This window comes from Luteibacter sp., assembly GCF_009912395.1.
In the GTDB taxonomy this organism is placed as follows: Bacteria; Pseudomonadota; Gammaproteobacteria; order Xanthomonadales; family Rhodanobacteraceae; genus Luteibacter.
In genome coordinates, this window is record NZ_WNDO01000029.1 from 1 (window position 1) to 57,369 (window position 57,369).

Sequence of the window (57,369 nt, forward strand, 5' to 3'; positions counted from 1 at the left end):
TCGCAACAGTGCCTGCTGCCTGAACTCCAGGCTGAACTCCTGCCCCTTTCTGCCTGCCTTGCTCTTGGTCATCGTCCACCTCCTATTGCGATAGTTAATCGCTTATAGGGGTGTCCGTGAAACGGGGGCAAGATCAACCGTCGCCGCGGACGAGGATGTGGACGTGGGCGACGGTGCGCGCGAGGAACACTGCCGCCTGACCAGCGCTGTTGCCGCCACCGACCACTACCACTTCCTCGCCGGCGCAGAGCGTGGCTTCCATCGCCGTGGCGGCGTAGTGGATGCCCTGCCCTTCGAAGCGTTCGTAGTCGACCTGCACCAGTTTGCGATAGCGCGCGCCCGTGGCGATCACCACCGAGCGCGCGGAGACGACGCTGTCGTCGTCGAGGTGCAGGCGGTATGGATGGCTGCTGCAATCCATGCGTTCCACCGAACGGGCGATGGCCATGTGCGCGCCGAACTTCATCGCCTGCACCTGGGCGCGGCCGGCCAGCGCCTGGCCGGAGATGCCGGTGGGGAAGCCCAGGTAGTTTTCGATCTTGGAGCTGGTGCCGGCCTGGCCGCCGGGGGCGAGAGCTTCGAGCACCAGTGTGTCGAGACCTTCCGAGGCGGCGTACACGGCGGCGGCGAGGCCGGCGGGGCCGGCGCCGATCACGGCCACGTCGTAGACGTGGGTGCCGTCGAGTTCAATGGTGATGCCCAGTTCGTCGGCCAGCGCACCCGTGGAGGGACATCGCAGCACACGGCGATCGGGCAGGATCACCACGGGGCATTCGGACGGATCAAGGCCGAAGCCGTCGATGAGGTGGCGGGCGTCGTCGTCCACGTCCGTATCCAGCAGGCGATACGGATAGCCGTTGCGGATGAGGAAGCTGCGCAGGCGCACGGTGTCGGCGGCATGGGCGGAGCCGGCGAGCGTCACGCCGCCCTGCCCGGTCTGGATCAGGCCCACACGGCGCAGGATGAAGGCACGCATGATGATCTCGCCGATGTCCGGCTCGGCGGAGACCATCTTCCGGAAGCCCGCCGGGTCGATGCGGACCAGGTGGGTATCGGCGCCGGTGCGGCCGTTGACCATGGCCTGGCGCTCGCTGAAGAGGTCCACCTCGCCGGTGAACTGGCTGGGGCCGTGCACATTGAAGATGCGCGGGCTGCCGTCCTCGGCGTGGTCGTAGATCTCGATGCAGCCATCGAGGATGAAGAAGTAATCCACCCGGCGCTGGCCGCGCTGGAAGAGGATCGTGCCGTGGGGGACGTGTTCCTCCTGGCCGTAGGCGGCGATCCGTCCCGCCATCTCGGTATCGAGGCGGGGGAAGGTCTGCTCGCGACGGTTCAGGGGGCTGGACGGGTCGTTCTCGGACGGCTTGGACATCGGGGTGTTCCGGGGCGGGTGGAGCCAGCGACGCGAGCGGGAGTTTTGTCCGCCATCATGCCTGCGTAGACTCCTTGCGCAAACCTGCCGTCGAGTCCTTCATGAACCCATCTGCGCCACCCCGTCCCGATCGCCTCGCGCGCATCGTCCGCTCGCCCCTGGGACGGATCGTCATCTTCTTCATCACCACCGCGCTCATCGGCCTGGCCTCCGGCCGGGTCTACTCGGCCCTGGGGCTGCCGCATGGGCAGCTCGCCTTCCGCGATGTCACCCCGCTGATCGCGTTCTTCCGCCTGTTTCCCGCGGTGCTGGCGTACTGGCTGCTCGTCCGCTTCATCGAGTCGCGCAAGGTGTCGGAACTGGCGCCGCGCAAGGCCGTACCCCATCTGCTGATGGGCATGGCCGGTGGCGTCGCGGTCTTCTCCCTGATCGTCGGCGCCCTCTGGGCTCTGGGCGCCTACCGGGTGGACGGGGTCAACCACAACTTGGACTGGCTGGGTCCGATCCTGGTGATGGGCGTCGGCGCGGGTGTGGGCGAGGAGATCATCAGTTGCGGCATCGTGTTCCGCATCGTGGAGGAAGGCCTGGGCACCTGGGCCGCGCTGCTGGTGTCGGCGGCGCTGTTCGGTGGCCTGCACCTGGCCAACCCCAATGCCACCACCTGGGTCGCCGTGGCCATCGCGATCGAGGCCGGCCTGTTGATCGGCCTGCTCTTCCACCTGACCCGCTCGCTCTGGGCCTGCATAGGCGCCCATGCCGCCTGGAACCTGACGCAGGGTCTTGTCTACGGCATCCCGGTGTCGGGCTTCGAACAACGGGGCCTGCTCGCCTCCCACATGGAGGGCCCGAACTGGGTGACCGGCGGTGCCTTCGGCGTGGAGGCGTCGGTGGTCAGCGTGGGCATCTGTTCCATGGTGACCGCGCTGTTCCTCTCCCTGGCGCTTCGCCGGGGTAGCCTGGTGCCTCCGCCGTGGCGCCGGAGCGCGCCAACCGCCTGACGGATCGCGGATAATGTGGACACGACCATGGAAGGGTCACATTGTTTCGATGTACTACCGAAGGGGCTGTCCGCCCCACGTTCCCGCCCCTCACCGGTCATCGCATGTCCTCTGAAGAAAAGCAGCGTCACTGGCTGGCCGACCAGCCCCTCCAGCGCAAGATCGTGATCGCCATCGGCGCGCTTCTCGTGCTGTTCGTGGCGGCATGCATCGCCAACCTCATCTCCATGGGACGGGAAAGCGAGACCCGCAGTTGGTCGCGCCATACCTACGTGGTGCTACTGACCCTGGCCGATGTGGGCGGGGACGCGCAATCGCGCCAGGTCGCGTCGCGGGGCTACCTGCTCAACCTGTCCAACGACGAGTACGCGGACTTCGAGACGGCCGACCGCGACCTCGCGACCAGCGTCGGCAAGCTGCGCCAGCTCACCTCGGACAACCCGCTCCAGCAGGGACGCATCGATCGCCTCCAGGAAATGCTCGATCGCTGGAAGACCGAAGTGAAGACGATGGCCCTGGACCCGATCCGGGCCACGGGCACGGAGATCACGCCGGAGAGCCTTGTCGCCCGCGACACCATCCGCCGAAGCTACCTGGCGCGTCGCACCGTCCTGATGACGGACATCCGCAAGCTCATCGACGACATGTCGGACACCGAGGAAAAGCTGCTCGACCTCCGCAACGGCGAACTCGACAGCACGCTGAAGACCACCAAGTACCTCAATATCGCCTCGCTGGTGATCTGCCTGCTGTTCGGCGCGGCGGTCATCATGATGACCTTCCGCCTCATCACGCGCCCCATCGTCCGCATGACGGAGCTGATGACGCGCCTGGCCGCGCACGACCACAGCATCGAGGTGCGCCAGCTGAGCCGCCGCGACGAAATCGGCGAGATCGCCCGCGCGCTCCAGATCTTCAAGGAAATGGCGATCGAGACGGCCGGGCAGACCTGGCTGAAGTCCGTGGCTTCCACGGTGTCGAGCAAGCTGCAGGAAGCCACCACCTACCGCGACTTCGCCGATACGCTGGTCACCGAGCTGGTGCCCGCGCTCAAGGCCGGCGTCGGCGTCTTCTACCTGTTCCGCGAAGAGACCTCGCGCCTGGAGCTGATCGGCAGCTACGGTTTCAAGCAGCGTCGCCACGTCACCACCGAGTACGCGCTGGGCGAAGGCCTCGTGGGCCAGGTGGCGATCGAGCGCAGCACGATCGTGCTGCAGGACGTGCCCGACGACTACACCCGCATCCACTCGGGCACGGGCGAAGCGTCGCCGCGTAGCGTTGTTTTGGTGCCGGTGGTGTCGCGCGACACGCTGCTGGGCGTGATCGAGATCGCCAGCTTCGCGCATCTGTCCGCCGTGGAAGAACGCCTGCTCGACGAGCTGATGCCGGTGGTGGCGCTGTCGCTGGAGAACCTCACCCGCGCGCTGCGCACCAGCGTGCTGCTGGGCCAGACGCAGAGCCAGGCCGACGAGCTGCGCGCTTCCGAGGAAGCCATGCGCCGCCAGCAGGAAGACCTGCGCGAGACCAACGAAGAGCTCAAGAACAAGACCGCCGAGCTGGAGGAACAATCCCAGCGCCTTGTCGCTTCGGAGGAAGAATTGCGTGTGCAGACCGAAGAGCTGCACGCGTCCAACGAGGAACTGCGCGAGAAGAGCGTCACCCTCAACCAGCAGAAGGACGCCCTGGAATCCCTGCAGAAGGAAACCCAGGACAAGGCCGAGGAACTGGCGCGCGCCAGCCAGTACAAGTCCGAATTCCTCGCCAACATGTCGCATGAGCTGCGCACACCGCTCAACAGCCTGTTGATCCTGTCGCGCAGCCTCGCGGACAACGACGAGCACAACCTTACCGGCGAGCAGGTCGAATCCGCGCGCATCATCCACGATGCCGGCAGCAACCTGCTGCGCCTCATCAACGACATCCTCGACCTGTCCAAGGTGGAGGCCGGCAAGATGGAGCTGATGCTCGACGGCTTCTCCCTCACCGACCTTGCCCGCACCCTGGGCCGCACGTTCAACCACGTGGCCCAGGAAAAAGATCTTCGCTTCGTGGTCGAGTTGCAGCCGGGCCTGCCTGAGACGATCCGCACCGACGGCGGCAAGCTGGAACAGGTGGCGAACAACCTGCTGAGCAACGCCTTCAAGTTCACGTCCGAAGGTAGCGTCGCCTTGCGCATCGCGCGGCCGGTGGCCGGCGCCACGCTGCCGACGGGCATGGACCCCGCGCATACGGTGATGATCGCCGTCACCGACTCGGGCATCGGCATTCCCGCCGACAAGTTCGAGCGCGTGTTCCACGCCTTCGAACAGGTGGACGCGAGCACCAGCCGCCAGTACGGCGGCACGGGCCTGGGCCTGGCCATCTCGCGGCGCATCGCCAACCTGCTGGGTGGCGACATCACGCTGGAAAGCGAGGCCGGCAAGGGCAGCACCTTCACCATCTTCCTGCCTGACGAGGCGCCCGACAGCGGCACGCGTCCGGAGCCGGTGCCGCTCCAGCAGGCCGCCGCCGAGGCCACCCTGCCCCTTTCGCCCTCCCTCATCGCGGACAGCATCGCCGACGACCGCGCGTCGCTGTCGCCAGGCGACACCGCGATCCTGGTGGTGGAAGACGACCCCGCCTTCGCGCGCATCCTCGCGGACATGATCCATCGCAAGGGTCACCGCGTGCTGGCCGCGGGCGATGGCGAATCCGGCCTCGCGCTGGCCCGGCAGTATCGCCCCACCGGCATCCTGCTCGACGTCATGCTACCGGGCATGGACGGCTGGACCGTCATCGAGCGCCTGAAGGCCGACGCGGGTACGCGACACATCCCGGTGCATTTCATTTCCGCCACGGACGACTCGACCCGCGGCCTCGAACTTGGCGCGGTGGGTTTTCTCACCAAGCCGGTGAGCCGCGAGTCCATTTCCGCCGCCTTCGAGCGCCTGCTGCATTTCGCGAGCGGACGTACGCGCCACCTGCTGGTAGTCGACGACGACGCCAGCGCGCGTGCCGCCGTGCGCACGTTGCTGAAGGACGATTCGGTGGCAATCGACGAGGCCGCCTCGGGCGAGGAAGCCCTCGAACGCTGCACCGCCACCGCCTATGACTGCATCGTGCTCGACCTCGGCCTGCCCGGTATGTCGGGCATGGAGTTCCTCGAGCACCTGTCGCGCAGCGGGCATACGCCGCCGGTGGTGGTGTACTCAGGTCGCGATCTTTCCCGCGAGGAAAGCATGCGCATCCGCCAGTACACCGACAGCATCGTGGTCAAGGGCGCTCGCTCGCCGGACCGCCTGCTCGACGAGGTCAGCCTGTTCTTGCACTCGATCCGCCATGGCGGCGGCGCGCGCTCGGAAGCGGCAACGCCGGCGGGCGGCGTGGACGAGGCCACCTTGCGTGGCCGGCGCCTGCTCCTGGTGGACGACGACATGCGCAACCTGTTCGCGCTGTCGAAGGTGCTGCGCGCGAAGGGTATCGAGGTGACGATGGCGCAGGACGGCCAGAAAGCCCTCGACACACTGGACAAGGATCCCGCGATCGAACTGGTGCTGATGGACATCATGATGCCCGTGATGGACGGCTACGAGACAACCCGCGCCATCCGTGCGCGGCCGGCCGTGGCCAAGGTGCCGATCATCGCGCTCACGGCGAAGGCGATGCGCGGCGACCGCGAGAAATGCCTGGAAGCGGGCGCCAATGATTACCTGTCCAAGCCGATCGATATCGACCGCCTGCTCTCGATGATCCGCGTCTGGCTGCCGGCAAGGACCTGAGGTGGACGTTGAGGACATTGAAATCCAGTTGTTCGTGCGCGCCATGCAATTGCGCCACGGGCACGATTTCAGCGAGTACGCGCCGGCCTCCCTCAAGCGGCGCGTGCAGCAGCTCGTGCGCACGCACGATACCGGCACCATCATTGAGCTGGTGAACCGCATCCTGCACGAAGACGATTTCCTGCCGCGCGTGATCGAAGGGCTGTCGGTGCCGGTCTCAGAGATGTTCCGTGATCCGGCGGTGTTCCGAGCGCTGCGCGACAAGGTGCTCCCGGTGTTGGCCTCCTATCCGGAGATCAATATCTGGCAGGCGGGCTGCGCGCACGGACAGGAGGTCTACTCGCTGGCGATCCTGCTGGAAGAAGCCGGGCTCTACGAGCGCTCGCGTATCTACGCCACCGACTTCAACGATGCTGCGCTGGCGATGGCCACCGAAGGCATCTATGCCACGCGCGATGCGCGCGAGTGGTCGCGCAACTATATCGAAGCCGGTGGCGCGCACTCGTTCAGCGATTACTACAGCGCACGATACGACTTCATCAAGCTCGACCAGCGGCTGCGCCGCAACGTCACGTTCTTCAACCACAACCTCGTCACCGACGAGGTGTTCTGCGAGGCGCACCTGATCCTCTGCCGGAACGTGCTGATCTACTTCAGCAATGCGTTACAGGACCGGACGCTGGGCCTGTTCCGCGACAGCCTCGTGCGTGGCGGCGTCCTTTGCCTGGGCACGCGCGAAAATATCGATTTCTCGCCGGCAGCGGCGGGTTTCGCCGACATCGACGGCGCGTTGCGGATCTACCAGGTCGGTGGTTCCGGTGCGAGGCCGCTGCGCAAATGAGCACGCGGTCGGCCATCGCGATGGGATGCAGCGCGGGAGGGCTCCTGGCCCTCGAACGCGTTCTGCCCGGTCTCGATCCGCGCCTGCCCGTGCCCGTGGTGATCTGCTGCCACACGGGATCGCCCGACGTGTCCCTGCTGGTGGAACTGCTCCAGCATCACTGTCCGTTGCCCGTGGCCGAGGCGCGCGAACGCGCGGCCATCGATCCGGGTACCGTGTACGTCGCCCCGACCGGCTATCACCTGCTGGTGGAAAGCGACGCCCATTTTTCCCTCAATGTCGATGCGAAGGTGGCCTACTCGCGCCCATCGATCGACGTGTTGTTCGAGACCGCAGCGGCCGCATGGCAGGGTGGGCTCGTCGCCGTACTGATGACCGGCGCCAATTCCGACGGAGCCCACGGCCTGAAGGCCGTGCGCGACGCGGGAGGCTACGCCGTGATCCAGGACCCTTCCTCCGCCGAAGTCGATGTCATGCCGCTTGCCGGCCTGGAGGTGGCAGGCGCCGACGCCTGCCTACCGCTGGACGCCATCGCGGCCGAGCTCAACCGATTGTGTATGTCATGAATACGATGCGCCCCAAGATCCTCGTCGTCGACGATACCCCCGCCAACCTCGTCGCGATGCGCCGCCTGCTCGCACGTTCCGAGGCCGAGATTTTCGAAGCCTCCAACGGTAACGATGCGTTGGTGCTATGCCTCGATCACCAGTTCGCGCTGGTGCTGCTCGATGTGAACATGCCCGAGATGGATGGGTTTGAAGTCGCCCAGCTGATCTCCGAGAACGACCATCTCAGCGAGACGCCGATCATCTTCGTCACGGCGGCCTACTCGGACGACATCAACCGCATCAAGGGCTACACGGCCGGCGCGGTGGATTACATCGCCAAGCCGATCAACGACGTGATCCTGCAGTCGAAGGTGAAGATCTTCCTCGAACTGTACAAGGCGCGTGCGTTGCTTCAGCAGGCGCTCGACGAGCTGTCGCAGCGTAATGAGCAGCTCACTCGCGAAGTGGCCGAGCGCACTCGCATGGAACAACTGGTTCGCCACCAGGCCATGCATGATGCGTTGACCGGCCTACCGAATCGCGTGCTGTTTCGCGAACGCCTGGAAAGCGCCATCGATACCGCGAACACCGGCGGACCGTCGTTCGCGTTGGCCTATCTCGATATCGACGGGTTCAAGGGCGTGAACGACGGACATGGCCACGCGGCCGGCGACGAACTGCTGAAGGCTATCGCGTCACGCATCGACGCACGCACGCGAGGCACGGACACCGTGGCGCGCCTGGGTGGCGACGAGTTCGCGATCCTCCTTAACGACACCTCCGATGGTGATGCGGCTCTCGCTCGATGTAAGGCCTTGTGCGAGGTGATCGCCGAGCCTTATGTGTTGAATGTGGCCGACCTACGTATTCCTGCTCGGATCGGGGCGAGCATCGGCGTGACGCTGTTCCAGCAGGGCGATATCTACGATCGACTCGTCGCCTCGGCGGATGAAGCGATGTATGAGGCCAAGCGAAACGGTAAGAACCGGAGTGTGTTGGGCGTTTAGAGCTGTAGCGGCGTCCTGGCGAAAACCGACCGCATCGCACTGGGTTCCAGCGTTCGCTGGAACGACGGATCGCGAGCTCGTCGTTCCTGTGAAAACAGGAACCCAGCGCCTCGGTTCGCCAGCATGGCGAGGGCGTCGCATCGGCTTTACGTACGAGGCCGCGGCGCGATAACCGATCGCCTCGCGCTGGGTTCCAGCGTTCGCTGGAACGACGGTTCGCGAGCTCGTCGTTCCTGTGAAAACAGGAACCCAGCGCGATGAAAACGGTGTTCGCGACGCGCTCCCTACGGCTTTCCTTCCAACGTTCCAAGAAACGCCTCCAGCACCGCCCCGCGATATCGCTGCCGATGCAACAACACCGATAACGTACGGCGCAGATCGAGAAACGGTGTCTGCAACACCTGCAACCGTCCGGTTTGCACCGCGTCGGTCACCGCCACCTCTGGCAGGCAGGCGATACCGAGCCCGGCGATCACCGCCTGCTTGATCGCTTCGGACTGATCCAGTTCCAGCACCGTATGCCCTTCGGGCAATTCGGCGAGCGCGCGTTCGCTGAGCGCACGTGTCGCGGAACCGCGTTCGCGCAGCACCCAACGCTCCCCGGCGAAATCCTCGCGACGCAAGCGCTTCTTCCCCGCCAGCGGATGGGAAGGACGCGCACAGACGACCAGCCGGTCCTCGCGCCACGGGCGCGACTCCAAGGCAGGATGCGTGACCGGCCCTTCCACGCAACCGATGTCATAGGCATGGTCCAGTACGCCCTGGGCAATCTGCGCGGTGTTCGCCACGCCCAGTCGCAACGACACGCCGGGATGGGCCTCGGCGAATGGCCCCAGCAGATCGCCCACGAGGTAGTTGCCGACGGTGTTGCTCGCGCCCACGCCGATCTCGCCGGTCAGCTCCGTGGTGCCGCCCTGTGCGCGCCGACCGAATTCCGCATGACGCTCGATCAGCTCACGAGCCAGCGGCAGCAACTCGCGCCCACGATCGTTGAGCCGGAGCCGGCCGCGCTCGCGGTCGAACAAGGGGGCACCGATCTGCCGCTCCAGTTCGGCCAGCGCCATGGAGGCAGCGGGCTGGCTGAGGAACAGCCGCTCGCTGGCGGCCCTGACGCTGCCGGTGGTGGCAATGGCGACGAAGACGTCCAGTTGGCGGGGGCTGACGCTATGCATAAGTAAGATTTATACACTGAATAAATCATTTTCAATATGCTTATGAGTGGCCGCGCCGGACAATTCACCTGTCCCAAGCAAGGATTCACCCCGTGGCCGCCGTCTCCCTCCCCCATACTCCGTCCGAACCCTCCCGCCTTCCCGGCGTCGCCCTCGCCTTCGCCGTGGCCGCCGTCGCCTATGGTCTCGGCCGCCTGATGCCCCTGGTGGGCGGCGCTGTCTGCGGCATTGTCCTCGGCATCCTCGTCCGTCATTTCGCGCCGCCTTCGGCGCGCTTCCAACCAGGTATCCGCTTCGCCTCGAAGCAGGTGCTGCAATGGTCGATCATCGCGCTGGGCTTCGGCCTCAGCCTCACCCAGGTCGCGCATACAGGTATGGAGTCGCTGTCGGTGACCCTCGCCACCGTCGCGGCGGCGGGTCTGGCTGCCTGGGGCCTGGGTCGCCTGCTGCGTGTCCACGACATGCTGAAGCTACTGGTCGGTGTCGGCACCGCGATCTGCGGCGGCTCGGCGATCGCCGCGGTGGTGCCCATCGTCAAGCCGGACGAGCACGACACGGCATTCGCGATCTCCACCATCTTCCTGTTCAACCTCGTCGCGGTGCTGACCTTTCCCGCGCTGGGTCACTGGCTCGGCCTGTCGGACCTGGGCTTTGGCCTCTGGGCAGGCACGGCGATCAACGACACCTCGTCCGTGGTGGCCGCCGGCTACAGCTACAGCCATGCTGCCGGCGATTACGCCACCATCGTGAAGCTGACGCGTGCCACGCTGATCATCCCGATCTGCCTGGTCATCGCGCTGGTCGTCGCATGGAAACAGAAGCGCGGCGGCGCAGGCGACTTCAGTCTCGCGAAGATCTTCCCGTGGTTCATCCTGTGGTTCCTGGTCGCCTCGGCCGTGCGTACGGCTGGTGTGATTCCGGAAGCCGCGCTGCCGGTGATCCACTTCGTCGCGGAGTGCCTGATCATCGTGGCGCTGACCGCCATCGGCCTCTCCGCCGACCTGCGCCGCATGGCCTCGACCGGCCCTCGCCCGATCCTGCTCGGCCTCGGTGTATGGGCGGCGGTGGCGCTGACCAGCCTGCTGGTGCAGCACCTGATCGGCCGCTGGTAAGTCTTACTGTAGGAGCGCGCTTGCGCGCGATGGGGGCTGCCACGAGCACCCATCGCGCGCAAGCGCGCTCCTACATGGATTCAGCGGTGGATCGAGGCCAGCAGGCGGATGTTCAACGCGTGCTGTTGCGCCTGCCAGGCGGCAAGGCGGGTCGGGTCGATGTCTTCCTGGCCGTCCATCGCGCTGAGGCGGCGTTTCCACCAGGTGGTGTACTGGTAGCGGGAGATCTCGCCGGTGACGTCGCTGCCGATCACGCGACCGCGCAGCGAGTCGATGATCGCGCAGCCGCCGGCTTCGCTGAGCGTGCCCTGGTCCCAGTTGGTCATGGCGACATCGGGTGCATAGGCATCCTTGTCAATCGACAGGTACGTCGGTTCGCTGCTGCCCATCTGCCCATCGACGAAGGCATCGACCATCGCCTCGGACGACGTGAAGCTACGGAACGCATGGCCGAGACCGACACGGGACGCCCAGCCAACATCCACGGCATTGGACCAATAGGTGAGCTTGCCGGCACGCAGCGGACCCAGGTAGTTCTCCCAGGAATGGCCGCGCCCGATATCCGATGAGGTGATGCCGATGACATGCACATGCGAGACGCGCGGCATCATCGCCACCCGGCGCACCCACGAACCGCAATGCACGCCGAACGGGAAGCGCATGTTGTCCGGGTGGTTGTCGAGCACCACCACCTGGAATCGTTCACTGCCCGGCACGCGCTCGATCAGCGGCCAGGTCAGGTGATGGAAATCGCCACTGCCGAGGAACACGGTGCCATGCTCGCGCGGCAAGGTGTCGTTGATCGCGCGGGAAAAGCGCTGCATGTTGCTCAGGGAGCAACCGAAGCGGATCGTCTCTTCCCACTCGCGCAACGGCAACACGATGCGCCGCGCCAGGGGGCCGAGCGAGCCGTCGATATCAAGAACGACCGGCTGCCGCATCGTGGGCCTCCCATTGGCTATCGGATTCGAAATGGTGGGCGAAACGCCTGAGCACCGTGCGCAAGATGGGATTGCGCACGAACACGGCGTGTCGCGTGAGGTGGAAGCGCGCACCGAGCTGCGCCTTCACCTCCGGATCGGTCCAGCCGGCCACGTAGTGGCTGAGCCCGCGCTCCAGCGCGTACTCCAGGTTGACGAACCAGCTGACGAAATAGAGATCGAGGTCGCGCGCCGCCGGATACGAGAAGCCGACGTACTTGTCGAGCAGCTTGCCGTCGTGCTCGTAGCAGAGGTTCCAGCCGATCAGCGCATCGTCCGCGTAGTAACTGAAGACGACGGCGCCCGGATCGCGCAGCACGGCGGCGAAGAAGTCGCGACTGAGCTTGTCGAAGTGGATCTCGCTCTGATCGTAGACGTTCTCGAACATCCGATAGTAGGTATCGACCATCGCATCGGTGGCGAAGGCGTCACCCGTGAAAATGCGCTCCACGCGAAGCTTTTCGCGCGAACGCAGCTTGCGACGGAGGTTCTTCCGTCGCGACGACGATAGGCGCGACAGATAGTCGTCGATCGACGTGAAATCGATAGGCACGTAAGCCAGCGCCTGGCCCTCGACGATGATGTAGCCCACGTCGCGGGCGGCGTCGACGAAGCGCTCCGTCCATGCGCGATCGGCCGCTGAGGTAAGCGGCGAATCCAGCGCGAGGTCCTTCACGATCAGCAGCGGGTTCTCGCTGCCGAACTGGCGGATCCAGTCACGGGCCACCTTCACCGGGTCGCTGGAGGCGACGAACAGCGAATACTCCGACACCGTGGTGCCGGCGAAACAGGTTCGCTGGGTGAGCAGGCGCTTGAGCACGCCCTGCAGCGGCCATGACGCAACACGCCGACGAAGGTCTTCGTCGGCGGTCGTGAGGAGGTCGAACGGCGCCACGAAAAGTGGCGCGCCATCCGCCGCGGGGATGGGATGGAACAACGGCGGCGGATGGCGCCGGAAGTGCCCGAGCAGGGAATCCGGCTCGAGCTGGTTCACGAACGCCACCGGGTCTTTACCGATCGATCAGCCGGCGCGCTTGGCCAGCGTCAGGAGCTGGTCGAGCAGTGCGATGGCGAGGTCGATTTCATCGTGGCTGATGTCGAGCGACGGCGCGAACGTGATGACGTTCTTGTACCAGCCGCCCACGTCGAGCACGAGGCCGATCTTCTTGCCTTCATGGGTGAGGCCACCGGCCAGGCCGATGTCGACCATGCGGTCAAGCAGCGCCTTGTTCGGCGTGAAGCCGTCGTCGGTGCAGATCTCGGCGCGCAGCGCGAGGCCGAGGCCGTCGACGTCGCCGATTTCCTTGTGACGCTTCTGGAGGTCACGCAGGCCTTCGAGGAAGTGCTTGCCCTTCTCCGCGACCTTGGTTTCGTAGTCGAGCTCGTAGCCCATCTTGATCACTTCCAGGCCCAGGGCGGTGCCCAGCGGATTGGAGTTGAACGTCGAGTGGGTGGAGCCCGGCGGGAACACGGTCGGGTTGATCAGCTCTTCACGCGCCCAGATGCCCGACAGCGGGTTCAGGCCGTTGGTGAGGGCCTTGCCGAAGACGATGACGTCCGGCGTGACGCCGAAGTGCTCGATCGACCACAGCTTGCCCGTGCGCCAGAAGCCCATCTGGATTTCGTCGACGACCATCAGGATGCCGTACTTGTCGAGCACCTTCTTGAGGTCGATGAAGAAGTTCTTCGGCGGGATGACGTAGCCGCCGGTGCCCTGGATCGGCTCGACGTAGAACGCGGCGTATTCGGCCTCGCCCACCTTCGGATCCCACACGCCGTTGTATTCAGTTTCGAACAGGCGCTCGAACTGGCGCACGCAGGCGTCGGAATATTCTTCCGGCGTCATGCCCTTCGGGCGACGGAACGGATACGGGAACGGGATGAACTGCGCGCGCTCGCCAAAGTGGCCGAAGCGACGACGGTAGCGGTAGCTGGAGGTGATGGACGACGCACCGAGGGTACGGCCGTGGTAGCCGCCTTCGAAGGCGAACATCAGGCTCTTGCCGCCACGGGCGTTACGCACGAGCTTGAGCGAGTCTTCCACCGCCTGCGCGCCACCCACGTTGAAGTGGCAGCGGCCGTCGAGGCCGAACTTCTGCTTGGCGTCGACTGCGATGGTCTTGGCGAGTTCGATCCTGCCCTGGTGCAGGTACTGGCTGGCCACCTGCGGCAGCAGGTCGATCTGCGACTTAAGGCGATCGTTGAGGCGCTTGTTGCCGTAACCGAAGTTGACCGCCGAGTACCACATCTGCAGGTCGAGGAACGGGATGTTCTCGCTGTCGTAGATGTAGCTGCCTTCGGCGTGACGGAAGATCTTCGGCGGGTCGACGTAATGGACGGTGTCACCGAAGGAGCTGTACTTGGCTTCGTCGGCGAGCAGGGTCGCGTCGTCGATCACGACGTCGGAGTTCTTGGCAAACACGTTCATGCAGAAAGTTCCTGGGAGCTCGGCAGGGAGGTGGGGATGACGGCCTGCGGAGGCAGGCGACCGTCGAGCAAAGCGGGAAGCAGCTCGAGCGCCTCGTCGAAGCTGGCGATCGGAGCGTAAGGAATACCGGCGGCGCGGCAGTGTTCGATCAGGCGGTTCTTGGCGAACACGAAGTCGACGCGGTCGGCCGCGCAGAAGTCGGAGGCGCCATCGCCGATCAGCAGCGTCTTGCCGCCACGCGCCTTGGCCGAGGCCACGCGGGCGCACTTGCAGGTGCCGCTGCGGCAGCCCGGGGCGCTGAACGGCGAGGTCAGGTTCCACTGGCGCGGACCGGCCTGGTTCAGGTGGTTGGCCACGGTGGGCAGGCTGGCGATGCCGTGGTTGGCGAGGATCGCGTGGATCGCGTGGTCCAGGCCGTCGCTGACGATCTCCATGGGGATGCCATGGGCAATCGTGGCCTTCACGAACGCGGCGAAGCCGTGGTCGATGCGCAGGCCAGAGAGGTGGCGGTCGAGCTGCGGGCGATCCATGTCGAGCAGGGCGACCTGGCCGGCCATGCACACGGCCGAACCGATGACACCTGCGCGCCAGTCGCGCTCGAGGACTTCCCAGCCGGGACGGCCGAAATTGTCGAGCAGCGAATCGATGACGTCTTCCACGGCGATGGTGCCGTCGAAGTCGCAGAGGATGTTCCAGGAGGAGTTGCTCACCACGTCGTTACAGCCTTATTCCAGGTTGATGTAAAGGCTACGTGAGCATCCTTTCCGATCCCTTTCCCTACCGTGAAGGCCCGATATACGGGAGATGTGGCATTCTCGCGCCCCTTTCCCGACAAGGTTCCATGCATGCGTCGCTGGCTCATCGCCGTCTCCGTGCTTATGTTGGCCTGCTCCGCCGCTCACGCCGAGGATCAGGCCCCGACCTATGCATTCGGTGCCGGCATGCAACGCATGCCCACCTGGCAAGGCTCGAAAGACCACCGCAACCAGGCGATTCCGTATGTGGACATCGACCTGCCGGGGACCGGTGAATTATCCACTACAGACGGCTTAACAATCGACCTTTTGGGTGATGACCGTTGGCACGGGGGCATTTACGGCAACTGGCTGTGGGGCCGGACCCATGACGATCTGGGCCATCTGGGCGGCAAGGTGGCCTCGCTTTCACCACGATTCATCGGCGGCGGCTACCTCGAATACGACATCGACAAGCGGCTCACCGTGGGCGCCCACGTGGCCCACGACCTCGATGGGGCGGGCTCCTATTGGGGTATCTATGCCGATTACCAGCTGCCGAACGTCTGGTACATCGAGCACTCGCTCGAGGTGCTGGTGGAAGGCATGGATGGGGCGGCGATGCGGCGTTTCTTCGGCATCACGCCAACCGAGGCGGACAACCTGGGCACGCGCCCCTGGCATCCCGGCGGTGGCAGGCAGCAGACCAGCCTGGGCTACGACGCGTTCATCCCCACCTCCAAGCGCACCGGCTTCGCCCTGGGTCTCACTTATGGCCGGCTGCTAGGCAATGCGGCCGCCAGCCCGCTGGTGCGCCGCTTCGGCAACCGGAACCAGTTCACCCAGACCCTGGCCTTCGTCTACCACTACTGAGCATCGTCTGGCCGGTTCGGGATCGGCCTCGCCGCCCTCGTCGACGGACGGAATGGCGAACATGACGCCAAAAAGGACCAGGTGAGCCGCTGCCGACAGCACGTCGGAGCACCGCGGCGACACGGTCTCGAACGGCAGGATGTCGCCGATGAGGATATTGGCGAGGTTCCAGCCCCAGTGCAGGCCCACCGCCAGCCAGAGCGAGCCCGTGCGCACCACCGCCGTCGCATAGGCCAGGCCGAAGCAGAACAGCATGACCAAACCCGGCAGGCCACCGCCCAGGCGGAACACGTGGTTGGCCACATAGAGGGCCGACGAGGCCAGCACGAACACCCAGGCCGCCGGCCAGCGAGGGCGGATGGCGCGCCAGAGGAAGCCGCGCGTGAGGATGTCCTCAGCGATCGACGGCAGGAAGGTCACCAGCAGTGCCCAGGGGATCGATGACAGGAAGGACACGGCGCCGATAGGCGTGGCGTCGCGTGCGCGGGCCGCGTAGATATCGAGCGCCATACCCACGCAGACAGCCACGTACTTCACCAGCAGCGCCAGCATGAGGCCGCCCACCAGCATCACGGGGGCCGCGCGGCGCCACTCCAGCGCATAGGCATCGTAGCCACGGAAGCCAAGCCAGCGACCCACGGGCCACGCGGCGGCGACCATGGCGGTCATGAAAGCGGCCTGGACCCAGAAAAGGCCCAGCAGGTGGCCGCCGATACCCTCGGCGCCCTGGTACAGAACGAACAGGAGCGCGAACGCGAGCACGGCGCGCCGATGGTCGTTCGGTGGCATGGATTCCCCGGGGACTGGACGCGCAGGCGCGAAGCTTACGGGTCGCAGGACCTTGCGCGCCACCGACTTTGCGTGAGGACTAACGCATTCAGCGGTCGTCGCGGGTCCAGATGGCGCCGTTTTCTTCCTTCACGGGGAACGTCGCGACCGGCTCGTAGGCCGGTGGGCAGGTGACCTCGCCCGTGCGCACGTCGAATCGCGCACCGTGCCGCACGCATTCCACCTCGTGGCCGATGACCGGGCCGCCGGCCAGTTCGCCGCCGTCGTGGGTGCAGACGTCCTCGATGGCATAGAGGTCGCCATCGATGTTGTACACGGCGATGGCCGTGTCGCCATCCCAGGCCACGCGGTATTCGCCCGGCAGCAGCTCGCTGCGCGTGCCGACGCGGATCCAGCTGTCCATCAACCGAGCGCCTTCACGAGGTATTCGAAGCGCAGGTCGTCGCGCTGCGGCAGGCCGAAGCGATCGTCGCCGTACGGGAAGGGCTTGGTGCGGCCGGTGCGCGCGTAGCCGCGGCGCTCGTACCAGGCGATCAGCTCGTCGCGGATATCGATCACCGTCATTTCGACACGCTCGCAGGACCACTCCTGCAAGGCGATGCGCTCGGCCTCGGCCATGACGAGGCGACCGATGCCCGTGCCCTGGAACGGTGGGTGGACCGAGAACATGCCGAAATAGCAGACCGGACCCTGGCGCTCGATGTAGCACGAGGCCGCCACCATGCCATCGCGCTCGAGCAGGACGAAGCGACCGTTGTCGCTGCCAAGGAGTTCTTCGATTTCCACGGTGTCGGTACGACGTCCGTGGAGGAAATCGGCCTCGGTGGTCCAGCCGGCCCGGCTGGCGTCGCCGCGGTAGGCGGATTCGACCAGAGCGGCGATGACGGAGGCGTCGGCGAGGGTGCCGGAGCGGAAGATGTGTTCGGGGGTCATGTCCGAATTCTATCGCTTTGGCTGGCTATCGCGCGCAAGCGCGCTCCTACAGGTTTAGCGCGCTTTCTCGTGTAGGAGCGCGCTTGCGCGCGATGGCCCGATCAGAGCAAAAGCTTCCTGACCCGCCCGATGGCCTCGATGAAACCATCCACCTCGGCCTTCGTGTTGTAGAACGCCAACGAGGCACGTAGCGTGGCCGGCACGCCGAAGAACTGCATCAACGGGTGCGCGCAGTGGTGACCCGAGCGCACGGCGACGCCCTGGAGATCGAGCAAGGTCGCCATATCGTTGGCGTGGGCACCTTCGATCAGGAACGAGATCACCGGCTCCTTGTCTTTCGCGCGACCGAAGATCCGCACGCCCGGCACGCTTTCCAGCGCCTGGGTGGCATAGGCCAGCAGGTCCTGCTCGTATGCCTTGAGGCGATCGAAGCCGATGCCTTCGAGGTAATCGATGGCCGCCTTCACACCCGCGAAACCCGCGATATTCGGCGTACCCGCCTCGAAACGATGCGGCGGATCGGCGAACACGGTGCCGTCGAAGCGCACCTCGCGGATCATCTCGCCGCCACCGAAGAACGGCGGCATCGCCATCAGGTGTTCGCGCTTGGCCCACAAGGCACCCGTGCCGGTCGGCGCGAGCATTTTGTGGCCAGTGATCGCGTAGAAATCGCAGCCCAGGGCCTGCACGTCGATAGGACGATGCGGGGCAGCCTGTGAGCCGTCCACGAGCAGCGGAATGCCGCGCTTGCGGCATTCGCGGGCGATCTCGCGCACGGGATTCACGGTGCCGAGCACGTTGGATACGTGCGTGACGCAGGCCAGCTTCACGTCCGGCGTCAGCAGCTTGAAATATTCCTCGAGGATCAGCTCGCCGTTGGCGTCGATCGGCGCGGCCTTCACCGTGGCGCCCGTGCGCTCGGCAACCAGCTGCCACGGCACGATGTTGGCGTGGTGCTCCATCACCGTGGTGACGATGGCATCGCCCGGCTTCAGCTTCGGCAGCGCGTAGCTGTAGGCCACGAGGTTGATCGACTGCGTGGTGCCCGAGGTAAGGATGACCTCGTCACGCGACGGCGCGTTGATGAAACGCGCGATGGCATCGCGGGCGCCCTCGTAGGCCGACGTAGCCTCTTCACCGAGCTGGTGCACGGCGCGGGCGACGTTGGCGTTGTGCTGGCGATAGTGCCGGTCGACCGCCTCGATGACCGACAGCGGCTTCTGGCCGGTGTTGGCGTTGTCGAAGTAGATCAGCGGCTTGCCGTGCACGGTGCGCGACAACAGCGGGAAATCGGCGCGGATGCGCTCCACGTCGAGCGGCAGGACGGCCGGTTCGGGCTTGGCGTTCATGGCTGGCTCCGGACTTATTCGGTGACGCTGGTCGGCAGGTGCGCCACCAGCAGTTCACCCAGGTGCTCACGCAGGGCTTCGTTCGACAGGGACTCCAGCGCGGCACGACAGAACGCCAGCGTCAGCAGGCTGCGCGCCTGGACCAACGGGATGCCGCGCGAACGCAGGTAGAACAACGAACGCTCGTCGAGTTGGCCGATGGTGGCGCCGTGCGCGGCCTTCACCTCGTCGGCGTAGATCTCGAGTTCGGGCTTGGTGTCGATCTCGGCCTGGGCCGAGAGCAGCAGGTTCTTGTTGCTCAGCGAGGCATCGGTGCCGTCGGCACCTTCCGCGACAACGATGGCACCACGGAACACGCCACGCGAACGCCCGTCAGCGATGCCGCGCCAGAGCGCGTCGGACGAGGTGTCGCGGGCCCTGTGATGGATTTCGAGCTGGGTGTCGACATGCTGGCGACCCGACAGCGCGAACACGCCACGCGTATCGAAACGCGCGCCGTCGCCGAGCACTTCGGCGGTCAGTTCGTGGCGCACCAGGGCGCCGCCCAGCTCCACGGCATGGACCGTGACACCGGCTTTCGCATCCAGGCGGACATGACCGCGGCGGACCAGGGTCGTGGCGGCCGAGGCATCCTGCAGCAGCACGAGGCCGAGCGTCGCGCCCTCGCGAACCGCGTAGTCGGCGACCACGGTGCCCAGCTGCGCGCCGTCACCGACGGACACGAAATGCTCCACGACCTCGGCGTGCGCGCCCTTCCCCACTTCCACCAGCACGCGGGCGTGCCAGGCGGTATCGGGCTGGAGGCCGCTGGAAACATGGACGATATGCAACGGCTTCGCCATGCGCGCGTCGTCGGCGACGCGCAACACCACGCCATCCGTTGCCAGCGCGGCATTCAGATGGGCGAAGGCATCGGCCGCGCCACGGCGATAGCGGTTCGCCAACGCGAAACGCAGCGGCTCCGGCTGGGCCACAAGCGCGACGGCGAGGGACGACAGCTCGACGCCATGACCGGCATCGAGCGAGGAAAGATCGGCGCGAAACACGCCATCGACGAACACCACCCGGGCGCCATCGACTCCGGGCAACACGACCGGCACCACCGGGGCGGACGCGGCGATGCCGGCGTCGGCCAGGGCGAACGAACGCTGGGCCAGCGCACGCAACGGCGTGTATTTCCAGGCTTCGTTACGGCTTTCGGGCAGGCCGGCATCCGCGAAGGCGTCGAGGTTCTCGCGACGGGCGGTATCCAGCCACGCGATGCCGCTGGCCGGCACGGTCGCGGCGGCGTCCAGCGCCGCCCGCACGAACGGGGATGGCGCGGTGGTCATGCCGGCGCTCCGGCGAGGTCAGCCTTGCGCAGTTCCGGATGCGTGTCGGCGAGCCAGGCGTAGCCTTCGGCCTCGAGCTTGAGGGCGAGGGTCTTGTCGCCGCTCTCCACAATGCGGCCACCGGCCAGCACGTGGACGAAGTCCGGCTCGATGTAGTCGAGCAGGCGCTGGTAATGCGTGACGACCAGGAACGAGCGGTCCGGCGAGCGCAGCGCGTTGACGCCTTCGGCGACCTGCTTGAGGGCGTCGATGTCCAGGCCGGAATCGGTTTCGTCGAGGATGGCGAGCTTCGGTTCGAGCACGGCCATCTGGAAGATCTCGTTGCGCTTTTTCTCGCCGCCCGAGAAGCCCTCGTTGACGGCGCGATGCAGCAGTTCGTCGGAGATCTGCATGATTTTCAGCTTCTCGCGCACCAGCTTGAGGAAGCGCATCGAGTCCAGTTCGTCTTCACCGCGGAACTTCCGCTGCGCGTTGAGCGCGGCACGCAGGAAGTAGGTGTTGTTCACGCCGGGGATCTCAACCGGATACTGGAACGCCAGGAACACGCCGACGGCGGCGCGTTCTTCCGGTTCCAGCGCCAGCAGGTCGCGGCCGTCGAAGGTGACCGAGCCTTCGGTGACCTCGTAGCCGTCGCGACCCGAGAGCACGTTGCCCAGGGTGGACTTGCCGGTGCCGTTGGGCCCCATGATGGCGTGCACTTCGCCGGGCTTCACCTCCAGCGAGAGGCCTTTCAGGATCTCCTTGCCTTCGATGCGGGCATGGAGGTTGTCGATCTTGAGCATGTGCATGGCGGTGCTGTCCATCAGGGCGTGAGGTGCGAGAGCGCGTCGAGCGCGTCGTCGCGGCGATCCCAGGGCACGAAAATGTGATCGTGCAGGAACGCGGAAACGGGGTTGCAGGGAATGCCGCACTTGGCCAGCGCGGCGGAAACGGCGGCCATCATGCCGACGGCGGTAAGGCTGGACTGCACGCGCAGCGTGATGCAGGCCCAGCGCATGCGCTCGCCGGCCTCGTCGTCGGGATGCACGTCGACGATGAGCGTGGTGCCTTCGTCTTCGCGGAACATCATCAGCGCCTCGGCCATGCGCTCGCGCGCCTTTTCGTGCGAGACGTGCAGGAATCGCTTGGGCACCGGATGCAGCACCGGATCCAGCGCGGCCAGCAGCGCGCGCAGGTCGGTGAGCCCCGGAGCGGAACCCACGATACCCATCAGCCGACCGCGCCTTCGAGCGACACTTCGAGCAGCTTCTTGGCCTCGACGGCGAACTCCATCGGCAGCTCGCGGAAGACCTGCTTGCAGAAGCCGTCGACGATCATCGACACGGCGTCTTCTTCGCCGATGCCGCGCGAGAGGCAGTAGAACAGCTGGTCGTCGGAGATCTTCGAGGTGGTGGCCTCGTGCTCCACGATGGCGCCCGGGTTTTTCACTTCCATATAAGGGAAGGTGTGCGCGCCGCACTTCTTGCCGATCAGCAGCGAGTCGCACTGCGTATAGTTGCGCGCGCCGTCGGCGCCCTTCTCGATCTTCACCAGACCGCGATAGCTGTTGGAGCTGCGGCCGGCGCTAATGCCCTTGGCGACGATCTTCGACTTCGTGTGCTTGCCGATGTGGATCATCTTGGTGCCGGTGTCGGCCTGCTGACGATGGTGCGTGAGCGCCACCGAGTAGAACTCGCCCACCGAGCGGTCGCCGCGCAGTACGCAGCTGGGGTACTTCCAGGTGATCGCCGAACCGGTTTCCACCTGGGTCCAGGAAATCTTGGAGTCCGCGCCGCGGCAGTCGCCACGCTTGGTCACGAAGTTGTAGATGCCGCCGACGCCGTTCTCGTCGCCGGGGTACCAGTTCTGCACGGTGGAGTATTTGATCTGCGCGCGCTCCAGCGCCACCAGCTCGACGACGGCCGCATGCAGCTGGTTCTCGTCGCGCATGGGCGCCGTGCAGCCTTCGAGGTAGGACACGTAGGCGTCGTCTTCCGCGACGATCAGCGTGCGCTCGAACTGCCCGGTGTTCACCGCGTTGATGCGGAAGTACGTGGACAGCTCCATCGGGCAGCGCACGCCCTTGGGGATGAACACGAAGCTGCCGTCGGAGAACACGGCCGAATTGAGCGCCGCAAAGTAGTTGTCGGCCACCGGCACGACGCTGCCGAGGTAGGCGCGGACCAGGTCGCCGTGCTCGCGGATGGCCTCGGACATCGAGCAGAAGATCACCCCTGCCTCGGCCAGTTCCTTGCGGAAGGTGGTGCCGACGGAGACGGAGTCGAACACCGCGTCCACGGCCACGCCGGCGAGCTTGGCCCGCTCGTGCAGCGGCACGCCGAGCTTCTCGTAGGTTTCCAGCAGCTTTGGGTCGACCTCGTCGAGCGACTTCGGGCCGGCCTTGGGCGCGGAGTAGTAGCTCACCGACTGGTAGTCGATGGGGGCGATGTCGAGCTTGGCCCAGTCCGGCTCCGGCATGGTCAGCCAGTGGCGGTAGGCGGCCAGGCGCCATTCGGTCATCCACTCCGGTTCGCCCTTGATCGCCGAGAGCTGGCGAACGATGTCCTCGTTCAGGCCCGGCGGAAGGCTGGTGGATTCGATGTCGGTGACGAAGCCGGCCTCGTAGCGGCGGTTGAGGGCCGCTTCGACCTCGGCGTTGTCGCGCACCGGCGCTGCCACGTCGCGTGTCATGTTCTCGCTCTCGTTCATGCGTTTGCCTGCGCGGCACCGGCCGCGCCAATGGCCGGCGCCGCAGGGCGGCCGGCCAGCATCTGTGCCAGGGTCATGCCGCGCAGCACGCCACCGATGGCCCCGGATACGGACTGCCAGCTACCGCTGACGCCGCACTGGGACTGCCGGTCGCACTGGCCATGGGCCATGCTGCATTCGGTCAACCCGATGGGACCTTCCATCGCCTCGACGATATCGGCGAGGCTGATCGCCTCCGCCGGTCGCGCCAGGCGGTAACCGCCGTTGACCCCGCGGAACGAATCCACAAGGCCCGCATGCCCCAGCAGCTTCAGCAGCTTGGAGACCGTGGGCAGCTCCAGCCTCGCCTCGTCGGCGATCTGGGCGGTGCTGAGGACATCGGCGGGGTGCGCGGCGATGCAGGTCATCACCACGGTCGCATAGTCTGTCAGTCGGCTGACACGGAGCATCGGGGATAGGAAGGCAGTCGAAATCAGACCAAAATGGTACTGTTTTCCCGTCCGACGTGCAATGCACATTAAATTACGGCTGGGGCAATGCTTGAGAATGAAAGGGGATCAGAGCATTCTTGGCCCGCCGAAAGCTTGGGCGGTTATCATGTCCGTGCCGGACGAGAGGTCCCCACCGGCAGCCCACCCACGGAACGCGTTTCACGCGTCCCTGGCCCGGTTCTCTCGCCACCTGATTTCCCCCGAACGTGATCGATCCGACCATCGCGTCCGGGCCTCCATCGTCCTGTACAGGAAGTTACGTGTTCGCCCAATTGTCGCCGTCTCGCTGTCCGGCAGACAGGAACCAACGTAAATCCGGCGCACGGCGCCTCCTGCTCCGGGCCTCGATGGTGGGGCTGACGATAGCTGTCATGACAGCATGCGCGAGCATTGCGCCTCCCGACCTCAAGACCGATCTTCCCGCGCAATACCGCAACGCGACGCCGAATGAAGGCGCCGCCGCGACACCCGACCTGCGCGGCTGGTGGCACGTTTTCGGCGACGCGCAGCTCGACCGGCTCGTCGACGACGCCCTGGCCTCCAATCTCGACCTCCAGCAGGCCGCCGAGCGCATCCGCGCCGCGCGCCTGCTGAACCGCCACAGCGGCGACCGCTTCCTGCCCAACCTGCACGCGCGCACCAACGACGCGATCGATCCCGACGCCAGCGCCTCGTTCTTCATCGCAGGCTTCGATTCCACGTGGGAACTGGGCCTGTTCGGCTCTTATAAGGGCGCCAAGCGTGTCGCCCAGGGTGACTTGGACAACGCCGAGGCCTCCTTGCAGGGTGCCCGCGTCAGCCTGATCGCCGAAGTCGTCCGCCAATGGATCGAACTGCGTGCCGCCCAGCAGCAGGAAATCCTGCTCCAGCGCACGGTGGACGGCCAGGCGGAGCAACTGCGCCTGCTCGGCGTTCGCCAGGGCCTGCGCCTGGCCTCCACGCAGGATGTCGCTCAGGCACGGGCGGCCGAGGCACAGGCACGTGCCGCCCTGGCCGATCCGCGCAAGGCCGCCAACGCGGCCGCTCAGCAGCTCGCCCTGCTGCTGGGTCGCAGCGAACCCGATCCGGCCTGGCTCGAACCCGGCGAATTGCCCCACCTGGGCGAGCTTCGCGTGCCTACCGCACCCGCCGACCTGGTCCGCACGCGACCGGAGATCGCCGCCGCCGAGGCCAACGTGCTGCGCGCCGCCGGCGAACTCGGCGTGACCCGCGCGCAGATGTACCCGAACCTCCAGATCGGCGCGGCCATGCAGTGGTCGACCGACATCACCAGCTATCGCCGCACGCGTTCGCGCGGCATCTTCTCGCTGGGTCCGGTAATCGACATCCCGCTGTTCGACTGGGGCAGCCGCGTCGCCGCCGCCCATGCGAAGGGCTACGAATTGAAGGCGGCCGTGCTCGCGTATCGACAGGCCGTCTTGCAGGGCGTGGCCGAGGCGGAAACCGCCATGGGCGATCTGCAGCAGTCGTACGAGCGCGAACAGGCTAATCGCGAGGCCACCCAGGCGCTGACCGCCGGCGTCGCGGCACTGAAGACCCGCGTCGACCTCAAGCTTGCCAGCCCGCTCGAGGCCCGCCAGGGCCAGATCGACAGCGACCGCGGCGAACTGACCCTGCTCCAGGCGCGGACGGAACGCGACCTCGCCTACGTATCGCTATACAAAGCCTTGGGCGGCGCCCCGCTGCCACCGGCGCACGAAGGCGATCACTGACCATGGTCGCCCTCGCCCGCAAGACCCTCATCTACGAATGGCGCCGCTTCCTTCCCGCGATCCTCGCGGTGGGGTTCGCCGGCCTGCTCCAGTTGCTCCAGGCTGCCCTGGTGCTCGGCATCTTCGGCAGTTCCAGTGTCTACATCACCGGCTCGTCCGCCGACCTGTGGGTCGGGTATCCCGGCACGCAGAGCGTGAACCTGGGCCGCGCGATCGACAACGGCGTGGAGATGCGCCTGCGCATGGATCCCGCGGTGACCAAGGTCGAGCCGTTCCAGTGGGTCGATTCCGACTGGCGTGGACCGCAGGACACCGGCGGCGTCTCCGTGTTCGTCTCCGGCATCGACACGCGCCCCGACGGCATGATGTTTTCCAAGGCGCTGTCGCCGGAACTGCGCGCACGACTCGTGGAACCGGACGCGGTGATCGTGGATCGCGCCGACCTCGACAACCTCGGCGTCGGCATCGGCGGTGTCGCCGCCATCAATGGTCATCGCGTACGCGTGGTGGGCGTCAGCAGCGGCCTACGCGCGCTGGGTGGCGTCAACATCGTCGCCTCGCTCGACACCGCACGGCGCATCGACACGGCTCCCGCGGACAGCAATCGCACCACCTACTTCGTCGCCCGCGTGGCCGACCCGTCGCAGGCCCACGACATCGCCAGGCGACTGCGCGGTGCGGCGTCGTTCGGTCGCTACGACGTCTGGACCGCCAAGAGCTTCGCGCACCGCTCGCAGATGTACTGGATGCTCGACACCGGCGCTGGCGCCGGCGTGCTCTTCCTCGCGGGCATCGTCTTCCTGGTCGGCGCCGTGATCACCAGCCAGACGCTCGTCGCGGCGGTGGTCGGTTCCGTGCGCGAGTACGCCACGCTCAACGCGCTCGGCGTCGGCGTCGGCGCCCTGCGACGCGTCGTCATGGAACAGGCGTTCTGGGTGGGCGCGATCGGCCTGGTGGGAAGCATGGCGCTCGGCGCCGTATTCCTGCTGGTCGCGAGCCACTACAGCGTGCCCGTCGCGCTCAGCCCGGTGGCCACGCTGGCCTGCCTCGCCCTGGTCATGGCCCTGGCCATCGTTTCGGGCCTCGCGGCCATGCGCAGCCTGCGCCGCGCCGATCCCGCCACCCTGCTCCGGTGACCGCGATGAACGCCCGCCCCTCATCCCCGTCAGGCATCGCGCTCCAGGCGCGCGGCATCCACAAGTCCTTCGTGTCCGGTCGCGTGCGCAGCAGCGTGCTGCGCGACCTGTCCATCGATATCGAAACGGGTGAACTCACCCTGATCTCGGGGCCGTCGGGCTGCGGCAAGAGCACGCTGCTGGCGATCCTGAGCGGCTTGCAGCCGCCTGATGAGGGCAGCGTGCACGCCCTCGGCGAAGACCTCTGCACCTACGACACGCGCAAGCTCGAGCGCTTCCGCCTGCACCACACCGGTTTCGTCTTCCAGGGCTTCAACCTGTTTCCCGCGCTCAGCGCCGTCGAGCAGGTGGAGCTTCCGCTGCATTATCTCGGCCTGGCCCCCAGCGAAGCCAAGCGCCGCGCGGCCCAGTCGCTGGAAGAGGTGGGCCTGGGGCCGCGCATGCGCCTGCGCCCGTCCGAACTCTCCGGCGGCGAGAAGCAGCGCGTGGCCATCGCGCGCGCGCTGGCCAAGGAGCCCGAGCTGTTGTTCGCCGACGAGCCCACCAGTGCGCTGGACGCCGCCAACGGCCAGATCGTCATCGATATCCTGCACCGCATCGCCCGCAATCACGGCACCACCGTGCTGTGCGTCAGCCACGACCCGAGACTGGTCAGCCACGCCGACCGCGTGCTGACGATGGAAGACGGACGCATACTCAGCGATCGTCGCCAGCAGAGCCCCCTGCGTCCGACCACCGGGACCGACACCCCCGGCACCGAGGAAACCGCTCCATGAACGCCCGCCCCTTCCTTCCGCTCGCCGCCGTCCTCGCCGCCGCGCTGGGTCTCGCCGCCTGCTCGCATGGCGATGCCGCGCCGACGGCCGCCAGCGCGACGCCTGCCCCGGCATACGCCGCGGTGGCCCGCGGCCGCATCGACGTGGAAGGCGGAATGATCAACCTGACCATGCCCCGCGAAGGTGTGGTCGCCGAGGTGGCCGCCCATGAAGGCGACAAGGTGCGCAAGGGCCAGCTCCTGGCCGCGCTCGACACCGAACCAGCGAAGCTGGCCGTCAGCGCCGCCGAGGTCGAGCAGGCCCAGGCGCAGGCCCAGATCAAGCCGCTCGAAGGGCGCCTGAAGGCCGCACAGCAACACGCCAAGCGCCTCAGCGACGCCGCCGCCGCGGGCGCGGGTGACGGCCAGAGCGCCGACGATGCCCATACCAGCGCAGCCCAGTTGGAAGGCGAACTGGAAGGCGCCCGCGCCAATGCCGCGCTCGCGACGCAGAAGCTCGCCTCCGCCCGCTACGAACTGGCCCAGCATAGCCTGCGTGCGCCGATCGCCGCAGAAGTGGTCCGCCGCACCGTGCAGCCCGGCGCCAGCGTGTCCCCGCAGTCGGGCACCGCGTTCGTGCTGCTGCCCGAGAAGTCGCGCATCGTCCGCGCCGAACTCAACGAGTCCTTCGTCGGCATCGTGCATCCGGGCATGGTCGCTCAGGTGGTGGACGACAGCGGCAACGACCAGACACCCATCGCCGCCCACGTGCTGCGCATCGGTTCGGTCTTCAGCGCCAGCACCCTGGAAGACGATCCGATGGTGCGCGCCAACTCCCGCGCCGTGGACTGCGTACTGGTCTTCGACAACCCGGACGGGCAGGCCATGCGCATCGGCCAGCGCGTACTGGTGCGCTTCATGGGCGATGGCAAGCCGAGCGCAGGCAAGCCGGCGAACTGATACGCATTGCACCATCAGCGGGCGCGAAACCGCCCTTATATAGTGCAAATCATCCCATCCGCTCATCTCCATGTCGCGGCGCACAAGGCGTCGCGATGCTGGCATGCATCCTGCTGAACCTCCCGTAGTCCAGTCACGGGAGGCAAGGTCATGAAGTGGATCAGCGCGATCATCAAGCCATTCACGCTGGACGACGTGCGCGAAGCGCTCGCCGAGGTCGGTGTCCAAGGCATGACGGTGACGGAGGTGAAAGGGTTCGGTCGACAGCACGGCCATACCGAGCTTTACCGCGGTGCGGAATACGTGGTCGATTTCCTGCCCAAGCTCAAGATCGAGATCGCCGTTACCGACGACCAGGCGGAACGCGCTATCGAGGCGATCACCCAGGCCGCGCGCACCGGCAAGATCGGCGACGGCAAGATCTTCGTGATGGAGCTGGAACAGGCCATCCGCATCCGCACCCAGGAGGTGGACGCCGATGCGCTCTAGATTCCTCGTCGCCCTTCCCGCCCTGATTCCTTCCATCGCCCTGGCCGCGCCCGCGACGCTCGATTCCGGCGACACCGCGTGGATGCTCACGGCCACGATGCTCGTGCTGCTGATGACGATCCCCGGCCTCGCGCTTTTCTACGGCGGCATGGTCCGGGCGAAGAACCTGCTTTCCGTGCTGATGCAGTGCTTCGCCATCACGGCGCTGGTCACCGTGCTGTGGGTGGTCTACGGCTACTCCGTGGCCTTCGACACCACGGGCATGGCCGCCGGCAGCACGGGCCTGCATTCCTTCGTCGGCGGGCTCGGGCACGCCATGCTGGCAGGGCTCACGCCAGGCAGCCTCTACAACACGGTGCCCGAAGCCGTCTTCGTCATGTTCCAGATGACCTTCGCGATCATCACGCCGGCCCTCATCGTCGGTGCGATCGCGGAACGCATGAAGTTCTCGGCCTTGCTGCTGTTCACCGGGCTATGGTTCACCCTCGCCTACCTGCCTGTCGCCCATATGGTCTGGGGCGGCCCCGGCTCTTACCTGGGCGACCTTGGCGTGCTGGATTTCGCTGGCGGCACCGTAGTGCACATCAACGCGGGCATCGCAGGCCTGGTCGGCTGCCTCGTCATCGGCAAGCGCCGCGGCTATCCGAACACCCCGATGCCGCCGCACAACCTCGGCTACACGCTGGTCGGCGCCAGCATGCTCTGGCTGGGCTGGTTCGGCTTCAACGCCGGATCCGCAGTGGCCGCCAACGGCAGTGCGGCGATGGCCATGCTGGTGACGCAGATCGCCACCGCCGCTGCCGCGATCGGCTGGACCGCCGTGGAATGGCTCACCCATCGCCGCCCCAGCGTGCTGGGCATCGCCTCAGGCGCCGTCGCGGGACTCGTCGCCATCACGCCTGCCGCGGGCACCTGCGGACCCGGCGGCGCCCTCGTCCTCGGCCTGGTCGCGGGCGTGGTGTGCTTCTTCTGTGCAACCCGCCTCAAGCGCCGCTTCGGCTACGACGATTCGCTGGACGTGTTCGGCGTGCACGCCGTAGCCGGCATCGTAGGGGCTCTGCTCACCGGGCCCCTCGCCGCTCCGGTCCTGGGCGGCTTCGGAACCGTCACCGACCTCGGCCTGCAGCTGTGGATTCAGCTCAAGGGCGTCACCTTCACCGTGGTCTACAGCGCCATCGTGAGCTGGGTCGTCCTCAAGGCCGTCGACCTCACGATCGGGCTGCGCGTCGACGAGGAACAGGAGCAGGTGGGCCTGGATATCGCGCTGCACGAGGAGCGCGGCTACAACCTCTCCTGAGCCCGTCGGCACGATACGCGCCTGTAGGAGCGCGCTTGCGCGCGATTCGGGCTTACTGCGGCCCCCATCGCGCGCAAGCGCGCTCCTACAAGGCAGCAAGTCATCGCAAGTCCTTGCGATGAGAATATATTCATATTCGGCAGAATCATGCCTGAGATATAACTGTCACAACACATTCACGATAATTTGATAATCGCAAAATGTTGCTCTAGAACGGTAAGAACCTGACGTACGCCGTCTGTCGCTGGGTAGGTCGACAGACGACGAAAACGAGGTATCACCCGCGGCGTTCCCCCATAGACGCCGCTTATCCGTTCATGAATCGGGACCCTGTCACCCAGGGTCCGGTAGGGGCTTTTGCATGTTTCACTCCTCTTCCGTCCGCAGCTTCCTGCGTCCCACCGCGCTCGCCATCGCCCTCGGGCTGACCCTGGCGGGCAACGCGCACGCGCAGTCGAACGCCTCGGGCGTCGTCTTCGGCCGTGTCTCGGCTGACCAGGGCACCGCGGTGCACCTGGAAAACCTCGACACCGGTCTCAGCCGCGACATCACGGTCGACGCCGAGGGCCGCTACCGCGCCTCGTCGCTGCCGATCGGTCGCTACAAGATCTCCGTGATGCGCGACGGTACCACCGTGAGCACCCGTGAGAACGTCACGGTGCAGGTCGGTACCGGCGTGGATGTCTCGTTCGTCACCGAAGCCGCCACCAGCGCGTCGGCGCAGAGCCTCGAAGGCGTGCAGGTCACCGGCAACGTACTGCCGTCCATCGACGTCTCGTCGGTCGACTCGCGCACCGTGCTCACGTCCGAACAGCTGCAGAAGCTGCCGATCGCCCGCGACGTCACCTCGGCTGCCCTGCTCGCCCCGGGCGCCGTCGGCGGCGACGGCCGTTACGGCAACGTCGCGTCGTTCGGCGGCGCCTCGGCAGCGGAAAACCAGTACTACGTCAACGGCTACGCCGTGACCAATGCGCTCACCGGCCTGGGCCTCACCAGCCTGCCCTACGACGCCATCGACCAGCAGCAGATCTACACCGGTGGCTACGGCGCCGAGTACGGTCGCTCCACCGGCGGCGTGGTCAACATGATCACCAAGCGCGGCGGCAACACCTGGAAGGCCGGCGGCCAGATCGTCTACACCCCGAGCGGCCTGCGCGACACCCCGCGCGACATCTACCTGGTCAACGGTTCGTTCTACCAGGATCGCCACAAGAACAAGAGCACGGCCACCGAGTACTCGGCCTACGTCAGCGGCCCGCTGATCAAGGACAAGCTGTTCCTCTACGCCACCGGCGACTTCATCAAGACGGACGGCTTCACGCGCGGCTCCACCGCCGCCGCGACCGACATGAACTGGGTGACGAAGACCAGCCGCTGGCTCGCCAAGATCGACTGGAACATCACGGACAACCACCTGCTGGAACTCACCGGCTTCAGCGACAAGACGACCGAGAAGGACCAGATCTACGGCTACAGCTATGCGACGGGCCAGCGTGGCGCGTATCGCGGTTCCATCAGCACCAAGAACTACGGTGTCGCCGGCGCCACCCCGGGCGGTGACGTCTACATCGGCAAGTACACCGGCTACCTCACCGACAACCTGACGGTGAACGCGCTGTACGGCCGCACCACCTCCGATCACGTGCAGAGCACCAGCAGCGTGGGTGGCAACTGCCCGCTGATCAGCGGCAACTACACCCAGAACGGCAAGACGATCTTCCCGCCGAACTGCTACCTGCAGGGCCAGATGCTCGCCCCGGGTGCCAAGGACAAGACCCACGGCTGGCGTCTCGACGTCGAATACCGCCTGGGCGACCACGACATCCGCGCCGGTCTCGACAACCAGACGCTGGAGTCCTTCGCAGGCAACTACTACGAGGGTCCCGAGTCGGGTCGTGGCAAGGGCGGTAGCTACTACTGGACCTACGGCGACCTCGGCAAGGACAAGAACGGCAACATCATCCGGACGATCAGCGGTTACCCCGACGTCCTGTTCCCGCAGGGCACCACCAAGTTCGTCCAGCGCACGTACTACTACGCCGCGTCGAACGTGAAGACGGTGCAGGAAGCGCAGTTCATCGAAGACCACTGGCAGATCAACGATCGCTGGCTGGCCTACATCGGCCTGCGTAACGAGCAGTTCAAGAACATCAACGGCAACGGCGATGTCTACGTGAAGCAGCGCCACCAGTTGGCACCGCGCCTGGGCATCACCTGGGACGTCTTCGGCGACTCGTCGCTGAAGGTCTACGGCAACGCCGGCCGCTACCACCTGGCCATCCCGTCCAACGTGGCCGTGCGCGCCGCATCGGGCTCCTACTACCTGCGCCAGTACGGCACCTTCGACAGCATCGATCCGGTCACCGGCGAGCCGATCGGCTTCAAGCCAAACGGCATTGAGCGCCCGTCGAACGGTCACGACGGCACCCAGCCGGACCCGCGCACCATCGCGGCCAAGGGCATGGGCGCCTACTACCAGGATGAATACATCCTGGGCTTCGACAAGATGCTGGACAACGAGTGGACCGTGGGCGCCAAGGCCACGTACCGCAAGCTGAAGAGCTCCATCGACGACTTCTGCGACTCGCGCCCGTTCAGCAACTGGGGCAAGCGCAATGGCGTCGACATGAGCAAGGCCACCATCTCGGGCTGCTATCTGTTCAACCCGGGCAAGAGCAACACGTTCCAGGTGGACATGGATGGCAAGGGCAACTTCCGCGATGTCACGCTCACCAAGCAGGACTTCACCAACAACGGTATCGGCTTCCCGGAACTGAAGCGTCAGTACTACGCCCTGAACCTCTACGCCGAGCACCAGTTCAGCCACAAGTGGTACGCGAAGTTCGACTACGTGTTCTCGCGTAGCTACGGCAACTCCGAAGGCATGCTGAAGTCCGACATCGGCCAGCGCGATCCGTCGGTGACCCAGGATTGGGATGCTCCGGAAATCATGGTCGGTTCGAACGGCCCGCTGCCGAACGATCGCAAGCACCAGTTCAAGGCGTACGGCTACTACCAGATGACCCCGGAATGGCTGTTCAGCGCCAACCTGGTCGTCGCATCGGGTCGTCCGGTGAACTGCATCGGCGTCGCCCCGGGCGATCCGATCCGTTACGGTGCCGCGTACTTCTACTGCGACGGCAAGATCAGCCCGCGTGGTTCGCGCGGTCGCCTGCCGTGGACGGAACAGCTGAACATCGGTGCCGAATGGCGGCCGGCCTTCGCCGACCACAAACTCGGCTTCAACATCGACGTGTTCAACGTGTTCACGCAGCAGCGCAAGACCAGCGTGATCGAAGTGGGCGAAAGCTCGGCGGGCGCACCGGTCGTGACGTACATGCGTCCGATCACGTTCTCGACGCCGCGTTACTTCCGCTTTGCGGTGCGTTACGACCTCTGATAACTACAACTGTATCGGCTCCGTGCGAATCTCCCATCGCACGGAGCCACTTTCCCAGATCGACCCGGCTGAAAGGCCGGGTCTTTTTTTTGCGCCGGTATTAACACACGCCTGTAGGAGCGCGCTTGCGCGCGATCCGCGGCAGCGGCAACCTGGCCGCTACGCGGATCGCGCGCAAGCGCGCTCCTACAGGTACATAGGATCGCGAGGATGCGATCCGCTACAACCGACCGTCTACCGTGTCTTGCGGCAAGACCGACTTCACGTCGTAAAGCACAGCGCCCGGTTTGCCGAACGCGCGGATCTTCTCCGGTCCGAAGGCGCGAAATTCGTCGTGGGCCACGGCGACGATCACAGCGTCGTAGGCACCTTCGTCGATCGTCGCGACCGGGTGCACGTCGTACTCGCGCTCGCACTCCTCAACGTCGACCCATGGATCGTAGACATCGACATGCGCCATCGATTGGCGCAGTTCGCGAACAATATCGATCACACGCGTATTGCGCAGGTCAGGGCAGTTTTCCTTGAAAGCAAAGCCGAGCACGAGCACGCGCGCGTCGACGATGTGCAGGCGACGCTCGCTCATGAGGCGGATGACGCGATCCGCCACGTAGGTGCCCATGCGGCTATTGATCCGTCGTGCGGCCAGGATCAGTTCCGGGTGATAGCCGGTGACTTCCGCCTTGTGCGTCAGGTAGTACGGATCGACGCCGATGCAATGGCCGCCGACCAGGCCGGGCCGGAACGGCAGGAAGTTCCACTTCGTACCTGCCGCCTCCAGCACTTCGCCGGTATCGATACCCAATCGGTTGAAGATCAGCGCCAGTTCGTTGACCAGGGCGATGTTGACGTCGCGCTGCACGTTCTCGATGACCTTGGCGGCCTCGGCGATGCGCACGGATGAGGTCTTGTGGGTGCCGGCGCGGATGATCGTGCGGTACAGGGCATCGACGCGCTCGGCGGCATCCGGCGTGGAGCCCGAGGTCAGCTTGCGGATATCCACCACGCGGCGGGCGTGATCGCCCGGGTTGATGCGTTCCGGGCTATAGCCGCAATGGAAATCGACGTTGAAGACCAGCCCCGACCCACTTTCCAGGATCGGCACGCACACCTCTTCCGTGGTGCCCGGATAGACCGTGGACTCGAAGATGACCAGGTCGCCCCGCTTGAGCAGTCCGCCAAGCATGCGGCAGGCCCCCTCCAGCGGAGAAAGGTCGGGCCGCTGGGCTTCGTCGATGGGGGTCGGCACCGTCACGATGTAGACGTTGCAGGCTGCCAGGTCGGCCAGATTGCCGCTGTAGCGCAGGCGAGACGCGGCGGCGAGGGCGACACCGTCGACTTCCCGGGTGTGATCGTGGCCTTCGGACAGCTCGGCAAGCCGGGCCGGGTCGATGTCGAAGCCCAAGGTGTCGAAATACTTGCCGAACTCGACGGCCAAAGGCAGGCCGACGTAACCGAGACCGACGATGCCGATCCGCGGATCAGGGGTAAGAGCCATGTGGCGCCCAGGTCGTCCAAAAGAAACGAAGCGTACACGCCGGAGCCCCGCCGTAGTACCACTGCGCCCCCTGCTGGCTATCGCCAGGGCCGTCAAACCCTCTAAGCTCGCCGTTCGCAGCCACCACGATCCGCCGAATGACCCTCACCGACCGTTCTGCCGCACGCCTCGACTGGGCTCGCCACGCCACCGGCCTGCCCTCCCTGGTGCTGGAATCCGCCTCGGAGGACGCCAGTTTCCGCAGCTACTGGCGGGGGTACGTCGACGGCCAGCCGGTCATCGTGATGGATTCGCCACCGGATCGGGAAAATCCCGCGCCGTGGATCGATATCGGCAAGCGCCTGCACGAGGCCGGCCTGCACACACCCACCGTCATGGTCGCCGACCTTGAACAGGGCTTCCTCCTGATCGAGGACCTGGGTACGCGTACCTACCTGCCCGAGCTGAACGAACACTCGGTGAACCAGCTTTACGGCGACGCATTGGACGCGTTGCTGCGCATGCAGTCGCACGTAGGCACGGAAGGGCTCCCCGCCTTCGATCACGCCTGGCAGACCATGGAAATGGAGCTGATGCCGACGTGGCTGCTGGAGAAGCATCTTGGCGTATCCCTCGCCTGCGGCGAGTGGGATGTGATCGAGAACGCTTTCACGGCAATCATGCACGCCATCGCGGAGCAGCCGCGCGCGTTCATGCACCGCGATTACCACAGCCGTAACTTGCTGGTGACCGCGGAACGCTCACCCGGCGTCATCGATTTCCAGGGCGCCATGTCGGGGCCGATCACCTACGATCTCGCCTCCTTGCTGCGCGACGCCTATATCGTGTGGGACAACGAGCGCGTGGAAGGCTGGGTCGAGGCATACCGCCTGCGTCTGCTCGATGCCCACCTGATCGACGACACCGTGGATGCCGATCGTTTCCGTCGCTGGTTCGACCTGACAGGCCTGCAACGCCATATCAAGATCCTCGGCCTGTTTTGTCGACTTTGCTATCGCGACGGCAAGAGTCGTTATCTCGACGACCTTCCCCTGGTGCTTCGCTACGTGCTAGACACCGCACGTCGTCATGCGGACACCGCGAAACTCGCCGACCTGATCGAAGCGAAGATAGGCGACCGCGACATCCGCGTGGCAAACCACGCATGAGGCATGCACTGATCCTCGCGGCAGGCCGTGGCGAACGCATGCGTCCCCTCACCGATACGACGCCGAAACCGCTGCTGCTTGTGCACGGCAAACCGCTGATCGCGCATCACATCGAGAAGCTCGCCGCCATCGGCGTGAACACCATCGTGGTGAACACCGCTCATCTCGCGGATCGTTTTCCGGAAGCGCTCGGCGACGGATCGCAGTGGGGCGTGCGCATCCATTATTCCTACGAAGGACCCGAACCGCTGGAAACCGGCGGTGGCATGCTCAAGGCGCTTCCACTGCTCGGCGACAAGCCGTTCATCGTGGTGAGCGCGGATATCTGGAGCGACTTCGATTACGCCACGCTACCCGCCGAGCCATTGGAACTGGCGCACCTGGTGATGGTGCCCAATCCCAAATTCCATCCCAAGGGCGATTTCTCGCTATGTGGAGATCGCCTTCACGATAGCGATGCGCCACCGGACGCGGAGCGCCTCACCTTCGGCAACATCGGCGTGTATCGACGCGAACTGGTGTCCAGCGAAGCACCAGGCAAGTTCCAGCTCGGTCCGCTTTATCGTCGCGCGATCGCTCAGGGGCGTCTCACAGGCGAGAAATACACCGGTTTCTGGCGCAACGTCGGCACACCTGCTCAGCTCGACGAGTTACGCGATGTGACGCGTCAGCGTTGATGGTGCGCTACTGGATGGATTCTGACGCCAAGGTTCGCAATCGCTCGCGACCGAGTTCGAACGCTTCGTTATAGGCGCTGGTGACGTCCGAATAGTCTTGCGTGCCATCGGCGGCGTCGATTTCTTCACCGATGTGATCGAGGATCCGGTAGCTCGATCGGTAGAACAGCACGCCATCAGAATCGTGATGCTTCACGGCCTTGGCCACTACGCGAAACTTACTATGATTTTCCACTGCGGTTTTCCTCCCCCAGGCAACCGATACTGACGCGGGAAGATGACCGTTGCAAGTGGCCCCTGTTGCGGGGCCAAGACGGCAGGTGTGAAGCAAGTGCATGAATGGCCGTCCATTTCATGCGGGCATGCAACTCAGCCGTTGCGCGCCATCCCGATCGACACCGCCGCCGCACCGACCGGAGCGGCCGTGGCGGTGGGTGCAGCGCCTTCCGGATGCGCCTGCTCCGAGACATGAGGCGTCGGCGCCGGCGACGTCGTGGGTTCTCCCGCGACTTCGGGGGACAACGCCGCCTTCGCGGCCTGCTGCGTCATCACTACGATGCTGATACGACGGTTGATCGCCGACGAAGGGTCGTTCTTGTCGAACGGCACCGAGGCCGCAAGACCCACGACACGCGCCACCTTGGCGGGCTGCATGCCCCCATCCACCAGAGTGCGTCGTGCCGCGTTCGCGCGATCAGCGGAAAGCTCCCAGTTGCCGTATGCACTGTCTGCGCGCACATAGGGGGCATTGTCGGTATGGCCCGATATGCTGATCTGGTTCGGCACCTGGTTGATGAAGCCGGCCAGTTCGTGAAGGATCTGCACGGTATACGTTTTCAGCGCACCGCTGCCCGTGTCGAACATCGGCCGGTTCTGCTTGTCCACGATCTGGATACGCAGTCCTTCGGACGTGATATCCAGCAGCAGTTGATCCTTGTACGGCGCCATGGCGGGGCTATTCGCGATCGCGTCCTGCAAGTCCTTCATCAGCTGTTCGAGGCGCTTCTTTTCCTTTTCCTTCGCCAGGCGATCCACCTCGGTATCGGAGGGCTTGGCGAAGGCTTGCTGGTCGCCCGGGCCCTTCGGCAGGTCCATCGCACCACCAAGCTTGATCATGCTGGTGCTCGCGCCGCCCGGCCCCATCTTGCCCGACGGCGCCATGGTCGATTGGCCCTGGGCCATGCTGGGATTCTTGAAGTACTCGGACACCGCCGCACGCTGCTGTTTCGTACCCGCACCCACCAGCCACATGACCAGGAAGAAGGCCATCATGGCGGTGACGAAGTCGGCGTAGGCGACCTTCCATGCGCCGCCATGGTGGCCATGGCCACCCTTGCGACGTCGACGGACGATGATGACCTGCTTCAACTCGCTCATGGCGACTTACCGCGCGGCCTTCAGGTGGGCCTCGAGGTCCTGGAAGCTCGGGCGCGTGCTCGAGTTCAGCGACTTGCGGGCGAATTCCACGGCGACCATGGGGTTGTAGCCGCGCAGGTTGGCCATCAGGGCCACCTTCACGCACTCAAAGGCCTTGCCGTCGGTGGTGACGCGCGACTCCATCGCCGCCGAGAGCGGCCCGATGAAGCCGTAGGAAAGCAGGATGCCCAGGAAGGTACCGACCAGGGCGCCCGCGATATGCTGGCCGATGGCTGCCGTATCGCCCTCGATGGATTGCATCGTGATGACGATGCCCAGCACCGCGGCGACGATACCGAAGCCCGGCAAGGCATCGGCCATCTTCTGCACGGCGAGCGCGGGCGCCAGGGCCTCGTGATGATGGGTTTCCAGCTCCACCTCGAGCAGTTGCTCAAGTTCGTGCGGATCCATGCTGCCGCCCACGATCAGGCGCAGGCAGTCGGTGATGAAGTCGATGAGGTGATGCTCCGCGACCAGACGCGGATAGGCGGAGAACAGCGTGCTGTTCGCCGGATCCTCGATATGCGCCTCCATGCCCAGCTGCCCTTCCTTGCGCATCTTGGTGAAGATGTCATAGAGCAGCGAGAGCAGGTCCACGTAGTCCTGCTTGCGGTACTTGGGGCCCTTGAGCAGGGCGATGCCCTCGCTCGCGGAACGCTTCACGATGTCCATCGAATTGGCGCTGATGAACGCACCCACGGCCGCGCCGAAGATGATCAACAGCTCATAGGGCTGCCACAGCGCGCCGATGGTGCCGTGTGAAAGAACATAACCGCCCAGCACCGAGACCAGGACGACGATCGAACCGATAATGACCAACATGACTTCACTTCCTCCCAGTCGTCTCCCTTATCGGCTGGTTGCCCGCCAAATTGAGGAATTCCATCACGATTTGTCACGAATCACTCCGGAAGTGTGAGCGGTCCCGGATAACGCGGAAAGACGAGCCGAATTCGCGTACCGATTCCCGCCTCGCTCTCTATTTCGACACCGCCGCCCGCTCGCGCCATGGTGCCGTAGACCTGGGCCAGACCAAGGCCGGAACCGCCCTCCTTCGTGGTGAAGTAGGGCTCGAACAAACGCTGCCTGACTTCCTCCGGCATGCCGCCGCCCGTGTCGGCGATGCTCACGTAGACCTGCGTGCCGCCGCTGCCTGGCTCACGCAGGGAAAGTTCATGCGGCGGCAATGCTGGCCGTTCGCCGATCTCGATGCGGATATCACCCGTGTTGCCCATCGCATCGCGGGCGTTGAGGCAGACATTCATCAGCGCCTGTTCCAAGGCGTGGCGATCCGCCCAGACCGGCAGGGCGCCTGACGGCCGCGACACATCGATGCCGACGCGCCCTCCCATGCCGTGGCGTGCGAAGTCGGCAAAGTTGCTCACCAGCTCCCCCAGGTCGACCGGCTCGGCCCGCTCGGGCTGGTTCCTGGCGAAGGCCAACAGGCGTCGGGTAAGCGCCGTCGCGTGACGGGCACCGTCCATCGCATAAGCCAGCATCCGGCGCTGGCGCGAGGTCAGGTCGGCGGTTTCGTCCTCCAGTCCGGAAAGGCTGACGATCACCGTCTGCAGCATGTTGTTGAAATCGTGGGCGACACCGCTCACCAGCTGGCCGATGGCCTGTTGCTTCTGTGCCTGCAGAGCGGCGGCTTCCGCCAGGTCGCGGGCGCGATGGGCCATGTCCAGTTGCTCGCGGATGCCAGCCAGCCGGCTCTCGGCGTCCTCGCGGGCACCGTGTTCGGATTCGAAGCGTTGGAGCAGCGTGCCGTAACGACTGGAGGCACTGAGCGAGCGCGCCATCGACTCGTTGAGCCGGTCCTGAAGCAGTTCGTTGATCGACTCCAGCGCCGTCTGCAGCTGTACCCGTTCGGTCACGTCACGGCTGATGACGATGAAATGATCCAGGGTGTCATCGGCGACGACGGGCGCCACCATGACCTCCCACCAGCGCGACACACCGGCCGCCGTGTCGCGGGGGCTGACGAAATCGACCCGCTCACCGGTAGCCGCCCTGTCCAGGGCGCGCGCGACCATGTCCCTGGCTTCCGCCGGCCACAGATCGACCCATCGCCGCCCCACCAACTGGTCGGGTCCGTCCGGCGCCAACGCCGCACATCCCAGGCCTGCGACGAAACGGATCGTGCCGTTTCGGTCCAGTTCCTTCATGCAATCGGCCGAAGCCTCGACGAATTGTCGGTACCGCCCATCCCCTTCGCTCATGGCTCGCCCGTGCTTCGTCATCCCCCTGAACACCTCTATGACGCTCCGCCGGGTGGTCGCCTGTCAAGCCATGGTTCTCACGCCATCCCGACAAGCGAAAGTGGACAGTGCGAGCGAAGCTTCCGCATGGAGCCGGCATGGCCACCAAGGGACCCGTACTGGTCGTCGAAGACGATCGCAATGTGCTCGACATCACAAGTTTCGTCCTCGAGACGGCAGGCTACGACGTGTTCAAGGCGATGAGCGCCCGGGAGGCGCTCGTCGAACTGGGATTGCACCGCGATATCCTGCTCGTGCTCACCGATGTGAACATGCCGGGCGATATGGACGGCATCGAACTGGTGCGCGAGCTACGCCGGCAGGGCAACCCCGTCCGCTGCGTGGTGGTGTCCGGCGATGCGTATCATGCCGCCGACCGGCTGGGCGACTTGGCGCCCTTCCTGCCCAAGCCGTACGACAGGCAAAGCCTGCTCCGGGCCATCGAGGACGCCATGCCTCCTCACCACCACGTGCATCGCCACTAAGGCCGAGACTCAGTCCGCGTCGTGTGTTGTCTCGGCCGATTCGCCCGGACGGTCGTCGTCGAAGCCCGTCTCGCCCTCGGCGAACACGGGCGTGCCGTCTTCCTCCACGCCGAGTACGAGCCCCAGCGCTTTCTCGACCGCCTCGGCGGCGACGCCTTCGTCGCGAAAGCTACGGTTCTCACAAACCGCGAAGTAACTGGGAAAACCGCGCCCCTCAGGATGGGACGAGATCAAGGTGGTGAAACGGCTGCCTTCCTTCACCACGAGGGTGCGGAGGATGAAGCCTGGAAATTGGCGCTCAGCCATCGGTACGAACCTTCACAAAAGTAAACATCAATCAGGGCGGGGATTTGTGCCATGTCTTGCATGGAACATCTTATGGGTCAAGGACATTGTTCAGGTTATGGGCACTTGCCCAGCAAGTTCTTGTAGGGTATTTCCTACATCAAGCGCCGTCACACCGAATTCACGGCGGCGCGACACCGCAGAAACAGGGGCAGTACATACGCATGAACGTCACCACCACCACGTCGCCATCCCGGCGCCTGGCGTGGGCCGCCGCCGCCGTGCTCGCGATTGTAGGCCTCCTCGGCCTTGCGCTCGCGCCCAGGGTGGCCGCCGCGGTCTCTCGCACAGCGATCCAGATGGTATACGCCTGGTTGTGCGCGTCACTCGTCGGATCCGCCTACGTCGTGGTCACACTGGCCAACGACGCCGAGGGCGCCCTCGAGGAAAGCGACGACCACTGAATCTCAGGGACGGGGTTGTGACCACAAAGAAAAACCCGCCATCGGCGGGTTTTTCTTTGTCCGTATGGACACGTCGCCTTACGGGCGGCGCTCCAGTTCCGGATCTTCCTTGGTACGCGGCATGAGGTCCTGCTTGGACACGCCGAGCCACAGAAGGATCGGGCTGGCGACGAAGATCGACGACAGCGTACCGACCAGGATACCGATCAGCATGGTGATGGCGAAGCCATGCACCACCGGACCACCGATGAAGAACAGCGCGGCCATCGTGATACCCGTGAACAGCGAGGTGATGATGGTTCGCGACAGCGTGCTGTTGATGGAGCGGTTCAGCACTTCTTCCGGCGTGGCGTTGCGGCTGGAACGGAACAGTTCGCGGACGCGGTCGAACACCACCACCTTGTCGTTGATCGAGTAACCGACCACGGCGAGCACCGAGGCGAGCACCGTCAGGTCGAACTCGCGCTGGGTCAGGGCGAAGATGCCCAGGGTCACGAGCACGTCGTGGATTTCGGTGGCGAGCGCCGCGATGGCGAAGCGCTTCTCGAAGCGGATCCAGAGGTAACCCATGATGCCGACGATCACGAAGATCACGGCGACGATACCGTCGCTGCGCAGCTCCTCACCGACCTGCGGGCCAACGAAGGAGTAGCTCTTCATGGATGCGTCGGGACGAGCCACCTTGATCGCGGCGAGCACGTCGGCAGCCACCTTCGAAGCGACTTCGTCACCCTTCTCGGAGGTACCGGCCTGCTTGCTGTCGTCCTTCGGCTGAAGGCGCACGGTGACCTCGCGGTTACCGCCCACCGCCTGCACGAGCGGATTTTCCAGACCACCCGTTTCCAGGGCAGTACGCACATCGTTGGTGTCGACGGGGTTGGTGAAGTCCACCGAGACGGCGACGCCGCCGACGAAGTCCTGGCCGTAGTTGAAGCCGCGCACGCCGATCAGCGCCACGGAGGCCACCATCAGCAGGACGGCCAGGCCGATGGAGAAGCGGCGAAGGCCGAGGAAGTTGAAATTGGCGTTGTGGTTGAAGATTTCCATGGCGTCCCTCCCGTCAGACCGACAGGGTCTTGAGCTTGCGGCCGCCGTGGATCAGCGCCGTGATGGCATGGGTCACCGTCACCGACGTGAACATCGAGGTGAGGATACCGATGAACAGCGTGACGCCGAAGCCCTTGATCGGGCCGGAGCCCATGGTCATCAGGCCGAGCGCCGCGAGAAGATGGGTGACGTTGGCGTCGAGAATCGTTGCCCAGGCCTTGTCGTAACCCGTACGAATCGCCGCCAGCGGCGAGGAGCCGTTGCGCAGTTCCTCTCGTATGCGTTCGCAGATGAGCACGTTGGCGTCGATCGCCATACCCAGCGTCAGCACGATACCGGCGATGCCAGGCATCGTAAGCGTCACGTGGATCAGCGACATCACCGCCACGAGCAGCACGAGGTTGAAGAACAGGGCGATGTCGGCAACGAGGCCGAAGAGCTTGTAGTAGATGGCCGCGGCGACGAGCACGAGGCCCAGGCCGAGCATCACCGCCTTGAAGCCCTTGTCGATGTTGTCGGCGCCCAGGCTGGGACCGATCACGCTTTCGCTGACGATGTCGACCGGTGCTGCCAGCGAACCGCCGCGCAGCAGCAGGGCCAGCTCCGAGGCTTCCGAGTCCGACGGCAGGCCGTTGGTCTGGAACTTCTTGCCGAACGGGCTGCTGATGTTGGCGTAGTTGACGACTTCCTCGGTGATCTTCGGCGTCTTCACTTCCTTGCCGTCGACCACCTTGGTGTCGACCGTGCGCGTGATGTAGAGCACCGCCATCGGCTTGCCGACGTTGTTGTTGGTGAAGTCCTGCATCTTGCGTGCGCCGGCGCTGTTGAGCGTGACGCTCACGTTCGGCGAGCCGTTCTGCTGGTCGCGACCGGACTGGGCGTCGATCAGCTCGTCACCGGTGGCGATGATCGACTTGCTGAGCAGGTACGGACGCTGGTGGTCGCGATCCCAGTACAGCTTGGCGTCCGGCGGGATGTTGCCCGAACGGGCGGCGTCGAGCGCCTGCTGCGGCGTGTAGAGACCTGCGCGGTACTGCAGCGTCGCCGTGGCGCCGATGATCTTCTTGGCTTCGGCGGTGTCCTGCACGCCCGCCAGGTCGACGACGATCTGGTTGGCGCCCTGCTGCTGGATCAGCGGCTCGGACACGCCCAGCGCGTTCACGCGCTGGCGCAGCGTGGTCACGTTCTGCGCGATGGTGGCCTGGGCCAGCTCGCGCAGCTTGGCCGGCTTGACCGTGGCGTTGAGCACGTAGCGGTTGCCGCTGGACGAGCCGTCGGCCACCTGGAGGTCCGGGTAGTCGGCGCCGATGGCGGTCACCGCCTGCTGGCGATCGGCGTCCGTGCGCAGCACGAGGTTGACGCCCTGGCCGCGCGCGTTGCGGGTGACCGAGTCGTAGTTGACCTTCTTCTCGCGCAGCAGCGCGCGGATGTCGTCGGTGTACCGATTTTCCTGGGTGTCGATGACGGCGTTCTGGTCGACCTCCATCAGGAAGTGCACGCCGCCCTGCAGATCGAGGCCAAGCGGCATCGAGTTGGCGTTGATCGCCCGCAGCCACGCCGGCACGGTCGAGGCCTGGTTCAGCGCCACCGTGTAGTCGTCACCCAGACCCGTGCGCAGTGCGTCCGACGCCTTGGACTGCGCGTCGGTGCTGCCGAAACGGGCGAGCATGCGGCCGGCCTTGTCATCGATGTCGATCGTGGCCGCCGGCACCTTGGCGGTATCGAGCAGCGCCTGCACCTTGCTCTTCAGCGTGGCGTCGACCGCCGCGCCGCGGTTACCCGAGATCTGCACCGCCGGCTGCGGCGAGAAGGCGTTCGGCAACGCGTAGACGATGCCGAACAGCAGCACGATCACGACCAGCGCGTACTTCCAGCGTGAAAAATCACTCATGTATTACGTTCCATGAAGGCGACCACATCCGGCCGCGACTGCGCACGGGTGGGGGAAGCCTCAGGACTTCTTCAGGCTGCCCTTCGGCAGCACCTGGGTGATCGAGCCCTTCTGCACCTGGACGACGGTGCCCGGGGCGATCTCGACACGGACGAACGACTCGCCCACGTCCTCGATGCGGCCGGCGAGACCACCGCCCATCACCACTTCGTCGCCCTTGGACAGGGCGGCGAGCAGCGCGCGATGCTCCTTCTGGCGCTTCATCTGCGGGCGGATCATCATGAAATAGAAGATGCCGAACAGCACCGCCATCATGATCAGCGGGGAAAGGCCGAGGGCTCCGCCCTGCTGAGCGCCGGCGGCGGCATTGGTGGCACCCTAGCTGTGCAACGGTGGCAAACGTCGTAAGGCTCATCGGATTTCTCGCAAGTCATGGAACAGCCAAGAAAAAGCGGCCGTTCGCGTAAAAAGATCGTGGATTATGCCACGCGCCCCGGCGGTTATGAACCGCACCCCGTCAAGGCTTTTGGGGGCGACGCAGCCGCCCCGCAAGGCCTTCAGAGGCCGTCGACCTCGGCTTTCCGCCGGGCCTGATAGAAGTCGGCCACGAAATCGTCCAGCGTCCCGGCTTCGATCGCCCCACGCAGGCCGGCCATGAGCCGCTGGTAATGACGCAGGTTGTGCATGGTGGCCAGCTGGCTGCCCAGGATCTCGTTGCAACGGTCCAGATGGCGCAGGTAGGCACGTGAGAAGCCGTTGGCGCAGGCATAGCAGTCGCAACCTTCCTCGATCACGCGCGTATCGGTGGCGAACTTCGCGTTACGTATGCGCAACGTGCCTTCCCGGGTGAACAGGAAGCCATTCCGCGCGTTTCGGGTGGGCATCACGCAATCGAACATGTCGATGCCCCGACGCACGGCCTCGACGATGTCCTCCGGCCGGCCCACGCCCATGAGATAACGGGGGCGGTCCTTCGGCAGCATGGGCAGCGTGAAGTCCAGCGTGTGGTTGCGCTCGGCCTCCGGCTCGCCCACGGCCAGGCCACCGACGGCATAGCCGTCAAAGCCGATCTCGATCAGCTGGGACGCCGATCGGGCGCGAAGATTCTCATAGGTGCTGCCCTGGACGATGCCGAACAGGGCATTCGGATTGCGCAGGTCGTCGAAGGCCCGGCGCGAACGCTCGGCCCAGCGCAGGCTCAGCTCCATGGAGTCCGAGGCGACCTTCTCCGTGGCGGGATACGGCGTGCACTCGTCGAAGATCATCGCGATGTCCGAATCCAGCACCTTCTGGATGCGCATCGACTCCTCGGGCGACAGGAACACCTTCGAGCCGTCCACCGGGGAGGCGAAGGTGACGCCCTCCTCCGTGATCTTCCGCTTGTGGGCCAGCGAGAACACCTGGAAACCGCCCGAGTCGGTGAGGATCGGCTTGTCCCAGCCGATGAAGCGATGCAAGCCACCGAACTCCCCCACGATCTCCAGCCCGGGACGCAGGAACAGGTGGAACGTGTTGCCCAGGATGATTTCGGCGCCGGTGTCGAGGACGTCGCGCGGGGTCATGGCCTTGACGGAGCCGTAGGTGCCCACGGGCATGAAGGCGGGCGTTTCCACCGTGCCACGGCCGAAACGAAGACGGCCGCGCCGTGCCGCGCCATCGGTGGCGAGGAGTTCGAAGGGAAGATTGGTCATGGGGTCATTGTAAGGGTAAGTCGGCCCCTCGGGCCCGAAGGGCCGACTCACCCCCACTAAAGTTCTGCCTCCCGAGGCCGATCCTTACATCCATAGGAGCGTGCCCATCCGGGGTGCGCCCAGGCCCTCGGAGGACCTGCCCTTGATCATCCAGCCGACCAGTCTCGCCGCCCAGCTATGGGCCGGCGCGGCCGCGGGTACCACGGCCGCCGTCGACGCATGGCGGGTGGGGACCCTGCTGTCGGTACGGGTCATGGGACAGAACGACGTGGGCAAGCTGCTCCTGGACATCGGCGGCCTGACGGTCGAGGCCGACGCCGCGGGGACCCAGTTGCCACAACAGTTCCAGGTCCGCGTGCTTACCCAGGGCGCCCAGCCGCAACTGGAAGTGCTGGCCGGCAGTCTCGACGAACGGGTCGCGATGCAGGGGCTGCGTGAACGCCTGCCCCTGCAGAACGGCTATGCCCCGCTCCTGGGCGTACTGGCCGCACTGGCCCGCAGCCCCACGGCCCGGGCGCTGCCCGCGCCGTTGCGGGCGGCACTCGCCACCCTCGAAGCGTCCATCAACAAGCCGGCCGACGTGAGCACGCCGCTGGGCATGAAGGAGGCCATCGCCCGCAGCGGCAGCTTCCTCGAAGCCCACCTCGCCCAACCGGACGAACCGACCCCAGCCGCCGACGACTTCAAGGCGGCCCTGCTTGCGCTGCGCCGCGCGCTGGCCGACCTGCCGCCGGCGCGCCCCGGACTGGCGCCGCCGCGAACCCTGGTCGACACTCCCCCGCCGCTGGCGCAGCGCGCCTTGGTGGCGCAACCGCGCGCTGCGGAACTCGCGGTCGCTGAGGACGACGCGGACGGACTCATCGCGAACCTGCGTACCGACGTGCGCGCCGCACTCTCCCGTGTGGAGATTGCCCAGTTGGAGTCCCATCCGCAGAACGGATTGTGGATGGTGGAGATCCCCCTGGCTGGCGTGCGTGGGTACGACGTGCTCCAGTTGCGCATCGAAGAAGGCAAGCCAGGGCCCGGCGAATCGGAAGGCGCCTGGACGATCGGTTTCGCCATCGATCCGCCGACACTGGGCGCGATCCAGGGCGAGATCCATCTGCGCGTGCCGCGCGTGTCGGTACGACTCTGGGCACAGCACGACACCACCGTCGGCCGCCTGGAAGACGGCTTCCTGTCGCTACGCCACCAGTTGGAAAAGAGCGGCCTGCAACTCGACCAGTTCTCCTGCACGCACGGCCTGCCCGCGCCGACCAGCGCGTACAGCTCCGTCCTGCTCGAAGCACGCGCATGACCCAGACGCTTCCTTCTCCCCGACGCAGCGTGACGCTGCGTCTCGCCTCCCCCACCAGCAACGGCCATACGCAGCGGATCGACGCCGACGGGGTGAAGTCGATGCTGGAGCGCGCACAGGCGCTCGGCCTTGCGCCGCAACTGGATCCGCAGATCGCCACGCTGCTTGCCGCCGTGCGATTGCGTGACGACGTGCCGCCGGAGCTCTACGCCGCGCTCGCGGCGGTGGTGGGCACCTTACTGGCCTCCGCAGCCGACTGAACGCACCCTGCGCGCGACTGCATGTTGCGATATCGCCTAAGGCGCCCACTCTGTAGGAGCGCGCTTGCGCGCGATCCAATCCGCGATATCGCCTGACCCTTGCCCCACCGCCAGCGTCCATCGCGCGCAAGCGCGCTCCTACAAGAAAAGCCGCCTGTCATGTAGGAGCGCGCCTTGCGCGCGACCGTATGTTGCGATATCGCCTGTACCTGTCGCGCGCAGGGCGCGCTCCTACAAAAAAAGGTCAGGCGATGCCCATGCCCTGGATCGAGGCAGCCGAGGGTTCGAAGCCGGCCAGTTCGGCGAAGCGACGACCGCGTTCGGCGTAGTCCTTGAACTGGTCGAAACTCGGCGCGCCCGGCGAAAGCAGCACGCAACCATCCTGACCCAGCACATGCCGTGAAGCCGCCACCGCCGCCGCGAGGTCGGTCACCCGGTGCACGTTGGGCACGCCCGCCGCCTCCAGCGCCGCCGCGATGCGCGGTCCGTTGGCCCCTTCGCAGACGATCGCTTCCGGCGTGTGCACACGCATGGCGTCCACGAACGGCGCCCAGTCGAGGCCGCGATCGTGACCGCCGACGATCAGCGCCACGCGTTGCGCGCCGACACTCTCCAGTGCGGCCAGGCTCGCCAGCGGCGTGGTGCTGATCGAGTCGTTGATCCAGTGCAGGCCATGGCGCTCGCCCAGCGGTTGCAGGCGATGCGGTAGCGGAGAAAACGTGGACAGCGCAGGCACCGACGCACGTGCGTCGAGGCCCATGAGCTCGAGCGCCGCCAGCGCCGCGCAGGCATTGATCGCGTTGTGCAGCCCGGGGGCGGAAACCTGCGTCGCCAGCGCGATACGCTCGTCGCCGCGACAGATGAACCCGTCGGCGACATGCCACCCGGCGAGATCGCCGAAGGTGTGCAATCCACCGTGCCCGCTCGCACGCTCTAGCAACGCCGGCTGCGCCGCGTTCACGAGCACATCCTTCGAGGCCGCCAACAGTTTGAGCTTGTCGTCGATGTAGCGCTCGCGCGAGCCGTGCCAGTCGAGGTGTTCTTCATAGAGACTGGTCACCACGCCGAGATCGACGCCACTGGCTTCGCCCGTCTGGTAGCTCGACAGCTCGATCACCCACAGGTCGGCGACACCGTCGTCGAGTTCGAGCATCGGCAAGCCGATATTGCCGGCAAGCGCAGTACGTATGCCCAGCGAGCGCGCAAGATGCGCCAGCAGCGCCGACGTGGTGCTCTTGCCCTTCGTACCCGTGACGGCAACGGTGCGCACGTCGCGATGCGACGAAAACCACAACGCGGTGCCGGAGGTGAAACGCGTACCACGCTCCTTCGCCGCCAGCAGTTCGGGCCGATAGGCGGAAATGCCGGGCGACTTGATGACGATGTCATAGCGGGACAACGCGTCGGCGTCCGGCGCGATTGCATGAACCGCGATGGCCGGAAAATCCGTGCGTGCCGCATCCGCTTCGTCAGCGGAGCAATACAGATCGACCGCCTGCCCGGGCAGGTGCCGCGCCAGCGCGTTCAGCGCGGCACGCCCTTCCCGACCGAAACCCCAGACAGCGACACGCCGCCCCGCGAGGTCAGCCCAGAGCATCCAGCGCTCCGCGCAGGCGTTCCGGCACCAGGTGCGAGGTACCGGGCGTCAGCCAGGGCTCGATGGGCAGTTCGTCCTTGTCCAATTGCGGCAGGATCTCGCGATGGAAACGCGAGACGAGCGTGTCCTCGCGCCATTCGGGACGTTCGGCCAGCGCGGCCAGCGCGGCACGCGCCTCCGCGCCTTCACCGACGCATTCGAACGGCTTGTGGTCCTTGTATTCCAGCAATGCGTCGAACGCGCCTGCCAGGGATTCGTCGTCGAGCAGGTTGCGGCCGAAGATCGACAGCAATCGCGGCTTGGGCATGAACGGCGCCAGCGCGAGAAAGACGAAATGGCATTTCGGGCACTGCCCGCACCAGCGGTCCGCAGGCTTGGGCCCAAGGATCTTGAAGTTGCGGTTGCAGCTGGAGAACACGTTGAAATACTCGCCACCCAGGCGCGCGAACGCACTGGTCACCGCCAGTTCCGACCACGGCCGCAGCAGCGAGCAGTAGTCGAGGTCGGCAGCGACGTGCGAATGCAGGTAGTCGTGCAGGGTCTTCTCGAATCCGAAGCCCTTGCTCCACTGATGGTTCACTTCCTGGCCGTCGTATTCCAGCGTCGCCACGGATGCCGAGCGCTCGTTGGCGAAGACGATGGAGTCGTAACCGTAGAGGATCGCGGCCAGCGCCAGGATCGCGGAATTGATCGCGGTGACCGGGATGTGCCCGTTCCATGCGCCAAGACGATTCAACTCGAACAGGCCCGGCGCGAGTTCGCGCGAGATGTTCAGCGTGGACAGTCCCGTACGCGCCGCGCACTCGGCGATCAGCGGCGAATTGCCGACCCATACCGCCGTGGCTTCCGCACCGATGGATTTCACGGCCTCGACCGCGACCACCGAATCCTTGCCACCGCCGATCGGCAGCAGCGAGCGGTGCGGCAGGCCGATGGCCGGTGCCTTGCCGCCGCCCTTGCCTTCGAAGGGAAAGCGGATACGGCCACGCAGGTCGAGACGGTTGCGATAGGCGAACTCGGCCAGTCCATGCAGGTACAGCGCGTCGGCGAGCGACGCGCTGTCCTCGTCGAGGGGTTCGCCCTCGACGACGATGGAAGCCGGAATACCGGCCTTGTAGTAGCTGACGCCGGCGACCAAATGAAGCAGGCGCAGGGCCGCCGCGAAGGCGGCCTCGCGTCCGGCCGGCACCTGGGGGGCACCGGGGAAGGTCACGCGCTCGACCAGCTCGGGGCCGTTGTCGAACGCATAGGCCAACTCCGCCACGCCATCGACGAAGGCATGGCGGACGAAGCGGAAGCGTTCGCTTCCGCGCGGATCGGTGAACTGGGTTGTCACGGCAGGATCACCTCGTCGGCCTCGTCACGCAGGTTGTACCGCGATGCCATGGCGGCACCGTAGGCACCAGCCTGCGCGATCAGGATCACATCGTCCTCGCGGGATTCGGGCAGGCGCCGGTCGGAACCGAGGATATCCCCTGACTCGCAGATCGGGCCGACCACCTGGTACATCGTGGTGGCGGGTTCGCCGAAGCGCGAGAGGTTGGCGATCTCGTGCCATGCGTCGTACAGCGCCGGGCGGATGAGGCTGTTCATGCCCGTGTCGATGCCGAGGTAACGCACGTTGGCGCCCTTTTCCTTTTCCTGCGTGACCTTGGCCAGCAGGACGCCGGCGTCGGCGACGAGGTAGCGGCCCGGCTCCATCCACAACTGGAACTGCGGATAGGCCTGGCGCACCGAGGTTATGATCCGGTCGAGGGCGACCATGTCCAGCGGCGTCTCGCCCGGATGGGACGGCACGCCGAGCCCGCCGCCGATGTTCAGCACCGCGATGGTGCCGATGCGCTCGGCGAGCGCGGCGAACTGCGAATACACCTCGCCCCAGTGACCGGCATCGAGGATGCCCGAACCCAGGTGGGCATGCAGGCCAATCACCCGCGCACCCGCCGCGTCGGCAAGACGCAGGAAGCGATCCACGTGCTCGATGGGCACGCCGAACTTGCTGCCCGTGCCGCCGGTCTTCACCTTGTCGTGGTGGCCGAGGCCACGCCCCAGGTCCACGCGCAGCATGATGTCGCGACCGGCGAACATGTCGCCCCAGTGCTCGATCGGATGCAATGCATCGATGGTGATGGTGGCGCGGGTTTCCAGCGCGGCGGCGAAGTCGCGACGCGAGGCGAAGTTGGGCGTGAACAGCAGCGGCGCACTCTCGGGCACCACGGCGGACACTGCCGCCAGCTCGCCCGGCGAGACGCATTCAAACGCGAAGCCTTCTTCCGCCAACGCGCGCAGGATCGCCGGATGCGTGTTGGCCTTCACCGCGTAATGCACGCGATCCACGGCCTTCAGCGACTTCACCCGACGCGCCTGGGCACGCACGGTCGGCAGATGGTAGACGTAGCGCGGCGTGCGCTCGCGGGCCAGTTCGAGCAGGCGCGGACGCTCGCCCTGCCACCACGCGGCGGCGGGCAATGCTTGCTCACCGCTGCCGTAGAGCGACTGCCAGCTCGGACCGAACACCATGCTGTCGTCGGTGCGCAGGGCACCGGCACCGATCAGCAGTTCGTGCAGGCGCGGCAGCATGTTGTCGACGACGTCCTCGTCCACCACGAAGGTGAGGTTGAGGTTGTTCGACGACTGCGAGATCAGATGCACGCGCAGCTGGCCGAATTCGGCCAGCACACCCGACAGTTTGTGCAGCATCGAACGCATGCCACGACCCACCAGGGTGATGGCGGCGCAGGACGCGATCACCTTCACCCGGCAGACGCGGGCCAGGTCCGCCGCGAGGGCGGCGATGGCGTCGGAGTCGAGCAGGTTCTCGGTGGGATCGAGCGACACCGTCACGTTGGTTTCGGCCGAACCGATGAGATCCACCGAAAGGCCATGGCGCTTGAAGGCATCGAACACGTCGGCGAGGAAGCCGACCTGCTGCCACATGCCGACCGATTCCATCGAGATGAGCGTGATGCCCTTGCGCGCGCTGATCGCCTTCACGCTCGGCGCATGCTCGCGTACCTCGGGGCCGATCACCGTGCCCTCGAGTTCGGGACGGTTGGTGTCCTTCACCAGCAAGGGCACGCGCGGCTCGCGCAACGGCGACAGGCAGCGCGGATGCAGCACTTTGGCGCCGGTGGAGGCGATTTCCTGGGCTTCTTCGTAGTCCAGGCGCTGGAGCAGGCGCGCACCGGCGACCTGCCGGGGATTGGCGCTGAACATGCCGGCCACGTCGGTCCAGATCTCCACGCGCGCCGCCGCCAGCAGCGCACCGAAGTACGCCGCCGAGGTATCCGAGCCACCGCGCCCCAACAGCACCGTGCGGCCGTCGTCGTCCCGGGCGATGAAGCCCTGGGTGATGAAGACCTCGCCACGCTCCGCCAGCGCGGCCGAAAGCGCCGCGTCGTGGTGGGGCTCGACCATGGCCGAGAGCAGGCGGGTGCGCTCGTTCTGGTTCGGCAAGGCAACGGCATGCAGGCACTCGCGCGCGTCCACCCACGTGGTGGGCAGGCCGTTGGCACTGAGGAAAGCCGCACCGAGGGCGCTGGACATCAGCTCGCCATGCGCCTGCACGGCGGCCTGCCAGGCCAGCTCGCCCAGCACGGACGATCCGGTATCGGCGAGATCCGCGAGGTCGGCAAGGCGGGCGCCCAGGGTCTGTGGCATCGCCAGCGACATCTCGGCGAGTAGGGCGTGGTGACGATCGGCCAGTGCGGAGGCCGCATCCGAGCGGCGTTTGGGTTCGGAGTGAGTGCAAAGCTGTTTCAGGCCGTCGGTGATACCGGACAGGGCCGAGACCACGATCAGCACGCGTGCGCCTTCGGCGCGGCGGCTGGCGGCCAGCTCGAGGATATTGCGCCAGCGTGCGGCGGTGGCCACGGAGGTGCCGCCGAACTTCATGACGATCCAGGGCGCGTTGACAGTCAACGGCGCGTTTGCGTTCTCGCTCACGGGACTCTTCGGTTGGTGGGGAAAGCGGTAGGCCGGTGAAACCCGGCAAATTCTCCGAAGTGTTGCGCTGCAACGGGAAAAAGGCAAACGCCCTTCCGCCTCTGTAGGAGCGCGCTTGCGCGCGATCACGGCTGCGACCGAAATTCCTGCTTCGCCGGGCTATCGCGCGCAAGCGCGCTCCTACAATTCCTTGCGTCCGCCTGTGGGCCGCGCCATCCTCCACGGCCATCCATCCCGAACCGCGACGACACCCATGGAAAACCCCGGCTACGCCCGCCGCCTCACCCTCATGGACGCCGCGCTCATCGTCGTCGGCGGCATCATCGGCGGGGGGATCTTCCTCAATCCGGGCATCGCGGCACAGCGCACCGACTCGGGACTGGTGCTACTCGCGCTCTGGATCGCGGGTGGCCTGCTCACCCTGGTGGGCTGCCTCTGCTACGCCGAACTGGGCGCCCGTCGTCCCGAGGCCGGCGGCAGCTACGTCTACCTGCGTGAAGCCTTTGGACGCCTGGCGGGCTTCCTGTTCGGCTGGACGATGCTGCTGGTGATCTACAGCGGCAGCGCGGCCGCCGTCGCGACCATCTTCGGCAGCTACGCCACGTCGGTGTTCGGGCTTTCGCCCAGCCTCGTGAAGCCCCTGGCCGTCGGCGCGCTGGTCTTCGTCACCGGGATCAACCTGTTCGGCATCCGCCTGGGCGCGCAGATCCAGAACGTCTTCGCCATCCTCAAGCTGGCGGCCATTGCCGTGCTCGTGGTCACCGGACTGGCGTTCGCCGGCGCGGGCACCACCCAGGCGCTCGGCGCCTCCGCCGCGCCGACTTCGGGCAACCTCGCCGGCGCCCTGCTGCCGGTGCTGTTCGCCTTCTCGGGATTCAGCTACCTCAACAACCTCGCCGGCGAGGTCCGCGAGCCGCAGAAGACCCTGCCGCGCGCGCTGGTGCTCGGGATGCTGGTGGTGATCACCGCCTACGTGCTCACCAACTACGCCTACCTCGCGGTGCTCGGCCATGACGGCCTCGCCGCCAGCCAGGCGCCCGCCGCCGACGTGATGAGCAGGGTGTTCGGCGCGTCCGGCGCGAAGATCATCGCCATCGGCATCGCGATCTCGACCCTGGGGTTCTGCAACATCACCCTCGTGGCCGGCGCACGCGTACTCCAGGTCATGGGCGAAGACGGCCTGTTCTTCTCCGTGGTGTCACGCCTGCATCCGCGCCACCGCACGCCGAACATCGCCCTGATGATGCTTTCGGGCTGGGCGATCTTCCTGGTCCTGGCCGCCAACTACGGACAGTTGCTCGACTTCGCCACGTTCGGCGACTGGGCCGCCTACGCCGTCACCATCGCCACGCTGTTCTGGTATCGCCGACGGACGGCCGAGCGACCGGCCTTCGTCACCCCCGCCTACCCGCTGCTGCCCTTGCTGTTTCTGGCGACGGTGATCGCAGTGGTGGCCTTCTACACCTGGTCCAAGCCGCTCAGCGCGGGCGTCGTGTGCCTGGTGGTGCTTGCCGAATTGCCCGTGTACGCCGTGTGGCGCCGGCTGTTCAGCCAAGTCGCTCGCTGAACAGCTGAACGGATGCCACAATGCATCCGTTCAGCTGAGGAAAGCAGATGGCACAGCAAGGCCCGACGTCTCCCGTACCCGTTCCCACCGCCCAGGATGCCCATCAGCCGGCGCCCAAGCCCGTACGCGAAGGCATCGATCTGATCGTCAACGACAAGCGCTACCGGCACACCGGCGACAAGGCCATGCCCTTGCTCTGGTACCTGCGCGACGTCCTTCGCCTGACTGGCGCCAAGTACGGTTGCGACCAGGGCGACTGCGGGTTCTGCACGGTGATCGTCGACGGCAAGGCCGTGGCCTCGTGCCAGACGAAGATGGAAAAGCTGTCCGGCAAGCGGGTGACCACCGTGGAAGGGCTCGCCGACAAGGACGGCAAGCTGCATCCCGTGCAGCAGGCCTGGATCGACGAGGACGCCATCATGTGCGGCTTCTGCCAGCCGGGCCAGATCATGGCCGCCGTCGACCTGCTCTCCCGGCAGAAGAATCCCTCCGATGCCGACATCGACAAGATCGGCAACCTCTGCCGCTGCGGCAGCTATGGCCGTATCCGCAAGGCGATCAAGCGCGCCGCCGACACCCTGAAGAAGGACGGCAAGGCATGAGCGGCGAGATCCGTCTTTCCCGCCGCCGCTTCCTGAAGTACGCCGCCGGCGCGGCCGGCGCCCTCGTGATCGGCATCGGCAGCGTCGACGCCGCCGAACGCCCGGTGCCGCTGGCCCTCTTGGGCGACACCTGGAAACAGGTGGGCCCCTATCTGCGCGTGGCCGCCGACGGCCGCGTGTTCATCGGCGTGCGCGATCCCGACAACGGCGAAGGCACCGCCACGTCGCTGGCCCGGATCATCGCCGAGGAAATGGACGCCGACTGGAGCCGCGTGGTCGTCGAGCCCCTGGGCCTGGGCGTCACCGTCGACAACGACAAGGCGAAATTCCTCTACGGTCACCAGCGCAGCGGCGATGCCACCAGCATTCCGGCCGCGTGGGCCGACCTGCGACAGGCCGGTGCCTTGGCTCGCTGGCTGCTTCTGCAGGCCGCCGCCCGCCGCTTGGGCGTTCCCGCCGATCAGCTGCGCGGCGAAGCTGGCATGGCCATCGCCGCCGACGGTCGCCGCATCTCCTACGCCGACCTCGCCTCAACTGCGGCCGAGATCGAGGCGCCCGCCACCCCGCCGCCGCTCAAGGCCGCCGAGCGCTACCAGCTCATCGGCCAGCCAGCCGGCGATGTCGACGCGCACGCCGTCGTCACCGGTTCGCTCGCCTATGCCTGCGACGACAACATCGGCGACCCGGTGATCGCCGTGCTGGCCCGCTGCCCGTATCCCGGCGGCACGCTCGACCAGGCGGATCGCGACGCCGCCAGCCGTCTTCCGGGCGTGCACGCCGTCATCGACCTCACGCCCGAACAGGGCCAGCCCGCCGGCCTCGCCGCGCAGGCGCCGGCCATCGTGGTCCTCGCGAGCGATACGTGGACGGCCCTGTCGGCACGCGCCGCCCTGAAGGCCACCTGGAAACCCGGCCCGAACGTCGAGCCTTCCGCCGGCACATTGGAGCAGCAGGCGCTGAACCTGTTCGGCGATGAACAGGCTACGCCGATCACCGTGCGCAACGATGGCGATGTCCTGGCGACCCGCAAGAAGGCGGCGCGCGCGCTGGAAGCCACCTATGTGCAGCCGTGGGTGGCCCACGCCACGGCCGAGACGCCCAATTGCATCGTCCGGCTCGATCCGGATACCAGCATCACGGTGATCGCGGCGACGCAGGCCCCGCTCCAGGTCTATTCGGTGGTCCAGCGCATGACCGGCCTGAAGCCCGACCAGATCGACATCCGCGTACCGCGCGGCGGTGGCGGCTTCGGGCGTCGCCTCGAGGCCGACTACGTCGCCGAGGCGGTCGCCATCGCGCTGGCGAAAAAACCCGACACCATCCGCAATCGCCCCATCAAGGTGATGTGGACCCGCGAGGACGACCTGGCGCACGACTACTACCGCCCCATGGCGGTGCACCGCCTGAACGCCTCGCTGGATAAAAAGAAGAACATCATCGGCTGGCACCAGCGCATGGCCAGTCCCTCCGCGCTGGTCAATCGCAACGTGCCCGACAACCGTCTGTGGCAGTCCGAACTGGTGCCCGACGCGCTGCCTGCCGGCCTGGTGCCCAATTTCCGCAGCGACTGGTATCCGCTGTCGTCGCAGCTCCAGCGCGGCGAATGGCGCGGTTCGCCGCATGTCACGCCCACCTTCGCCAGCGAAAGCTTCATCGACGAACTCGCGCATTCGCTGAAGGCCAACCCGCTGGATTTTCGCCTCGCTCTGCTCGGTGACGCGCGCCAGCTGGCCTACAACGGACGCGGCGGCCCCATCGACACCGGCCGCCTGGCCAACGTGCTCAAGCTCGCGGCCGACAAGCTCGACTGGAGCCGCTGGCTGCGTAGCGAGAACGGCCTGGGCATTGCCTGCGCCTACGTATTCGGCGCCTATGTCGCGCACGCCATCGAGGTGGCGCCGACGCAGGATGGCGTGGATATCTTGCGCGTGGTCGTCGCGGCCGATGTCGGCCGAGTGATCAATCCGAAGGGCCTCGAAGCCCAGCTGCAGGGCGCGACGATGGACGCGTTGTCCACTGCGCTAAGCCTCGCCATCACCGTCAAGGACGGCAAGGTCCAGCAGACCGGCCTGCGTGACTACGCACTGTC

At 66.0% G+C, this 57,369-nt stretch carries 50 protein-coding genes and 1 pseudogene (1 of these 51 only partly in view); 23 read left to right on the plus strand and 28 right to left on the minus strand.

The window, feature by feature from the left end; all coding sequences use genetic code 11:
- Positions 1–133: 133 nt before the first annotated feature.
- Positions 134–1,372: an FAD-dependent oxidoreductase gene (locus GAK28_RS20405; protein ID WP_291783835.1), complete on the minus strand. Its 1,239-nt coding sequence runs from the start codon at positions 1,370–1,372 to the stop codon at positions 134–136.
- A 101-nt stretch (positions 1,373–1,473) separates the two neighbouring features.
- On the opposite strand from GAK28_RS20405, the gene GAK28_RS20410 reads away from it, so the two are divergent.
- From GAK28_RS20410 to GAK28_RS20430, 5 genes are all read left to right on the plus strand, one after another.
- Positions 1,474–2,370 carry a type II CAAX endopeptidase family protein gene (locus tag GAK28_RS20410; RefSeq protein WP_291783837.1) on the plus strand — a complete coding sequence of 299 codons (897 nt, stop codon included), beginning with the start codon at positions 1,474–1,476 and terminating at the stop codon, positions 2,368–2,370.
- Between the two features lie 104 nt (positions 2,371–2,474).
- A complete protein-coding gene (locus GAK28_RS20415) occupies positions 2,475–6,128 on the plus strand; it encodes a response regulator (RefSeq protein WP_291783839.1) in 3,654 nt (1,217 codons plus the stop codon).
- Position 6,129: 1 nt separating this feature from the next.
- Positions 6,130–6,969 (plus strand): CheR family methyltransferase, encoded by an 840-nt coding sequence (locus GAK28_RS20420; RefSeq protein ID WP_291783841.1) that lies wholly within the window; start codon positions 6,130–6,132, stop codon positions 6,967–6,969.
- On the plus strand, positions 6,966–7,535 hold the full coding sequence (locus tag GAK28_RS20425) for a chemotaxis protein CheB (protein ID WP_291783843.1): 570 nt from the start codon (positions 6,966–6,968) through the stop codon (positions 7,533–7,535). The genes GAK28_RS20420 and GAK28_RS20425 overlap by 4 nt, the downstream gene beginning before the upstream one ends.
- On the plus strand, positions 7,532–8,524 hold the full coding sequence (locus GAK28_RS20430; protein ID WP_291783845.1) for a diguanylate cyclase: 993 nt from the start codon (positions 7,532–7,534) through the stop codon (positions 8,522–8,524). The genes GAK28_RS20425 and GAK28_RS20430 overlap by 4 nt, the downstream gene beginning before the upstream one ends.
- Positions 8,525–8,808: 284 nt before the next feature.
- Here the strand turns inward: GAK28_RS20430 and GAK28_RS20435 are convergent, their stop codons facing one another.
- Complete coding sequence (locus GAK28_RS20435) at positions 8,809–9,696, minus strand: LysR substrate-binding domain-containing protein (RefSeq protein WP_291783847.1); 888 nt, start codon at positions 9,694–9,696, stop codon at positions 8,809–8,811.
- A 92-nt stretch (positions 9,697–9,788) separates the two neighbouring features.
- Between GAK28_RS20435 and GAK28_RS20440 the strand changes: the two genes are divergently transcribed.
- Positions 9,789–10,808, plus strand: coding sequence for a putative sulfate exporter family transporter (locus GAK28_RS20440; RefSeq protein WP_291783848.1), 1,020 nt, complete (start codon positions 9,789–9,791; stop codon positions 10,806–10,808).
- A gap of 80 nt (positions 10,809–10,888) precedes the next feature.
- Here GAK28_RS20440 and GAK28_RS20445 read toward each other — a convergent pair whose 3' ends face one another.
- From GAK28_RS20445 to GAK28_RS20460, 4 genes are read right to left on the minus strand one after another with little or no spacing between them, the layout of a single operon-like run.
- Complete coding sequence (locus GAK28_RS20445; RefSeq protein WP_291783851.1) at positions 10,889–11,749, minus strand: hypothetical protein; 861 nt, start codon at positions 11,747–11,749, stop codon at positions 10,889–10,891.
- Positions 11,727–12,782, minus strand: coding sequence for a GNAT family N-acetyltransferase (locus tag GAK28_RS20450; protein ID WP_343161892.1), 1,056 nt, complete (start codon positions 12,780–12,782; stop codon positions 11,727–11,729). Before GAK28_RS20450 ends, GAK28_RS20445 begins: the two co-directional genes overlap by 23 nt.
- 27 nt (positions 12,783–12,809) lie before the next feature.
- The gene (locus tag GAK28_RS20455) at positions 12,810–14,216 is read right to left on the minus strand and encodes an aminotransferase class III-fold pyridoxal phosphate-dependent enzyme (protein WP_291783855.1); all 1,407 of its coding nucleotides are present in this window, start codon (positions 14,214–14,216) and stop codon (positions 12,810–12,812) included.
- Entirely contained in the window at positions 14,213–14,926 is a 714-nt protein-coding gene (locus GAK28_RS20460; RefSeq protein WP_291783857.1) for an MtnX-like HAD-IB family phosphatase, read from the minus strand. Before GAK28_RS20460 ends, GAK28_RS20455 begins: the two co-directional genes overlap by 4 nt.
- A 135-nt stretch (positions 14,927–15,061) precedes the next feature.
- Between GAK28_RS20460 and GAK28_RS20465 the strand changes: the two genes are divergently transcribed.
- Positions 15,062–15,823, plus strand: a complete 762-nt coding sequence (locus GAK28_RS20465) for a MipA/OmpV family protein (RefSeq protein WP_291783859.1) — start codon at positions 15,062–15,064, stop codon at positions 15,821–15,823.
- Here the strand turns inward: GAK28_RS20465 and GAK28_RS20470 are convergent.
- From GAK28_RS20470 to GAK28_RS20510, 9 genes are all read right to left on the minus strand, one after another.
- The gene (locus GAK28_RS20470) at positions 15,734–16,612 is read right to left on the minus strand and encodes a type II CAAX endopeptidase family protein (protein WP_291783861.1); all 879 of its coding nucleotides are present in this window, start codon (positions 16,610–16,612) and stop codon (positions 15,734–15,736) included. The two genes, GAK28_RS20465 and GAK28_RS20470, sit on opposite strands and share 90 nt — an antisense overlap.
- Before the next feature lie 88 nt (positions 16,613–16,700).
- Positions 16,701–17,015 carry a non-heme iron oxygenase ferredoxin subunit gene (locus GAK28_RS20475; RefSeq protein ID WP_291783863.1) on the minus strand — a complete coding sequence of 105 codons (315 nt, stop codon included), beginning with the start codon at positions 17,013–17,015 and terminating at the stop codon, positions 16,701–16,703.
- Positions 17,015–17,545, minus strand: a complete 531-nt coding sequence (locus GAK28_RS20480) for a GNAT family N-acetyltransferase (RefSeq protein WP_291783865.1) — start codon at positions 17,543–17,545, stop codon at positions 17,015–17,017. The genes GAK28_RS20475 and GAK28_RS20480 overlap by 1 nt, the downstream gene beginning before the upstream one ends.
- 101 nt (positions 17,546–17,646) lie before the next feature.
- Positions 17,647–18,894 (minus strand): cysteine desulfurase, encoded by a 1,248-nt coding sequence (locus GAK28_RS20485; RefSeq protein WP_291783867.1) that lies wholly within the window; start codon positions 18,892–18,894, stop codon positions 17,647–17,649.
- A gap of 14 nt (positions 18,895–18,908) precedes the next feature.
- Positions 18,909–20,225 (minus strand): Fe-S cluster assembly protein SufD, encoded by a 1,317-nt coding sequence (gene sufD, locus GAK28_RS20490; RefSeq protein ID WP_291783869.1) that lies wholly within the window; start codon positions 20,223–20,225, stop codon positions 18,909–18,911.
- The gene (sufC, locus tag GAK28_RS20495) at positions 20,222–21,007 is read right to left on the minus strand and encodes a Fe-S cluster assembly ATPase SufC (protein ID WP_291783961.1); all 786 of its coding nucleotides are present in this window, start codon (positions 21,005–21,007) and stop codon (positions 20,222–20,224) included. Before sufC ends, sufD begins: the two co-directional genes overlap by 4 nt.
- A 20-nt stretch (positions 21,008–21,027) precedes the next feature.
- Positions 21,028–21,435 (minus strand): ACT domain-containing protein, encoded by a 408-nt coding sequence (locus tag GAK28_RS20500; RefSeq protein ID WP_291783871.1) that lies wholly within the window; start codon positions 21,433–21,435, stop codon positions 21,028–21,030.
- Entirely contained in the window at positions 21,435–22,895 is a 1,461-nt protein-coding gene (gene sufB, locus GAK28_RS20505) for a Fe-S cluster assembly protein SufB (RefSeq protein WP_291783964.1), read from the minus strand. Before sufB ends, GAK28_RS20500 begins: the two co-directional genes overlap by 1 nt.
- Positions 22,896–22,909: 14 nt before the next feature.
- Complete coding sequence (locus tag GAK28_RS20510; protein WP_291783873.1) at positions 22,910–23,362, minus strand: SUF system Fe-S cluster assembly regulator; 453 nt, start codon at positions 23,360–23,362, stop codon at positions 22,910–22,912.
- Positions 23,363–23,775: 413 nt separating this feature from the next.
- Here GAK28_RS20510 and GAK28_RS20515 point away from each other — a divergent pair, with 413 nt between their 5' ends.
- From GAK28_RS20515 to GAK28_RS20545, 7 genes are all read left to right on the plus strand, one after another.
- On the plus strand, positions 23,776–25,116 hold the full coding sequence (locus GAK28_RS20515) for a TolC family protein (RefSeq protein ID WP_291783875.1): 1,341 nt from the start codon (positions 23,776–23,778) through the stop codon (positions 25,114–25,116).
- A gap of 2 nt (positions 25,117–25,118) precedes the next feature.
- On the plus strand, positions 25,119–26,252 hold the full coding sequence (locus GAK28_RS20520; protein WP_291783877.1) for an ABC transporter permease: 1,134 nt from the start codon (positions 25,119–25,121) through the stop codon (positions 26,250–26,252).
- Positions 26,253–26,257: 5 nt separating this feature from the next.
- Positions 26,258–27,028, plus strand: a complete 771-nt coding sequence (locus GAK28_RS20525) for an ABC transporter ATP-binding protein (RefSeq protein ID WP_291783879.1) — start codon at positions 26,258–26,260, stop codon at positions 27,026–27,028.
- Positions 27,025–27,966, plus strand: a complete 942-nt coding sequence (locus GAK28_RS20530; RefSeq protein WP_291783881.1) for an HlyD family efflux transporter periplasmic adaptor subunit — start codon at positions 27,025–27,027, stop codon at positions 27,964–27,966. The genes GAK28_RS20525 and GAK28_RS20530 overlap by 4 nt, the downstream gene beginning before the upstream one ends.
- A gap of 150 nt (positions 27,967–28,116) precedes the next feature.
- Positions 28,117–28,455, plus strand: coding sequence for a P-II family nitrogen regulator (locus tag GAK28_RS20535; protein ID WP_291783883.1), 339 nt, complete (start codon positions 28,117–28,119; stop codon positions 28,453–28,455).
- Entirely contained in the window at positions 28,445–29,752 is a 1,308-nt protein-coding gene (locus GAK28_RS20540; protein WP_291783886.1) for an ammonium transporter, read from the plus strand. Before GAK28_RS20535 ends, GAK28_RS20540 begins: the two co-directional genes overlap by 11 nt.
- 361 nt (positions 29,753–30,113) lie before the next feature.
- Positions 30,114–33,152, plus strand: a complete 3,039-nt coding sequence (locus tag GAK28_RS20545) for a TonB-dependent receptor (protein WP_291783887.1) — start codon at positions 30,114–30,116, stop codon at positions 33,150–33,152.
- A 220-nt stretch (positions 33,153–33,372) separates the two neighbouring features.
- Here the strand turns inward: GAK28_RS20545 and GAK28_RS20550 are convergent, their stop codons facing one another.
- Positions 33,373–34,650, minus strand: a complete 1,278-nt coding sequence (locus GAK28_RS20550; protein WP_291783889.1) for a nucleotide sugar dehydrogenase — start codon at positions 34,648–34,650, stop codon at positions 33,373–33,375.
- Between the two features lie 137 nt (positions 34,651–34,787).
- On the opposite strand from GAK28_RS20550, the gene GAK28_RS20555 reads away from it, so the two are divergent.
- Both GAK28_RS20555 and murU read left to right on the plus strand, forming a co-directional pair.
- Positions 34,788–35,798: a phosphotransferase gene (locus tag GAK28_RS20555; protein ID WP_291783891.1), complete on the plus strand. Its 1,011-nt coding sequence runs from the start codon at positions 34,788–34,790 to the stop codon at positions 35,796–35,798.
- On the plus strand, positions 35,795–36,475 hold the full coding sequence (murU, locus tag GAK28_RS20560) for an N-acetylmuramate alpha-1-phosphate uridylyltransferase MurU (RefSeq protein WP_291783893.1): 681 nt from the start codon (positions 35,795–35,797) through the stop codon (positions 36,473–36,475). The genes GAK28_RS20555 and murU overlap by 4 nt, the downstream gene beginning before the upstream one ends.
- Positions 36,476–36,482: 7 nt before the next feature.
- Here the strand turns inward: murU and GAK28_RS20565 are convergent, their stop codons facing one another.
- The 4 genes from GAK28_RS20565 to GAK28_RS20580 all read right to left on the minus strand — a co-directional run bounded on the left by GAK28_RS20565 (position 36,483) and on the right by GAK28_RS20580 (position 40,110).
- Complete coding sequence (locus tag GAK28_RS20565) at positions 36,483–36,710, minus strand: hypothetical protein (protein WP_291783895.1); 228 nt, start codon at positions 36,708–36,710, stop codon at positions 36,483–36,485.
- A gap of 134 nt (positions 36,711–36,844) precedes the next feature.
- Positions 36,845–37,852, minus strand: coding sequence for a flagellar motor protein MotB (gene motB, locus GAK28_RS20570; RefSeq protein WP_291783897.1), 1,008 nt, complete (start codon positions 37,850–37,852; stop codon positions 36,845–36,847).
- Between the two features lie 6 nt (positions 37,853–37,858).
- Positions 37,859–38,713, minus strand: coding sequence for a flagellar motor stator protein MotA (motA, locus tag GAK28_RS20575; RefSeq protein ID WP_291783899.1), 855 nt, complete (start codon positions 38,711–38,713; stop codon positions 37,859–37,861).
- A gap of 80 nt (positions 38,714–38,793) precedes the next feature.
- A complete protein-coding gene (locus GAK28_RS20580; RefSeq protein WP_291783901.1) occupies positions 38,794–40,110 on the minus strand; it encodes a PAS domain-containing sensor histidine kinase in 1,317 nt (438 codons plus the stop codon).
- Positions 40,111–40,247: 137 nt separating this feature from the next.
- Here GAK28_RS20580 and GAK28_RS20585 point away from each other — a divergent pair, with 137 nt between their 5' ends.
- Positions 40,248–40,634 (plus strand): response regulator, encoded by a 387-nt coding sequence (locus GAK28_RS20585; protein ID WP_291783903.1) that lies wholly within the window; start codon positions 40,248–40,250, stop codon positions 40,632–40,634.
- A gap of 9 nt (positions 40,635–40,643) precedes the next feature.
- Here GAK28_RS20585 and GAK28_RS20590 read toward each other — a convergent pair whose 3' ends face one another.
- On the minus strand, positions 40,644–40,940 hold the full coding sequence (locus GAK28_RS20590; RefSeq protein WP_291783904.1) for a hypothetical protein: 297 nt from the start codon (positions 40,938–40,940) through the stop codon (positions 40,644–40,646).
- Positions 40,941–41,143: 203 nt separating this feature from the next.
- Here GAK28_RS20590 and GAK28_RS20595 point away from each other — a divergent pair, with 203 nt between their 5' ends.
- Positions 41,144–41,383: a hypothetical protein gene (locus GAK28_RS20595; protein ID WP_291783906.1), complete on the plus strand. Its 240-nt coding sequence runs from the start codon at positions 41,144–41,146 to the stop codon at positions 41,381–41,383.
- Between the two features lie 78 nt (positions 41,384–41,461).
- Here the strand turns inward: GAK28_RS20595 and secF are convergent, their stop codons facing one another.
- From secF to tgt, 4 genes and pseudogenes are all read right to left on the minus strand, one after another.
- Positions 41,462–42,430: a protein translocase subunit SecF gene (gene secF / locus GAK28_RS20600; RefSeq protein WP_291783908.1), complete on the minus strand. Its 969-nt coding sequence runs from the start codon at positions 42,428–42,430 to the stop codon at positions 41,462–41,464.
- 13 nt (positions 42,431–42,443) lie between these two features.
- Positions 42,444–44,321, minus strand: coding sequence for a protein translocase subunit SecD (gene secD / locus GAK28_RS20605; RefSeq protein ID WP_291783911.1), 1,878 nt, complete (start codon positions 44,319–44,321; stop codon positions 42,444–42,446).
- Between the two features lie 60 nt (positions 44,322–44,381).
- Positions 44,382–44,687: pseudogene (gene yajC, locus GAK28_RS20610) on the minus strand (preprotein translocase subunit YajC); the annotation flags it as partial.
- A gap of 191 nt (positions 44,688–44,878) precedes the next feature.
- On the minus strand, positions 44,879–46,012 hold the full coding sequence (tgt, locus tag GAK28_RS20615; RefSeq protein WP_291783913.1) for a tRNA guanosine(34) transglycosylase Tgt: 1,134 nt from the start codon (positions 46,010–46,012) through the stop codon (positions 44,879–44,881).
- 142 nt (positions 46,013–46,154) lie between these two features.
- On the opposite strand from tgt, the gene GAK28_RS20620 reads away from it, so the two are divergent.
- Complete coding sequence (locus tag GAK28_RS20620) at positions 46,155–47,309, plus strand: flagellar hook-length control protein FliK (protein ID WP_291783915.1); 1,155 nt, start codon at positions 46,155–46,157, stop codon at positions 47,307–47,309.
- Positions 47,306–47,569 (plus strand): flagellar biosynthesis protein, encoded by a 264-nt coding sequence (locus GAK28_RS20625; protein WP_291783917.1) that lies wholly within the window; start codon positions 47,306–47,308, stop codon positions 47,567–47,569. The genes GAK28_RS20620 and GAK28_RS20625 overlap by 4 nt, the downstream gene beginning before the upstream one ends.
- Before the next feature lie 244 nt (positions 47,570–47,813).
- Here GAK28_RS20625 and murD read toward each other — a convergent pair whose 3' ends face one another.
- From murD to GAK28_RS20640, 3 genes are read right to left on the minus strand one after another with little or no spacing between them, the layout of a single operon-like run.
- Positions 47,814–49,166 carry a UDP-N-acetylmuramoyl-L-alanine--D-glutamate ligase gene (gene murD / locus GAK28_RS20630; RefSeq protein ID WP_291783919.1) on the minus strand — a complete coding sequence of 451 codons (1,353 nt, stop codon included), beginning with the start codon at positions 49,164–49,166 and terminating at the stop codon, positions 47,814–47,816.
- Positions 49,153–50,502, minus strand: coding sequence for a UDP-N-acetyl-alpha-D-muramoyl-L-alanyl-L-glutamate epimerase (murL, locus tag GAK28_RS20635; RefSeq protein ID WP_291783921.1), 1,350 nt, complete (start codon positions 50,500–50,502; stop codon positions 49,153–49,155). The genes murD and murL overlap by 14 nt, the downstream gene beginning before the upstream one ends.
- Positions 50,499–53,111, minus strand: a complete 2,613-nt coding sequence (locus tag GAK28_RS20640) for a bifunctional aspartate kinase/diaminopimelate decarboxylase (protein WP_291783923.1) — start codon at positions 53,109–53,111, stop codon at positions 50,499–50,501. Before GAK28_RS20640 ends, murL begins: the two co-directional genes overlap by 4 nt.
- Positions 53,112–53,364: 253 nt before the next feature.
- Here GAK28_RS20640 and GAK28_RS20645 point away from each other — a divergent pair, with 253 nt between their 5' ends.
- The 3 genes in view from GAK28_RS20645 to GAK28_RS20655 are tightly spaced (at most 47 nt apart) and all read left to right on the plus strand, a layout consistent with a single transcriptional unit that may run on beyond the window.
- Entirely contained in the window at positions 53,365–54,678 is a 1,314-nt protein-coding gene (locus tag GAK28_RS20645; protein WP_291783925.1) for an amino acid permease, read from the plus strand.
- Between the two features lie 47 nt (positions 54,679–54,725).
- Positions 54,726–55,280, plus strand: coding sequence for a (2Fe-2S)-binding protein (locus tag GAK28_RS20650; protein ID WP_291783927.1), 555 nt, complete (start codon positions 54,726–54,728; stop codon positions 55,278–55,280).
- On the plus strand, positions 55,277–57,369 hold the 5' portion of the coding sequence (locus GAK28_RS20655; protein ID WP_291783929.1) for a molybdopterin cofactor-binding domain-containing protein. 184 nt of this gene lie beyond the right edge of the window; only the first 2,093 of its 2,277 coding nucleotides appear in the window; it begins with the start codon at positions 55,277–55,279; the stop codon falls past the right edge of the window. Before GAK28_RS20650 ends, GAK28_RS20655 begins: the two co-directional genes overlap by 4 nt.

Coding starts and splice junctions, on each gene's coding strand:
- GAK28_RS20580 (WP_291783901.1), bottom strand. CDS start 40,110: ATGAGCGAAGGGGATGGGCGGTACCGACAATTCGTCGAGGCTTCGGCC.
- sufD (WP_291783869.1), bottom strand. CDS start 20,225: ATGACCACCGCGCCATCCCCGTTCGTGCGGGCGGCGCTGGACGCCGCC.
- GAK28_RS20480 (WP_291783865.1), bottom strand. CDS start 17,545: ATGACCCCCGAACACATCTTCCGCTCCGGCACCCTCGCCGACGCCTCC.
- GAK28_RS20530 (WP_291783881.1), top strand. CDS start 27,025: ATGAACGCCCGCCCCTTCCTTCCGCTCGCCGCCGTCCTCGCCGCCGCG.
- GAK28_RS20485 (WP_291783867.1), bottom strand. CDS start 18,894: ATGAACGCCAAGCCCGAACCGGCCGTCCTGCCGCTCGACGTGGAGCGC.
- GAK28_RS20425 (WP_291783843.1), top strand. CDS start 6,966: ATGAGCACGCGGTCGGCCATCGCGATGGGATGCAGCGCGGGAGGGCTC.
- motB (WP_291783897.1), bottom strand. CDS start 37,852: ATGAGCGAGTTGAAGCAGGTCATCATCGTCCGTCGACGTCGCAAGGGT.
- tgt (WP_291783913.1), bottom strand. CDS start 46,012: ATGACCAATCTTCCCTTCGAACTCCTCGCCACCGATGGCGCGGCACGG.
- motA (WP_291783899.1), bottom strand. CDS start 38,713: ATGTTGGTCATTATCGGTTCGATCGTCGTCCTGGTCTCGGTGCTGGGC.
- GAK28_RS20645 (WP_291783925.1), top strand. CDS start 53,365: ATGGAAAACCCCGGCTACGCCCGCCGCCTCACCCTCATGGACGCCGCG.
- sufC (WP_291783961.1), bottom strand. CDS start 21,007: ATGCTCAAGATCGACAACCTCCATGCCCGCATCGAAGGCAAGGAGATC.
- GAK28_RS20550 (WP_291783889.1), bottom strand. CDS start 34,650: ATGGCTCTTACCCCTGATCCGCGGATCGGCATCGTCGGTCTCGGTTAC.
- GAK28_RS20595 (WP_291783906.1), top strand. CDS start 41,144: ATGAACGTCACCACCACCACGTCGCCATCCCGGCGCCTGGCGTGGGCC.
- GAK28_RS20525 (WP_291783879.1), top strand. CDS start 26,258: ATGAACGCCCGCCCCTCATCCCCGTCAGGCATCGCGCTCCAGGCGCGC.
- murD (WP_291783919.1), bottom strand. CDS start 49,166: ATGCTCTGGGCTGACCTCGCGGGGCGGCGTGTCGCTGTCTGGGGTTTC.
- GAK28_RS20500 (WP_291783871.1), bottom strand. CDS start 21,435: ATGGGTATCGTGGGTTCCGCTCCGGGGCTCACCGACCTGCGCGCGCTG.
- secF (WP_291783908.1), bottom strand. CDS start 42,430: ATGGAAATCTTCAACCACAACGCCAATTTCAACTTCCTCGGCCTTCGC.
- GAK28_RS20520 (WP_291783877.1), top strand. CDS start 25,119: ATGGTCGCCCTCGCCCGCAAGACCCTCATCTACGAATGGCGCCGCTTC.
- GAK28_RS20585 (WP_291783903.1), top strand. CDS start 40,248: ATGGCCACCAAGGGACCCGTACTGGTCGTCGAAGACGATCGCAATGTG.
- GAK28_RS20455 (WP_291783855.1), bottom strand. CDS start 14,216: ATGAACGTGTTTGCCAAGAACTCCGACGTCGTGATCGACGACGCGACC.
- GAK28_RS20540 (WP_291783886.1), top strand. CDS start 28,445: ATGCGCTCTAGATTCCTCGTCGCCCTTCCCGCCCTGATTCCTTCCATC.
- GAK28_RS20535 (WP_291783883.1), top strand. CDS start 28,117: ATGAAGTGGATCAGCGCGATCATCAAGCCATTCACGCTGGACGACGTG.
- GAK28_RS20625 (WP_291783917.1), top strand. CDS start 47,306: ATGACCCAGACGCTTCCTTCTCCCCGACGCAGCGTGACGCTGCGTCTC.
- GAK28_RS20415 (WP_291783839.1), top strand. CDS start 2,475: ATGTCCTCTGAAGAAAAGCAGCGTCACTGGCTGGCCGACCAGCCCCTC.
- secD (WP_291783911.1), bottom strand. CDS start 44,321: ATGAGTGATTTTTCACGCTGGAAGTACGCGCTGGTCGTGATCGTGCTG.
- GAK28_RS20545 (WP_291783887.1), top strand. CDS start 30,114: ATGTTTCACTCCTCTTCCGTCCGCAGCTTCCTGCGTCCCACCGCGCTC.
- GAK28_RS20435 (WP_291783847.1), bottom strand. CDS start 9,696: ATGCATAGCGTCAGCCCCCGCCAACTGGACGTCTTCGTCGCCATTGCC.
- GAK28_RS20405 (WP_291783835.1), bottom strand. CDS start 1,372: ATGTCCAAGCCGTCCGAGAACGACCCGTCCAGCCCCCTGAACCGTCGC.
- GAK28_RS20410 (WP_291783837.1), top strand. CDS start 1,474: ATGAACCCATCTGCGCCACCCCGTCCCGATCGCCTCGCGCGCATCGTC.
- GAK28_RS20515 (WP_291783875.1), top strand. CDS start 23,776: ATGACAGCATGCGCGAGCATTGCGCCTCCCGACCTCAAGACCGATCTT.
- GAK28_RS20555 (WP_291783891.1), top strand. CDS start 34,788: ATGACCCTCACCGACCGTTCTGCCGCACGCCTCGACTGGGCTCGCCAC.
- GAK28_RS20475 (WP_291783863.1), bottom strand. CDS start 17,015: ATGGACAGCTGGATCCGCGTCGGCACGCGCAGCGAGCTGCTGCCGGGC.
- GAK28_RS20470 (WP_291783861.1), bottom strand. CDS start 16,612: ATGCCACCGAACGACCATCGGCGCGCCGTGCTCGCGTTCGCGCTCCTG.
- murU (WP_291783893.1), top strand. CDS start 35,795: ATGAGGCATGCACTGATCCTCGCGGCAGGCCGTGGCGAACGCATGCGT.
- GAK28_RS20510 (WP_291783873.1), bottom strand. CDS start 23,362: ATGCTCCGTGTCAGCCGACTGACAGACTATGCGACCGTGGTGATGACC.
- GAK28_RS20430 (WP_291783845.1), top strand. CDS start 7,532: ATGAATACGATGCGCCCCAAGATCCTCGTCGTCGACGATACCCCCGCC.
- GAK28_RS20465 (WP_291783859.1), top strand. CDS start 15,062: ATGCGTCGCTGGCTCATCGCCGTCTCCGTGCTTATGTTGGCCTGCTCC.
- sufB (WP_291783964.1), bottom strand. CDS start 22,895: ATGACACGCGACGTGGCAGCGCCGGTGCGCGACAACGCCGAGGTCGAA.
- GAK28_RS20650 (WP_291783927.1), top strand. CDS start 54,726: ATGGCACAGCAAGGCCCGACGTCTCCCGTACCCGTTCCCACCGCCCAG.
- GAK28_RS20590 (WP_291783904.1), bottom strand. CDS start 40,940: ATGGCTGAGCGCCAATTTCCAGGCTTCATCCTCCGCACCCTCGTGGTG.
- GAK28_RS20445 (WP_291783851.1), bottom strand. CDS start 11,749: ATGCGGCAGCCGGTCGTTCTTGATATCGACGGCTCGCTCGGCCCCCTG.